The 57671-nt window shown below is 65.0% G+C and carries 50 protein-coding genes (2 of these 50 only partly in view); 19 read left to right on the top strand and 31 right to left on the bottom strand.

All coding sequences use genetic code 11. From position 1 onward, the window contains the following. The 13 genes from ABD231_RS35895 to ABD231_RS35835 form a co-directional block, all read right to left on the bottom strand. Positions 1-1509: the 5' portion of a type IV secretory system conjugative DNA transfer family protein gene (locus ABD231_RS35895; protein WP_344162612.1), read on the bottom strand. Its footprint begins 237 nt before the window's first position; the window shows 1509 of its 1746 coding nt (coding positions 1-1509); its start codon is at positions 1507-1509; its stop codon lies beyond the left edge, outside the window. Positions 1510-1514: 5 nt separating this feature from the next. After that, positions 1515-2921, bottom strand: coding sequence for an ATP-binding protein (locus ABD231_RS35890; protein ID WP_344162609.1), 1407 nt, complete (start codon positions 2919-2921; stop codon positions 1515-1517). Beyond that, positions 2921-4339 (bottom strand): SCO6880 family protein, encoded by a 1419-nt coding sequence (locus ABD231_RS35885; protein ID WP_344162606.1) that lies wholly within the window; start codon positions 4337-4339, stop codon positions 2921-2923. The genes ABD231_RS35890 and ABD231_RS35885 overlap by 1 nt, the downstream gene beginning before the upstream one ends. After that, positions 4336-5559: a TrbL/VirB6 family protein gene (locus ABD231_RS35880; RefSeq protein ID WP_344162603.1), complete on the bottom strand. Its 1224-nt coding sequence runs from the start codon at positions 5557-5559 to the stop codon at positions 4336-4338. Before ABD231_RS35880 ends, ABD231_RS35885 begins: the two co-directional genes overlap by 4 nt. A gap of 5 nt (positions 5560-5564) precedes the next feature. After that, the gene (locus tag ABD231_RS35875) at positions 5565-5858 is read right to left on the bottom strand and encodes a DUF6112 family protein (RefSeq protein WP_344162600.1); all 294 of its coding nucleotides are present in this window, start codon (positions 5856-5858) and stop codon (positions 5565-5567) included. A 15-nt stretch (positions 5859-5873) separates the two neighbouring features. Beyond that, positions 5874-6422 (bottom strand): CHAP domain-containing protein, encoded by a 549-nt coding sequence (locus ABD231_RS35870; protein ID WP_344162597.1) that lies wholly within the window; start codon positions 6420-6422, stop codon positions 5874-5876. After that, positions 6419-7189: a hypothetical protein gene (locus tag ABD231_RS35865; protein WP_344162594.1), complete on the bottom strand. Its 771-nt coding sequence runs from the start codon at positions 7187-7189 to the stop codon at positions 6419-6421. The genes ABD231_RS35870 and ABD231_RS35865 overlap by 4 nt, the downstream gene beginning before the upstream one ends. Before the next feature lie 36 nt (positions 7190-7225). Next, complete coding sequence (locus ABD231_RS35860; RefSeq protein ID WP_344162592.1) at positions 7226-7951, bottom strand: hypothetical protein; 726 nt, start codon at positions 7949-7951, stop codon at positions 7226-7228. A gap of 128 nt (positions 7952-8079) precedes the next feature. After that, positions 8080-8817 carry an ImmA/IrrE family metallo-endopeptidase gene (locus ABD231_RS35855; protein ID WP_344162589.1) on the bottom strand — a complete coding sequence of 246 codons (738 nt, stop codon included), beginning with the start codon at positions 8815-8817 and terminating at the stop codon, positions 8080-8082. Positions 8818-9045: 228 nt separating this feature from the next. Continuing rightward, a complete protein-coding gene (locus tag ABD231_RS35850; protein WP_344162586.1) occupies positions 9046-10086 on the bottom strand; it encodes a toprim domain-containing protein in 1041 nt (346 codons plus the stop codon). Positions 10087-10110: 24 nt separating this feature from the next. Next, positions 10111-11010 carry a hypothetical protein gene (locus tag ABD231_RS35845; protein WP_344162583.1) on the bottom strand — a complete coding sequence of 300 codons (900 nt, stop codon included), beginning with the start codon at positions 11008-11010 and terminating at the stop codon, positions 10111-10113. Positions 11011-11105: 95 nt separating this feature from the next. Then, positions 11106-11363, bottom strand: a complete 258-nt coding sequence (locus tag ABD231_RS35840; RefSeq protein WP_344162580.1) for a hypothetical protein — start codon at positions 11361-11363, stop codon at positions 11106-11108. Between the two features lie 84 nt (positions 11364-11447). Beyond that, the gene (locus ABD231_RS35835) at positions 11448-12104 is read right to left on the bottom strand and encodes a TetR/AcrR family transcriptional regulator (protein ID WP_344162576.1); all 657 of its coding nucleotides are present in this window, start codon (positions 12102-12104) and stop codon (positions 11448-11450) included. 320 nt (positions 12105-12424) lie between these two features. Here ABD231_RS35835 and ABD231_RS35830 point away from each other — a divergent pair, with 320 nt between their 5' ends. After that, positions 12425-13372, top strand: a complete 948-nt coding sequence (locus ABD231_RS35830; protein WP_344162573.1) for a ketopantoate reductase family protein — start codon at positions 12425-12427, stop codon at positions 13370-13372. 58 nt (positions 13373-13430) lie between these two features. Here the strand turns inward: ABD231_RS35830 and ABD231_RS35825 are convergent, their stop codons facing one another. Next, entirely contained in the window at positions 13431-14660 is a 1230-nt protein-coding gene (locus tag ABD231_RS35825; protein WP_344162569.1) for a TetR/AcrR family transcriptional regulator, read from the bottom strand. A gap of 206 nt (positions 14661-14866) precedes the next feature. Here ABD231_RS35825 and ABD231_RS35820 point away from each other — a divergent pair, with 206 nt between their 5' ends. Beyond that, positions 14867-16414 (top strand): acyl-CoA synthetase, encoded by a 1548-nt coding sequence (locus ABD231_RS35820; protein ID WP_344162567.1) that lies wholly within the window; start codon positions 14867-14869, stop codon positions 16412-16414. On the opposite strand, the gene ABD231_RS35815 is transcribed toward ABD231_RS35820, so the two are convergent. Continuing rightward, on the bottom strand, positions 16399-17556 hold the full coding sequence (locus ABD231_RS35815; RefSeq protein WP_344162564.1) for a TIGR03617 family F420-dependent LLM class oxidoreductase: 1158 nt from the start codon (positions 17554-17556) through the stop codon (positions 16399-16401). The genes ABD231_RS35820 and ABD231_RS35815 overlap by 16 nt on opposite strands. Before the next feature lie 82 nt (positions 17557-17638). Here ABD231_RS35815 and ABD231_RS35810 point away from each other — a divergent pair, with 82 nt between their 5' ends. The 6 genes from ABD231_RS35810 (at position 17639) to ABD231_RS35785 (ending at position 26168) form a co-directional block, all read left to right on the top strand. After that, entirely contained in the window at positions 17639-18928 is a 1290-nt protein-coding gene (locus ABD231_RS35810) for an alpha/beta hydrolase family protein (protein WP_344162561.1), read from the top strand. 146 nt (positions 18929-19074) lie between these two features. Beyond that, the gene (locus ABD231_RS35805) at positions 19075-20256 is read left to right on the top strand and encodes a cytochrome P450 (RefSeq protein ID WP_344162558.1); all 1182 of its coding nucleotides are present in this window, start codon (positions 19075-19077) and stop codon (positions 20254-20256) included. 47 nt (positions 20257-20303) lie between these two features. Continuing rightward, positions 20304-21512 carry a cytochrome P450 gene (locus tag ABD231_RS35800; protein WP_344162556.1) on the top strand — a complete coding sequence of 403 codons (1209 nt, stop codon included), beginning with the start codon at positions 20304-20306 and terminating at the stop codon, positions 21510-21512. 36 nt (positions 21513-21548) lie between these two features. Then, complete coding sequence (locus ABD231_RS35795) at positions 21549-21746, top strand: ferredoxin (RefSeq protein ID WP_344162554.1); 198 nt, start codon at positions 21549-21551, stop codon at positions 21744-21746. Then, positions 21743-22873: an NAD(P)/FAD-dependent oxidoreductase gene (locus tag ABD231_RS35790; protein ID WP_344162551.1), complete on the top strand. Its 1131-nt coding sequence runs from the start codon at positions 21743-21745 to the stop codon at positions 22871-22873. The genes ABD231_RS35795 and ABD231_RS35790 overlap by 4 nt, the downstream gene beginning before the upstream one ends. Positions 22874-23249: 376 nt before the next feature. Next, positions 23250-26168 carry an AfsR/SARP family transcriptional regulator gene (locus ABD231_RS35785; RefSeq protein WP_344162548.1) on the top strand — a complete coding sequence of 973 codons (2919 nt, stop codon included), beginning with the start codon at positions 23250-23252 and terminating at the stop codon, positions 26166-26168. Here the strand turns inward: ABD231_RS35785 and ABD231_RS35780 are convergent. Then, positions 26143-26325: a hypothetical protein gene (locus tag ABD231_RS35780; protein WP_344162545.1), complete on the bottom strand. Its 183-nt coding sequence runs from the start codon at positions 26323-26325 to the stop codon at positions 26143-26145. The genes ABD231_RS35785 and ABD231_RS35780 overlap by 26 nt on opposite strands. Before the next feature lie 204 nt (positions 26326-26529). On the opposite strand from ABD231_RS35780, the gene ABD231_RS35775 reads away from it, so the two are divergent. The 11 genes from ABD231_RS35775 to ABD231_RS35725 are packed head-to-tail and all read left to right on the top strand — an operon-like array spanning position 26530 to position 37747. Next, the gene (locus tag ABD231_RS35775) at positions 26530-27531 is read left to right on the top strand and encodes an ABC transporter ATP-binding protein (protein WP_344162542.1); all 1002 of its coding nucleotides are present in this window, start codon (positions 26530-26532) and stop codon (positions 27529-27531) included. 1 nt (position 27532) lies between these two features. After that, positions 27533-28300, top strand: coding sequence for an ABC transporter permease (locus ABD231_RS35770; protein WP_344162539.1), 768 nt, complete (start codon positions 27533-27535; stop codon positions 28298-28300). Then, positions 28297-29085, top strand: a complete 789-nt coding sequence (locus ABD231_RS35765; protein WP_344162536.1) for an ABC transporter permease — start codon at positions 28297-28299, stop codon at positions 29083-29085. The genes ABD231_RS35770 and ABD231_RS35765 overlap by 4 nt, the downstream gene beginning before the upstream one ends. Then, complete coding sequence (locus ABD231_RS35760; protein WP_344162533.1) at positions 29082-29543, top strand: cobalamin B12-binding domain-containing protein; 462 nt, start codon at positions 29082-29084, stop codon at positions 29541-29543. Before ABD231_RS35765 ends, ABD231_RS35760 begins: the two co-directional genes overlap by 4 nt. Next, positions 29540-30835, top strand: a complete 1296-nt coding sequence (locus ABD231_RS35755) for a methylaspartate mutase (RefSeq protein ID WP_344162530.1) — start codon at positions 29540-29542, stop codon at positions 30833-30835. The genes ABD231_RS35760 and ABD231_RS35755 overlap by 4 nt, the downstream gene beginning before the upstream one ends. Then, on the top strand, positions 30832-32100 hold the full coding sequence (locus ABD231_RS35750) for a condensation domain-containing protein (RefSeq protein WP_344162525.1): 1269 nt from the start codon (positions 30832-30834) through the stop codon (positions 32098-32100). The genes ABD231_RS35755 and ABD231_RS35750 overlap by 4 nt, the downstream gene beginning before the upstream one ends. After that, entirely contained in the window at positions 32097-34418 is a 2322-nt protein-coding gene (locus ABD231_RS35745) for a lantibiotic dehydratase (RefSeq protein WP_344162521.1), read from the top strand. The genes ABD231_RS35750 and ABD231_RS35745 overlap by 4 nt, the downstream gene beginning before the upstream one ends. Continuing rightward, a complete protein-coding gene (locus ABD231_RS35740; protein ID WP_344162518.1) occupies positions 34415-34810 on the top strand; it encodes a nuclear transport factor 2-like protein in 396 nt (131 codons plus the stop codon). The genes ABD231_RS35745 and ABD231_RS35740 overlap by 4 nt, the downstream gene beginning before the upstream one ends. Next, a complete protein-coding gene (locus ABD231_RS35735; protein WP_344162515.1) occupies positions 34807-35052 on the top strand; it encodes an acyl carrier protein in 246 nt (81 codons plus the stop codon). Before ABD231_RS35740 ends, ABD231_RS35735 begins: the two co-directional genes overlap by 4 nt. Then, positions 35049-36491: an AMP-binding protein gene (locus ABD231_RS35730; protein ID WP_344162512.1), complete on the top strand. Its 1443-nt coding sequence runs from the start codon at positions 35049-35051 to the stop codon at positions 36489-36491. The genes ABD231_RS35735 and ABD231_RS35730 overlap by 4 nt, the downstream gene beginning before the upstream one ends. Next, positions 36491-37747 (top strand): ATP-grasp domain-containing protein, encoded by a 1257-nt coding sequence (locus ABD231_RS35725; protein WP_344162509.1) that lies wholly within the window; start codon positions 36491-36493, stop codon positions 37745-37747. Before ABD231_RS35730 ends, ABD231_RS35725 begins: the two co-directional genes overlap by 1 nt. Before the next feature lie 620 nt (positions 37748-38367). On the opposite strand, the gene ABD231_RS35720 is transcribed toward ABD231_RS35725, so the two are convergent. The 15 genes from ABD231_RS35720 to ABD231_RS35650 all read right to left on the bottom strand — a co-directional run. Continuing rightward, the gene (locus ABD231_RS35720) at positions 38368-39132 is read right to left on the bottom strand and encodes a 3-hydroxybutyrate dehydrogenase (protein WP_344162507.1); all 765 of its coding nucleotides are present in this window, start codon (positions 39130-39132) and stop codon (positions 38368-38370) included. Further along, positions 39129-39995, bottom strand: a complete 867-nt coding sequence (locus ABD231_RS35715) for a VOC family protein (protein WP_344162504.1) — start codon at positions 39993-39995, stop codon at positions 39129-39131. Before ABD231_RS35715 ends, ABD231_RS35720 begins: the two co-directional genes overlap by 4 nt. Positions 39996-40001: 6 nt before the next feature. Next, positions 40002-40817, bottom strand: coding sequence for an alpha/beta fold hydrolase (locus ABD231_RS35710; RefSeq protein ID WP_344162501.1), 816 nt, complete (start codon positions 40815-40817; stop codon positions 40002-40004). A gap of 82 nt (positions 40818-40899) precedes the next feature. Further along, the gene (locus ABD231_RS35705) at positions 40900-42156 is read right to left on the bottom strand and encodes a PucR family transcriptional regulator (protein WP_344162498.1); all 1257 of its coding nucleotides are present in this window, start codon (positions 42154-42156) and stop codon (positions 40900-40902) included. A gap of 79 nt (positions 42157-42235) precedes the next feature. Then, on the bottom strand, positions 42236-43183 hold the full coding sequence (locus ABD231_RS35700; RefSeq protein WP_344162495.1) for an electron transfer flavoprotein subunit alpha/FixB family protein: 948 nt from the start codon (positions 43181-43183) through the stop codon (positions 42236-42238). Positions 43184-43198: 15 nt separating this feature from the next. Continuing rightward, positions 43199-43972 (bottom strand): electron transfer flavoprotein subunit beta/FixA family protein, encoded by a 774-nt coding sequence (locus ABD231_RS35695; protein WP_344162492.1) that lies wholly within the window; start codon positions 43970-43972, stop codon positions 43199-43201. Beyond that, positions 43969-45951 carry a S9 family peptidase gene (locus ABD231_RS35690; RefSeq protein WP_344162489.1) on the bottom strand — a complete coding sequence of 661 codons (1983 nt, stop codon included), beginning with the start codon at positions 45949-45951 and terminating at the stop codon, positions 43969-43971. Before ABD231_RS35690 ends, ABD231_RS35695 begins: the two co-directional genes overlap by 4 nt. A gap of 48 nt (positions 45952-45999) precedes the next feature. Next, positions 46000-47310, bottom strand: coding sequence for an NAD(P)/FAD-dependent oxidoreductase (locus tag ABD231_RS35685; RefSeq protein ID WP_344162486.1), 1311 nt, complete (start codon positions 47308-47310; stop codon positions 46000-46002). A gap of 117 nt (positions 47311-47427) precedes the next feature. After that, a complete protein-coding gene (locus tag ABD231_RS35680; RefSeq protein WP_344162484.1) occupies positions 47428-48456 on the bottom strand; it encodes a dipeptidase in 1029 nt (342 codons plus the stop codon). A gap of 38 nt (positions 48457-48494) precedes the next feature. Continuing rightward, positions 48495-50189 carry a DUF885 domain-containing protein gene (locus ABD231_RS35675; protein WP_344162482.1) on the bottom strand — a complete coding sequence of 565 codons (1695 nt, stop codon included), beginning with the start codon at positions 50187-50189 and terminating at the stop codon, positions 48495-48497. Then, positions 50186-52201: an amidohydrolase family protein gene (locus ABD231_RS35670; protein ID WP_344162480.1), complete on the bottom strand. Its 2016-nt coding sequence runs from the start codon at positions 52199-52201 to the stop codon at positions 50186-50188. The genes ABD231_RS35675 and ABD231_RS35670 overlap by 4 nt, the downstream gene beginning before the upstream one ends. A gap of 28 nt (positions 52202-52229) precedes the next feature. After that, positions 52230-53861, bottom strand: a complete 1632-nt coding sequence (locus ABD231_RS35665) for an ABC transporter substrate-binding protein (protein ID WP_344162478.1) — start codon at positions 53859-53861, stop codon at positions 52230-52232. A gap of 183 nt (positions 53862-54044) precedes the next feature. Beyond that, positions 54045-55670, bottom strand: coding sequence for an ABC transporter substrate-binding protein (locus ABD231_RS35660; RefSeq protein WP_344162476.1), 1626 nt, complete (start codon positions 55668-55670; stop codon positions 54045-54047). Then, positions 55667-57334, bottom strand: a complete 1668-nt coding sequence (locus ABD231_RS35655) for an ATP-binding cassette domain-containing protein (RefSeq protein WP_344162473.1) — start codon at positions 57332-57334, stop codon at positions 55667-55669. The genes ABD231_RS35660 and ABD231_RS35655 overlap by 4 nt, the downstream gene beginning before the upstream one ends. 28 nt (positions 57335-57362) lie before the next feature. Further along, a protein-coding gene (locus tag ABD231_RS35650) for an ABC transporter permease (RefSeq protein ID WP_344162471.1) crosses the window boundary here: on the bottom strand, positions 57363-57671 show its 3' portion. 561 nt of this gene lie beyond the right edge of the window; the window shows 309 of its 870 coding nt (coding positions 562-870); its start codon lies off the right edge, out of view — the gene reads right to left on this strand; it ends in the stop codon at positions 57363-57365.

Below are 57671 nucleotides of genomic sequence, written 5' to 3'. Positions count from 1 at the left end.
TTCGCCGCAGACGGCGGCGAGGTCTTGGAGGTCGCGGGGTTGGGCGGAGCCTCCGAGGATGAGGCGGAGGGTGGCGGCGTCCCACATGGCTGCGGCGGCTTGTTCGCCCCAGCGTTCGCGGGCTTGTGCGAGGGATTGGATGACGACGTGGGTTGAGATGCCGGTGCCGCCGCCGTCTGCCATGAGGCTGGGTAGGGAGGGTACGGCGCAGAGGTTGGCGATCTCGTCGAGTTCCAAAGCCAGGGGTGGTTCGAGTCGGCCGCCGGGATTGTGCGCAGCTAGTTGGCGTGCCGACTCGGTGATGTCCTCGAGAAGAGCGGCGATGAATGCGGAGGTGGCCGACGCGCCCGCACCGGTGCCGAGCAGGTAGATGGTGCCGCGGTCGCGGATGAAGGCGGCTGGGTCAAGGCCTTCACCGGGTGGCGGATCGAAGGATCTGCGTACGGCGGGATCTCCGAGCGCGGAGAGGGCGGAGCGAACGCCGGCCCAGATGGCGTCGCGGGTGCGGCCGTCCATGCGGACGATGCCGTCGAGGGTGTCGCCCCAGCCTTCGGCGGCGTCGTTGGAACGGTTGAGGATCGTGACAGCTTCGATGGCGGAGGCTGGTTCGAGGCTCCAGCGGTACAGCTGGGCGATGCCGGTGTCGTCGAGGGCAGCGGCGTGCAGGAGCCCGCGCAGGGCCATTTCGGTTTGGCCGTGCCAGAAGGCTGCGTCGCTGACGTTGCCTTTCGCGAACCCTGCGCCAGCGGCGAGACCGCTGGCACGGATGATGGCCGTGGTCGGGGTCTCGCAGCCGCGGACGGGTGACCAGCGGATTCCTTCAGCGCGGCCAAGGCCCTGGGGGTCGAACACGGCTACCGGTCCGAGCGCCTTGCGGGATTCGAGTGTCGCGGCGAGGTTGTCGGGGCGGGTGGAGGTGGTGACGACGGCGCCAGGGGCGTCGATGATCGATCCGATGATCTGGTGCAGGCCCTTACCCGAACGTGGTGGACCGACGGTGATCCGTGAGTCTTCGACCGATGCCCAGCACTCTCTGCCACGCGCGTGGCCGAGGAGGGCACCGACGGCGGACGGCGAGTTCGTGCCGGCCTGTGGCCGTGCGGAGCGGCCTCGACGGATCACTTGCGCACGACCGACGGTGGCTTCGACCTCGCTACTGGTCGCGAGCCCGGGCCGTGCGGCGACGGCGCGGGCGCGATGGCTAGTGGTTGCCTTCCGGTTCTGCCACAGACGCAGTACGACGAACGCAGCGCCGAGGGGCGCGGCGAGAAGGACCGCGAAGACGATCCAGTACGCGACCGGGTCGAAGGACTGTCCGAAGACGGCAGCCGGGTCCCCGGGATGGATCGGGACTCGGAGGGAGTCGATCCACGGCGAGGAGACCCATCTGCCGTTGGAGAGCAGGTTGGTCAGGCCGCCGGCCAGATACAGGACTCCGGCGAAGGCGAAGGTCACTGCTGCGGCGATGAAGATGGTGTCGGTCAGGTCGTGGCCGGATCGCTGGTTCATCGCGTTCACATCCGGGCGTCGGTGTCGAAGAGCTCGACTTCGCGGGCGTGGCGGATCAGCTGTACGACGAAGGACCGGCTGGGCAGTCGCCACAGCGCCCTGCCTTTCGGGAGCTTGGCGATCGTGACGATCTCCACGTCGGTGAGGCCGAGCAGGCTCGCGGTCCTCGCGAGCTGATCGGATTCCTGGCGGAGCATGATCCGGGTGGAGCAGTCAGCGAGGAGCCCTTCGGCGAGCGCTCGGGCTTCGGACCCGAGGTCGCCGACTGCGGCGAGGTCGGACAGGCGGTGGACGATGAGGATGTTCGAGACGCCCCAGGCGCGGGACAGTTTCCACTGCTCCTGCATGCGACGCAGGAGGGCCTGGTCTCGCATGACGCGCCAGCCTTCGTCGTAGACGATGTAGCGATTGCCACCTGCGGGGTCGGCAACTGCGGCTTCGAGCCACGACGACGCGCAGGCCAAGGTCAGGCGGAGTGCTTGGTCGTCTCCGCCGCTGCTCAGCCAGGACGAATCGAGCGTGACCATCGGGAGGGTGGGGTCGAATTCGGTGGTCGACGGTCCGTCGAACATGCCGGATAGGTCACCGTGGACCAGGCGCCGGATGGCGTGGGCGACCTCGCGGCCGTCGTTGGCCAGGCTCGCGGTCTTCAGACCGGCGCGTTCGGTATGGCGGGTGTCGGGTGTGAAGAGTGCGACGACGACATCGGGAATGGTTGGTGTCGGGACCTGTGCCGAGACGGTTTCGAGGGCAAGGTCGAGGGCGGTGTGTTCGACGGCGATCAGTGGGCGACCGAGGGTGGATTCGGCCAGGGTTCCGAGCAGGGCGCGTCGGCGGGACCAGACGATGCGCGCCCATTCGTCGGCGTCGACGGTGCTGGGTTGTCTGCCGGCGTCGAGGGGGTTGAGGCGGGTCGGGAGTCCGGGGCCGAGTTTGATGGTTGCGCCGCCCATCGCTTCGGCGACCGAGGTCCACTCGCCCTTCGGGTCACACGGGACATAGGCCTTGTGTCCGAGGGCGAGGGATCTGGTGATCAGGGCTTTGGCGGTCGAGGACTTTCCGCTTCCGATGACTCCGGCCAGGAGCACGTTGGGGTTGGTGATGAGGCGGTCTTGGTAGAGGACCCAGGGGTCGTAGACGAAGGAGCCGCCGCTGAAGACGTCGGATCCGATGTAGGTGCCTTGGGCACCGATGCCGCCTTCGGCCAGGAACGGGTAGGCGGCCTGCAGGATCCGGGTGGTCGCCCGGTGCTTGTCGACCAGCAGCCGCCGGCCACCGCCACGACTGGACGCGGACTCCATGGCCTCGGGCGCCTTCCGCCGAGATGGGCCGTCGGTGCGGGTGCGGCGGTTGGCTCGTCGGGTTGCGCGGTCGGTTCCGTCGGGTTCGTAGTACGCGGATTGTTGCTTCACTAGAGTCCGATCCCGAACGGTAGAGCTGCGGCCATGAATCCGTCGAGCTGCTGCCCGACGAGGCGCCGTACGTCGATGAATGACTGGGTGGCTGCGATCTCGATCTCCATGCAGGCGTCGTCGAGGGCGTCCTCGGTGTCGCCGGACACGACGACGAGCCCGAGCCAGCGCACGTCGCCGTGGCCGGCGGCCAGGTCGCGTTCGCGTTGGGCGACGTCGGCGTCGAGTTGGCGGTCTTCTTCGGTTTCCAGTTGCCCGATCCTGGAGCGGGTCGTGCGGTCGGTGACGCGTTCGACCTGGTGCCGGCGTGCGTCACGCAGTGCCTTGGCCATGGGGATCGGCTGGAGCACGAGGCTGAACGTGCGCCGGATCCCGGGTCGCAGCAGCAGCGGCCCCAGGAACGATGGCGCGGCTCGGACGCGCGGCCACTCGGTGACGACGTACACGCGATGCAGTGACGAGTCGGTGCGGAGCTGGTCCCAGCCTTCGTCGACGGCCAGCGGCCCCGCATCGGATGCGTCCATCGCAGCCGGCGACGGGATCGTGCGGGTCGCCGCGGGATCGAACGCGACCCGCAGACTCATCGCGAGCTCCTTGGCGCTCAGCCAGACACCGGCGACACCTGCTGCGGCGAGCGCGGTCTGGAAGGCTCGCGCCTCGGACTCGAGGACGGCGGTCGCACCGAGGATGCCGCCACCGTGCTTACGCACCTCGCGCGACACCGCGTCCAGATTGATCGCGAAGCTGAACAGGGTCTCGTGTCTGGCCGCGGCAGGGGCCGCGTGCTTCAACAGGTCGGCATAGATCGCCCCGGCCTGCGTCGCAGGATCCACGTTGCGCTGCTTGGCCCAGGCGGAGAGCTCGTCACCAGGATCCGGCAGCGTCCGTTCCAGAATCTGCGCGCGGGCGATCCGGTTGCTCTGGCACAGGCCAGCGATCAACTGCCCGTACGCCGTGACCCGGCGATCCTGCTCGTCGGAGTTCTGCAACAGGTGCGCAGGTCCCTCGATCTTCGCGACCGCGATCAGCCGCCGGCGCCGCGGATCGTGCACCAAGCCGATGCCCGAGTTCGTCGTCAGCATCCGCAGCACACCGCCCTCCCCAGGCAACTGCAACCGGCCATGTTCGCGTGGTGCCAGGACGTCAGCGCGGAAGGACTTCTTCCTTAACAGGTGAATGAATCGAAGTGCCAGCCAGCGGTGCAGCGGGACCTCTTCTGCGCGCAGGAACGCCACCGCGACACAGCTCGACGCCACCGCCAGACAGGTCACCATCGCCACCGGCGCCAACTGGTTGACCAGCGCCACAGTGATGATCAGGACCGCGGCCAGAACCAGGATGACCTGGACCGGGCGCAGCCCCAGCAGTACGGCACTGCGGTCCGGCCGAGGGAACCGCGTCGCCAACTGGCTGCTCATCGCCGGTCACCTCCTTCGGACTCGCCCGCAGTGTCCGACACCTGGGCCGGCTCGCCGGCCGCGACCGAGACCTGGCTACTGGCAACGGCCGTCGCGGAACCGCCGGCGTCGGAGGACGGAGGTGTCGGCGCATTCCGGACACTGGAGGTCTTCTCGACAACGACCACCTCCGGGCCGCCAGCGGGAGTGAAGTCAGAGCCGCCGCCGTCGTCCGAGGAGTCCTTGTCTGGAGTCTCGCCGTCGCGCCCGACAACCGATGCGGGGCCGCCGTTGCTCGATCCGCCGAAATGATGAGCCGCGAACTGCTGCGCCTGATCGGCTTTCTGCTTCAGCGCAGACGCCCCCGCAGAGCCGTGCTGCACCAGCTGAATCGCCGCGCCCGCGTGGTCTCCGGCCCAATGAACGAACGAGTACGTCGCAATCGGCGCGAACGCAGCCATCGCGAACAGCAGGATTCCGGCCAGGAAGGTCCCGATGCCGAAGCTGCCGTCGTCCCCGGCGTTGCCGATCGCCGACAGGCCGAGGGTGAAGATCATCGCCATCGCCACCTTCGAGAACAGCAACGCCGCGACAATCTCGATCCACCGCCGCAACCAGTGCCGAGTCGCTGACCACGTCCAGCTGGCCATCGCTACCGGAGCGAACACCACGAAAGCGATCAGAGCGACCTCACGCAGCAGCATCACCAAATACAGCCCCATCACGGCCAACAGGCCGAGCACCACCGCGACGATCAGCGAACCACCCAACGTCGGAACAGCCTGCAGAGCCGAGACATTGACCATCCGCTTGAGCGCCGTCATGGTCGCCGCATTGCCACCCAGGATCCCGACCGACAGCTGGTCGACCACCCGGCCAAGGCCTGCGACCACCGCGACCGCGAACGGCACGCCGACGGTTCCGATGATCGCGCCGATCACCGCCTGACCGAGCCGGCCCGGCTCTCGCCGTGCGGCGGCCGACAGGCACTGGAAGACGAACATGCCGACCAGCAGCGGGAGCGTGATCATGACCATCAAATCGAGGTTGCTGCGCCACCACTCCTGGTCGAACCGCGGCGACGTACTCTCACTAAACGCTGTGAACACGTACGTCGTCAGGTCCGTCAGGCCGCGCGCCATCCAGTCGACGAACGAGCTCCACATCCCGTCAGTAGCACTCTGGGCTGCGCCGGAGGCCACGCAGGCGGTCGGGTTGGCGAGGCATTCGATCCAGCTCACGCCGGTCAGCCGATCTGGATGCCGCTGAAGAAGCCGACCAAGGCGTTGGATGAGCTGATCAGGATCGTCGCGCCCAGCGCGACGATGAAACCGAACTTGCCCTTACTGGCATAGCCGGCGTTCCCGTTGATACTCCCCAGCGCCCACGCAGCAGCGGAGACGATCAGGACTGCCACGCAGACCACGAGCCCGAACGGCTGCAACGCCCCGACCATGTGCCGGAACGCCTCAAGGCCAGGTAGTCCGTCGGTATTAGGTGTGACGCCAGGATCCTGCACAAAGATGATGTGGCTGAACACGAGAGGTCCTCTGATTCAAGTCGAGTAGATAGGGGGCGCCCAGCCGAGGTAGGCCGCGTGCCACTTGGATTCGATGAGACCGAAGTCGACGAGGTAAACACCGCCCTCGCCCGGGAACTCATCACCGATATCGTTCGAGACGATCCGCCCGTCGCCGACGTACACCGCGACGTGGCCGAACACGCCGCCGGTGTCCCAGAACACCAGGGCACCGACTGGCGGCTTCCGGTCGCGGTGCGCGTTGCCGGAGACAACCATCTGCCGCCACTGCTCCGCGGCCGAGTAGTAGCCCGCGCGCGGCCGGCCCCAGATGTTGGCCGCCAGGCGGGCGCACAGCTGGTAGTAGCCATGGCCACCCACCAGCCGCAACGCCCGCGCAACAGCCTCTTCCGCACCCGGCAACGACCCGTCTACGGCTCCGACCGGCGCCCGGCAACCAGGCAGCGCGGCCTCTGTCGGTGTCGAGATGCAGGTGTCGCCCCCGCTGGCTGCAACAGCCAGCGGCGCAACGAGCCCGATGCCGCTGGTCAGCAGCGCACCGGCCAAGGCGACCTTGATGATCACTGCGCGCTCTGAGCCGAGCCCGACCAGAACTTGCAGGTGTAGACGCACACCACGCTCACAGCGGCGATGCGTTGCACCGTCTTGGTCTCGGTACCCAGGATCACTGTCTGCTTGCCCCGAACGACGTAGGCCTGCCAGCCCGGCGGCAGCCCGTGGTTCTCCTTGAGCTTCGCCAACTCCGGCGTCGTCTCGGCTGTGACGTCCGAGACCGTGGCACGCGCCTTCCACGCCTCGAGCTGCTGCCACTCCCCCGGTCCGGGCAGCATGCTGCGGGCAACCTCTGCGCTGGGGCTGGCGGCACCCGCGAACATGTTGATTCCGCCGCCCCAGTCGGCGTAGCTGTGCTTGCTCGCGTCGTAGGTCCAGATCGCCTGGGCGAACGCCATCGCATAGGCGTGCGAGTCGGCGGTGACGGGGACTCGCCACTGCTCCAGCGGCGCCCGCGTCACCTGCACGTTGTCACCGGGCACCGCCGGGCCGACGGAGTTGGCCGTCGACCGCTGCCCGCAGCCGGCGATCAGCAGGACGAGCGCCGTACCGAGTACGAGCGCTGCCGGGATCACGATCTTCGATCGGATCGAGTGGTTCACGTTGCTTCCTCTTCTCTTGGGGACTTCCGTACGGCGCAGCCAGGCGAACCCGAGCGCGGCCAGTGGCCGCGGAAGGATCCAGACCGCGCTGAGGGCATGCAGCCAGAACCTGAGCTGCGCGCGGTAGTACCGAACGAGCCAGTTGTGACGTGGTGCAATGTGGTTGTTGTGCGTCATAACCGGAATCAACGGATGAGCCCGGAACTTTTTTCGTCAGGCAGCTCGAAGCAGTTCCCAGCCGACTGATCGGCGGTGGCCGAGGAGGCTTCTTCGGCCGAAAAACCGCAGGTCACGACCAGAAGCAGCCCAGACCCAGCGCCGCACCTCCGGGTCGGCAAAGACCTCCCACGCCGACTGACCAGTCGCGAGACGGGCCAACGCCGATGGCCTACCGGCGCCTCCCCGCAGAAGCCAACTGAAAGCCTCCGCCTGCTTCTTCGTGGCACCGACCCGGCGTAGCCGATGGATGATGGCCGCACGCTGGAACGACGGACCGTCGGAGGCTGTGCTGATAAACAAGCTGCTGGTCTCCGGAGGAAGGCCCTTCAGTTCCAGCTGCTCCACGATGCGCTCCAGGTGCCGGCCCAGCCACGGCTGGTGCACTCCTTCCCGATCGGGCAGCATCGTGACCAGTGGGTGCTTCTTCCCGCGAAGCACCTCAGCCCGGAGCACGTCCTTTACGCGCCATTGCACCAGGTTGGCGAGGTAGCCCCAGGAGATCCCGCTTGCAGGCGGGTTCGCCGCCAACTCACGGCACCGCTCCCACGCAATCGCCCGAGCCAGCTGAGCCGCCTCGTCAGACCCGAGGCCAGACCGCAGCCGACTCGACAGCGGAGCCACGATCCGCTCCTCGATCCCCTCAGCCAGCCGCCTGGACGGACCCTCCGCCCAACCCGACTCGGCCGCATCGCTGATGAGTACCTCCAACTCCACATCCATCGGTGACTCCATCCAGGGGAAGGAGAAGCGGATCGCTCCGGCTCCTCTCGTCGAACTGCCGTGCCACCAATCTCCCGGCCACGAGTGCACTTCAGAACCTGGAATCCGAGTTCCAGGAGTCCTGGAATTCACATCCGGGGACCCGGATCGTCGAGGTTCACGCCCAAGGAGGTGCGGTACTCCCACACCTGGACCTCGCGACGGCTTCCCGAGCGCGGCAGATGCTGCTCCGCGGCCTTGATCAACCGCCCCGCCGTACTCGCAACCCGCCCACCCAACGTCTGCACCAACCGAGGCGACGGACTCCGGCCCACCCGGGCGGCCGCGCCGAAGAGCCTTCCAGACGACGAACCATCCATCGGGCAGCCGAACCTGGTCAGGACGGTGAAGGCTACCGACTCTGCCTCCAACTCATTCAGCCCCTGACAGACCTCGCCCGCTGACAGCTTGTGCATCCGCAGATGAGCCAATTCATGCGCCAGGGCAGCCGTCGTACTCGGAAGATCGAGATCTGCATCCAGGACGATTCGGCGTCGCCTGGTATCCGTAGCCGAGCCGCCGACTTCAGGAGCCAGATCCTGCTCCCGGACGCCATAACCGAGCTCGCCTGCGACACCGAGCAACGCCGCGAGCAGGCTTCGCGGAGTGACTCCAGAACCGGCGTCCACCGATGGCAGCAGAACGGGCCGGCCCTCGGTCTGGCTGACGTCCCACAACGTGCCGACACCGTGCCCCTGCACCGACCCGGCAACACGTTCCGTACGCCGCTCGCCCGTCACAACTCGAATCCCGGACTGCCCCCGCACCACCGATCGCCCACGTCGCAGCCACGACTCCTTGGTGTCGACCCAAACAGCGTCAGGCATCTGCAACCTGACCAGGACGACGTTGCGAAACGTCTGCCCCTGATGCACCGACGAAGCACCAAGCCACCGCACCCACTGCCCCGCCGTCCACCGCCTCCCAACCTCCGATTCGAACGCCTTCCGAAGGTCGTCGACCGTCACACGCACCCGATTCACCCAGCCTCCCGAACTCGTAGTCGGCGAGCTCAACGGCTGGCGAAGGTCAGAACCGACTCCTGGATTTCCAGATCAAGGAGTCGGACCACGATCCGGCTCGTCGGCCAGGACCGGATCGACGCCACGACTTCGTCGACCGGATCGAGGCTTTGCCCCGCGCCGGACCACCGGCGAGAGGACCTCACGCGAGACAATCTCGACCTCGAGGTTCAGGCGCTCAGCCAGTCCCGCGATTTGCTGTGCCATCCGATTCGACGGCATCTGCCTCACCAACGGGGCAACGGCGCGCAGTGCGTTGACCTGACCGCTGACGTGGTCAAGCACCGGATCCCATTTCGCCAGCTCGACATCGACCGCGAACTCCACCAGCGGGCGCGCCGACCCCAAGCAGTCGCTCAAGCCATCCTTCGACTCCTGGAACGCGGCGGCGGGATCCAGGCCGGGCGGCAGCTCGGCGACTCGGACAGACGCGAAGATCTCGGTCAATGAATCCAGGCTGCGTACGGCGCCCAGCCGTCCCCCGAGGTCGGCGTCGAACGCCACAACGATCTGGTTCGCCAGAGACAACTGTCTGATCATGACCGCGTGCTGGCGTGTCACCGCCGTACCGCAGGTTGAGATCCCCGCCCAGCGGCCACCAAGTTGGTCCACTGCGAGGGCGTCCATCGGCCCTTCGACCAGCACTGGAATCGAGCCACAGAACAGCTTGCCGCGCTGGGCAGTCAACCCGACGAGCGTCTCCCCTTTGTGGTAGATCTCCGTCGTCGGGCTATTGAGATAGCGAACACGCCCAGAGCGGGCGCGCCCGACGAAGCCGACCGTCTCGAAGTCGATATCGTCTGCCGCAAACATGATCCGGTCACGAAACCGATCGACCAGATAGCCGTTGATGGTCGGAGTCGCCAATCCGCCGGCGACCAGGTCATCATCACCAAATCCGTGTCGACGAAGGTAACTGGTCAAGCCGGCCCATGTGTCCGGTGCGTAGCCGATCCGCCACGTCTCGTCAGCGACCACACCCCCGAGGCCACGCTCGCGAAGATGACCTGCTGCCCAGCCATCCGGAAGCTCATGCAACTGACGCTCATAGAAGTCGCGCGCTGCACGATGCATCTCCAACAGAACCCGGCGCATGGCCTAGCCCAACTCCGGGACCGAACCTGGCGGATCGGGGTCCGGCTGAAGCAGTCCTCCGTACCTTCTGCCACTGATCTTGTAAGTCATCAGCGGTCGAGCGTTCGCCAGCAGGTCATGGAGCTGCCTGGCGCCGTCGTCCTGCATCGTCTCCACAGCCGCCCCCGCCGGGACATCGATCGCACGGACTCGATCGAAGAACATCGCCAAATCCGCGACGTACCCGGCGGCCTGTCTGCGTGCTGGCAAGTCACCGCTCAACGCGACAATGACCTTGTCGCCTGGGGTGTGCCGCCGCAAGATCCGTGCTTGGGCTGTCGAAAGCGGTTCTCCGCACGTCGGAATCCCCGCCCACTGCCCACCCATCTCACGGCTCAACCACGTCACCGCAACGGCATCCATCGGATGCTCGACGATCACCGGCACCGCGCCCTGCCTCAGCAAGTCCCGCTGCTCCTCGATACCGATCAGGACATTGGTCGGTCGATGAACCGTGTTCGCAGGAGTCGCTGCCTGCGCCCGGCCGTCCGGAGCGATGCCGATGAATCCCACCGGCGACAGGCGATAGTCGCGAGCCACTATCATCAACCGGTCACGATGCCGGTCAACGGCATCACCCTGCGCAGTCCACTCGACCAGTCCTGCCCGAACCAGCGTCCCGTTGTCGAAACCCTGTGCGCGCAGATGGTCTGTCAGGCTCGACCAGGTGTCCGGCGCATAGCCGACCTTCCAGTCCGACTCAACCGTCAGCACATGCCGCAAGCCACGCGCTGCAAGGTAAGACTCAGGCCAGGTCCCCCTCGACCGCAGCAGCTCACGCCTGAAGAACTGCGCCGCCGCCTTATTTGCCTCAAGCAACCGCCGCCGTTCCTCCGGCGACACTACATACCCGACCTCGTTCACTGAGACCTCCACAGAGCTGTCCGATTGACAGCCACGAAGATCGCCTCAGCACCACCCCATGAGAACCCCGATCCGCAATTCCAGGACTCCGTGCATCACGGCGGCTCGATGCCCTGCCTGACCTCTTGCTCGACATCATCGGCCGACACTCCGGGAGCCCTCGAACGCCGAGCACGCCCGGGCCGCGGCAACAAGACCGCCGAGTCATCCGTCCAGTCGAACCGCAACCCTTCCGAGCGCATCAACTGGACGCCGACAGCGTCGATAGCGCGGTCCAGCAACTCGATGGCACGGGCAACCGACCAAACGGCGGGCCGCTCATCAGGCCCCGATGGTCCTTCTTCGATATCCACAACCACGAAGATTGTTGATCAAGACCGAGTCCTGAACCCGGAACGCCAGTTCCAGGACTCCACCTGACCCCTGCCACGCCGGTGTCAGACGTCCTCATCCTGGCCCTGTGCGTGGTGCAGGCCAAGCGGGCGGGCTGGAGGAAGTGGCTCGCGTTGTCCGGGGGCGTCGGTGCTGAAGGTTTGCAGAAGGTATGCGACGAATCGGCGGGAAAGCTCGTCCGCGTGTTCCGGCGGGGCGTGGCACAATCCCCCGTTGGCCAGCAGAACCATGACCAAGTCGCTGCGGGCGAAATCCAGCCGTAACCGACCAGCCTCTTTTGCGCGGCGAACGAGCTTTTCGAATGCGGATTCGACATCTCTCCGCCGCCGCTGGTAGTCGATCTCGTCGGCGAACACGGCCAGAAACGCCTCGGAGAATCCGCGGTCCTTCAACTGCTCGGCGCAGGTGAACTCGATGAGCCGACGAAAGCCCCGCCACGGGTCCGGGTCGTCGACGGCTTCGTCCAGCAGCGCCTGGCAGCGCGATATCTGCTCGGCAAACACCTCCGTCACCAGCGCGTCCCTGGTTGGAAAACGCCGGAAGACCGTCGCCACGCCGACACCGGCACGGCGGGCGATAGTGCTCATGGGAACGTCGATGCCGCGGGTGCGGAAAAGTTCGTGGGCCGTCTCTACGATCCTTGCGCGGTTACGCACCGCGTCGGAGCGCAAGCCATCCTCATCGGTAGGTTCCGCATTCACCCGCATAGTGAACCGCACGTGACATCGGTTTTCCAGCAGGTCATCGCCGTGGCGAATTGAGTCGCTCCAGCGTCAGTTGTTCTCACTTCCACCAAGACGGACTTCTCGCCCAGCTTCGAGCGCTACCGTTGACGGCAGGGATCATTGGAAAGCATTCGGGGAAATTCATGACAGCAAGCCACACCGATCCGCCGTTGGCCGAGCTTCCTGTACCGCGGCTTCCTCTCGCTCGCACTGGCCAGACCGGGCAGTGAGGTCGGGTTCCGCATGTTCGACTCTGTCTACGGAGCAGCTTTGCTGTCCATCAACTGGGAGACCCCATGAAGGTTTTGATGTTCGGGCGCGGCACGATCGCCACACTCTACGGCTGGGCACTGGAGAAGGCCGGACACCAGGTCGAGTTCTACGTCCGGCCGGGTCGGTCGGCCGCACTCGGCTCCATGGTCGAGCTACAGATCCGGGATGGGCGGGTAGGCCGAGGCGCCCCGGTCTCGCAACCGTGGCCGATTACGCTACGGGAGGACCTGGACTCAGGGCATGACTACGACCTGATCGTACTCAGTGTCAACCACGACCAGCTGAATAACGCCGTCAGCTTCCTCAGCTCGCGCATCGGCGACGCCACGGTCTTGATGTTCGGCAACCTCTGGGCGGAGCCGTCGACCGTCACATCCCAGCTGCCCGCCAACCAGGTTGTCTGGGGGTTCCCCGGCGGCGGAGGCGGATTCACCGGCTCAACCCTCCGCGGTGGCGTCGTGCAGAACATCTTCATGGGCTTCACCGAGGGATCCAACCGCTCTGAGCGATACCAGGACGTCCGGGATCTCTTCAAGAAGGCCGGCTTCAAGGTGTCCGAGCAGCCGGATTTCCGCAGCTGGCTCTGGGTCCACTTCCTCCTGGACGCTGCACTCCTTACCCAAGGACTTGCGGCCGGGGGGCAAGCCAAGCTGGTCGCCTCGCGACAGGCCGTCACGGAATCCGTCCTACTGATGCGAGAGATGATCCCGCTGGTGAAGGCCAGGGGCGGAACCTCGGGCCGAGGCATGGCCCTCCTCTCTCGCATACCTGCTGGGCTAGTGGGCTTTCTCCTTCAGAGAATGCTGGCCGGGAAGAACATGTACAGCTTCATCATGGACGAGGTGGAGCGGACAGGACACATGTCTCGAGAAGGCGCGGGCCTCTACGCCAGGGACGTGCTCGCCGAAGCGCGTCAAGTTGGACTCCTGATGCCTCGACTCTCGGCACTGGAGCCCGTATTCGCAGTCTGAGCTGAGCTGCAGGACAAGAGGCTCAGGCCACGACAAGGCCTGCTCGCGTAGCGAGCGTTCAAGAGGAGCGGCTGCCCGGCGCCTTCACGGAACGAACTTGCTGGTCGTCCATCAGCAGGCGCCTGCAGATGGCACCCACCGTTTCCTCCAGGCCGACGAGTCGCAGTCGGGGCGTCCGGGCCAGGTCATTTGCTATCGAGAGCGCGGCCTGGATTCGGATCCGTGCCGCGATCGGGTCCTGGTCTGGGTTGAGCTCGAGATACAGCTGAACCCATTCGCTGACGTAATCGTGCTGCGTCTGACGGCTGGTGGCTCGAAGCCGCTCAGGCAGATGCTCCTGCTCGGTGATCATCAGACCGACGACACCGTGGTGTTGCATGGTGAACTCGACATAGGACCGGATGAGTCCGCTGAGTGCTTCAGCCGGATCCGCGGCATCGGCATAAACGGCAGCCAAGTCCATGAACAGGACGGCTGCGGCACGCTCGAGGGCTGTGACGAGCAAGTCGCGCTTGGTCGGAAAATGGTTGTAGATACTGGGGCCGGCAATCCCAACGGCCGCGCCGATGTCTTCGATGCCAACGCCCATGTACCCATGGTCGGCAAACATCTGGATCGCCTTGGCCAGAAGGGCTTCCCGGCGCGACCGAGGGCTGATCCCTGAGGCCGACAGGCCGGCTGGCCGCTCACCGTAGATTTCTGCCACCGGGCTGTCGAGCACCGTCGCGAAGAGCTCACTGAGTAGTTCTTCGTACTGAGCACGAGGAAGGTTGAGATGGTGGAACGAACTACTGCTGAACACCGAGAGGAGCGCCCAGCCGAGGAGAACCGTTGCCGGCCCTGGCAGGTCAGGTCTAGCGACGCGAACCCGGTCGGCGACGAGTCGCCCGATGGCGCGGACCTCCGCCCGGATCAACTCTCGATTGTCGCCGGATAGTTGCCGCGCCTCGCGCTGCCACAAGACTCCGAGCTGGCGGCGGTCAAGCGCCAGTCCCGCCAACCGCGACAGCGCGGCTTTCCGATCCCGCAGGTCCAGACTCTCCACCACTCCCCTGATGGGCGCCAATCCGTCCCGGATGACTTCGTACAGGAGGTCTTGCTTCCCGGAAAAGTGCCGATACAAGGCTGAAGGGCCGATCGAGACCGCGTCAGCGATGTCGCTCATGCCGATCTGGTCGAAGCCACGCTGGAAGAAGAGGTCGGCGGCCGCAGCGACGATGAGGGTGCGGCGATTGCGTGGCCGGGTCCCGCGACGCGGAGCGGATGACGCGACGTTGTCCAAAGTCATGGCCCATGCTCCTTCCGAACGATCGCCTCGCAGCTTAGCCCAGGGCACGGCCGTCCGGCCCACTTCAGACCATTCGATGGCGACAATCCAGGCTTTCAGGGATTCACTTGAGTGTGGGTACCTCCTTGACAGTCGAGATCTGCGAACGTCACCCTGTCCACCATGAGACTCGTCGGAGTTCACAATCGAAGAGCGGAAGGACAGTCATGTACTTGACGCAAGGGCTGCACCGCGCGGTTCAGCAGACACCGGATGCAGTGATGACCATCTGCGGCGACCGACAGCGCACGGTCAAGGAGGTTGCCGAACGGGTGGCTCGGCTCGCCGGCGCCCTGCGTGGTCTCGGCGTCAAGGCCGGCGACAGGGTCGCGATGCTGTCGCTCAACTCCGACCATTACCACGAGTACCTTCTCGCCGTCCCGTGGGCGAACGCAGTACTCAACCCGGTCAACATCCGGTGGAGCCCGGCCGAGATCGCCTACTCACTGCGAGATTCGTCGACGACCGTGTTGTTCGTCGACGACACTTTCGCCGACCTGATACCCGTCCTGCGGGAGGCACACCCGGAACTCACGACCGTGATACACATCGGCGACATTCCTCAGCCAGCAGGCGCGCTCTGCTACCAGGACATGATCGACGCAGCCGAGCCGATCGAAGACGCTCGCCGCGGTGGCGAGGACCTGGCCGGCGTGTTCTATACCGGCGGCACCACCGGGCTCCCCAAGGGGGTCCAGCTCTCACACGCGAATCTGTTCACCTCAAGCCTCGGTGCGGCAGCCAGCGGTTGGTTCGTCTCACCCGGCGACCGGGTGCTCCACGCGGCTCCCATGTTCCATCTCGCCGATCTGGCAACCTGGTACACCGCGCTCGCTCAAGGGGCGACGCAAGTGTTCATACCTGCATTCGAACCGATTGCAGTGCTTACCGCGATCGCGCAGCACCGCGTCACCAAGACCTTGCTGGTACCCGCAATGATCCAAGTACTGGTCGACCATCCTGCGATCGCCGACTACGACCTGGCCAGTCTCCAGGGCATCCTGTACGGCGCCTCGCCGATCGCCCAGGCCGTGATCGAACGAACCATGGAGGTTCTTCCAAGTGTGACCTTGACCCAGGGATTCGGCATGACCGAGCTCGCATCCCTGATCACCGTCCTCACCCCCGAAGACCATTGTGATGAGACGTTGCGACGGTCTGCCGGCCGCGCAGCACCGCATACCGAGCTCCGGATCGTCGACCCCGATGACAACGAACTCTCTGCCGGCGCGATCGGCGAGATCCTGGTTCGCGGCGGACACGTGATGACCGGGTACTGGAACCAGCCCCGCGAGACCGCGGAAGCGCTCCGCGACGGCTGGATGCACACGGGCGACCTTGGTTACCTGGACGAGGCCGGCTATCTGTTCGTCGTCGATCGGATCAAAGACATGATCGTCACGGGTGGGGAGAATGTGTACTCCGCTGAGGTGGAGAACGCCGTCGCCCAGCACCCCGCCGTCGCATCCTGCGCCGTGATCGGAATCCCCGACCCCGACTGGGGCGAGAGAGTACACGCGGTCGTCGTCCTCCAGCCTGGTTCGGCACTCACCCACGACGATCTTCGTTACCATGTGAAAGCCCTCATCGCCGGATACAAGGCACCACGCAGTACGGATTTCGTTGCCGCCCTTCCGGTATCGGGCGCGGGCAAGATTCTCAAACGCGAGCTTCGCAAGCGCTACGAGCCCGGCATTAGTCATCTGGACCGGTGACGCCCGGCACGTAGGGCGTTGAGAATCCCTTCACGCTCGCCTGGTTCGATCTCGCCGTAGATGCCGAGCGTGACTCGATCGAGAGCACCTCCGAACCGGTCTGCGACCTGCTGAGCGAGCGAGTCCGGTGTACCGATCACAGCGAACGCCTCGACCACCTCGTCATCGACCGCCTCCGCAAGGGAATCCCAACGTTTGGCGACCGTCAGCCGGTGCAGTTCTTCTCCGAGGTCGGACCATCCATGGAGTTCCAGCACTGGACGGTAGGCGGGAGTCGAGGCGTAGAAGGCTATCTGCTGCTTGACCTTCGCCAGCGATCGGCCGAAATGGTCATCGTCGATCAGGACATTGCAGACGCCGCTGACCACAAAGTCGTCCAGGTCACGCCCGCGCTTCGCGCGACCACGCTCGAGGGCCGGCAGGGTGACCTGGCGGAGGTACTGCGGTGTTGTGAACGTGTGGGCGAGAAATCCGTCAGCCACCTCCCCAGCGACCTCGGTCATCTGCTTTCCGACACCGGCCAGGAACACCGGAGGAGAGCCGTGTGGGTTCGGGGAGGGCATGAACACCGGGCTGGACAGTGTATGCCGATAGAACTCACCCTCGAAGTCGAGAGGAAGGCCGTCGTTCCAATGCGCCCAGATCGCACGGGCAGCTAGGACGAACTCCCGCATTCTGGCCACGGGATGCGACCACGGCATGGAGAACCGGCGTGTGATGTGAGCCTTGACCTGGGTCCCGAGCCCGAGAATGAACCGGCCGTCACTGAGGCGATGAATATCGCTGGCTGAGGCGGCAACGGTCATCGGGTTCCGCGCGAACGCGACAGCGATATTGGTACCGACTCCGACCTTGCTGGTCACCGTCGCAGCCACCGCCGCTGCGACAAACGGGTCGCCGGTCGTCTCGCTGACCCAATGGGCGTCATAGCCGATCCGTTCACTGTCACGGGCCGCTTGCGGCACATCATCCAGCGACTTGGGGTACTCGGCGTGATCGACGTACACATCGTCCTCCTGATGGTTGCCATGGGCCTGGATCGACGCCACCTTCTTGACACTAAGTGAATCATCGATCATCGTGAGCGTCGCGAGATCAACGCAGAACAGATCATATTTCTGTTGCCTGCCGCAGTAAACCACGCACCGAGCGGCAACATGTGCATAACGACTCGTCAGCGGCGAACGAAGCCGTATCGATCAGGAGGCAATGATGAGCGGTAGCTTGGACAGACGATCACTCCTCCTCGGAGCTGGCACGGCGACGGTCGTGGCCGGCCTTGGTGCCGGCACGATCGCGGTGGCCCAGAAGTCCGCGAAACCGGCCGATCCATTCGGAGAACGGGACTATTCGACTGCCCGCGTTTCGACCAAGTACCGGTTCAACGATCCTGACATGGATCTGTTCTTCGTCATTGCACTCGCCTGGAGCGACACCGGCGGACTGTCGCCGGGCGAGTTGTTCTACGTCGCCCAATCGATCAAGGACGGTGACGCCGACAGCTGGGTCACAGCCTTCCAGGCATCCGGCGAACGGCAGGACAAGCAGGCCGACGAGTGGAAAGCGAAAGGGTGGAAGCGGCAGTCGGCGCAGGCGCGATTCAAAGCGTTCGCGAGCTACCGCTCCGCTTGGCAGTTCGCGCCGCTCGGAGCGGTCTTCGAGAGCATTTACGCCAAGCAGCAGACTGCGTTCAAGCTTGCGGTGCAAGACTCGGGCCTGCCGGCCACCTTCTTCAAGGTTCCGTACAAAGGCAAGCATCTGCCCGGTGTTTTCCTGCAGAACCCGAACAAGAACGCGCCGGTCGTGCTCTGCCTGGGCGGCGCGGACACCGGGTACGAAGAGACGTTGTTCACCGTGGGCCGCAACGTCTTCGACGCCGGCTACTCGGTGGCACTGGCCGACCTACCTGGGCAGGGCATCACTATGAAGGACGACCTGCACTGGGAGATGGAACCCGAGAAACCCATCGGCGCCATCGTCGACCTCCTGGTTGCCGACTTCGGCGCCAAGCCGGGGCACATGGCCATGATGGGATACAGCCTTGGCGGATACTGGGCGACACGCGCCGCGGGGCACGAGAAGCGCTTCGCCACGGTCATCGCGAGTACTCCGTTTCCGCGGCCGGTCGAACTGGTGACGGCCAGCCGTGCTCTGTACCGACAGATGGCGGCATCCGGTAGGCGGCCCAGTACTGCCACGCTGCGCAACAACGCAGTGATCTACTGGAAGGCCGGCGTACCTGACCAGGACGAGGAGCAGCTCGAGCAGCGCCTCGGCCGGTTCGTCGCGGACCCCCAGATCGTCACGGTCCCGTTTCTCTCCATCGTGGGCGGCGGGGAGGGTAACACCTTCCAGCAGCAGAGCGACTCCTGGAACGCAGAAATTCGATCCACCCGCAAGAAGCTGGTCAGGCTCGACGCGGCAACTGGCGGCGCAGACCACTGCCAAGCCGCCAACCGCCTTCGGCTCGCCCAGGAGATGACCGGCTGGATGGACGAGATCTTCAAATCCTGATCCTTTCCGGCAATGCAAATTCGGTGAATATCTTCAGTTGAGTCACTTCCACCGCGGTCTCTATCACTTGTTCCAAGTTGAGCGGATCACTGGTGAACAGCTCCTAGTATTGGCGGCAAGTTGCCAACATTAGGAGTGGCCAGGAAATGCAGCAGATGCCGATCGAGCGGACATGCCCGTTCTCCCCTCCACCGGAATACGCGCGATTGCGTGCAGAGACGCCGATAGCAAAGGTCGGACTACCCAGAGGCGAAGCATGGGCGATCAGCACGCACGAAGGTGTTCGCCAGATGCTGACCGATCCGAAGTTCAGCTCCAGTCGGCAGAACCCCAAGTTCCCGCTGCTCGTGGACGCACCACCACCACCCGATGACTTCAAGCCGTCGCTCATCGTGATGGATCCGCCACAGCATGGGCCGGCACGACGCGCCGTGCTAGGAGAGTTCACTCTCAAACGGATCAACGCCATGCGCCCACGTATCCAGCAGATCGTCGACGATTGCCTGGACGAGATGCTCTCCGGACCGAAGCCGACCGATCTGGTCGCGGCACTTTCGCTTCCGGTCCCATCGCTGGTGATCTGCGATCTCCTCGGAGTCCCTTACGCTGATCACGAGTTCTTCCAGACCAATTCCCACAAGATGGTGGGCTATTCCGTCGACCCGCACGAACGCATGGCGGCGATCGGTGAGCTTCGGAACTACTTGGACGACCTGGTCAGCGGCAAAGAAGCACAGCCGACCGATGACCTGCTCGGTCGGCAGATCCTGAAGCAACGCGAAGCAGGCACTGCCGATCACGACGATCTGGTCGGGCTGGCGTTCTTGCTGCTGGTCGCCGGCCACGAGACGAGCGCGAACATGATCTCGCTCGGCACCCTCGCGCTACTCGAGAATCCTGAGCAACTCGACGTGATCAGGAACGACCCCAGCAAGACACCCGGAGCCGTCGAGGAGCTTCTACGATATTTCACCATCGCCGAATCCGCAGCACTCCGAGTTGCCGTCGAGGATACCGAGATCGGCGGAACTGTCATCCATGCGGGTGAAGCCGTCATTGGGCTGACGCAAGCTGCGAACCGTGATCCGCAGGTCTTCGACGACCCCGACACGCTCAATGTGGAACGCAGCGCCCGCGGTCATCTCGCCTTCGGCTTCGGCGCCCATCAGTGTCTCGGACAGAACCTTGCCCGCCTCGAACTGCAGATCGTCTTCGACGCCTTGGTGTCCAGGGTTCCCGGACTCGCCCTCGCGACATCACCGGACAAGCTGTCCTTCAAGAACGACGCCAGCATCTACGGGCTCTATGAGTTGCCTGTTACCTGGTGAGTGCAGCGGATTGAGGGAGTTCTTCCATACATGATTCAGGAGTTGCGATGACGGAGAACCTGCCCGCCTATCCAATGGAGCGGGCCAGGAAGTGCCCGTTCGATCCGGCACCGGCACTGCGACAGGTGGACCGCATAGCGCGGGTGCGGATCTGGAACGGTGAGACGCCCTGGCTGGTCACCGACTACGAGTTGCAACGCTCAGTACTGACCGACCAGCGGTTCAGCTCTGATGTGCGGAAGCCTGGTTACCCCGTCAGTTCCGCGGCAGTTTCGGTGCAACGAGACGGCGTTCCACCGTTCGTCCTGATGGACAACCCCGACCACGACGCCCGGCGCCGGATGCTGACCGGGAAGTTCATGGTCAAACGGGTCGAAGCGATGCGTCCACGCGTGCAGCAGATCGTGGACGGGTTCATCGACCGCATGCTGGCGAGGGCGCGCCCGGTCGATCTGGTGAGCGAGTTCGCACTTCCCGTGCCGCTGTCGGTGATCTGTGAGCTGCTCGGCGTACCGTACGCAGACCACGAGTTCTTCCACCGGGTCAGCACAGTCCTTGCCTCGAGCACGGCAACCCAGGACGATGCGCTCGGTGCCGCTCGGGAACTGGGCGAATACCTGCACCGACTGGTCGAGGCCAAGGACGCCCAACCAGGTGATGACGTGATCAGCGCGCTAGTGGTGGAGCAAATGCGAACTGCCCGGCTGAGCCGGGACGAAGTCGTCACCATGGCGATGCTGATCCTCTCCGGCGGACACGAAACCACTGCGAACATGATCGCGCTGGGCACCGCAGCCCTGCTGGAACACCCCGACCAGCTAGCCGATCTGCGCGCGACCGACGATCCGCAAGTAGTCGCAGGCGCGGTTGAGGAGCTATTGCGCTATCTGTCAATCGTGCACTCCGGCCTGCGCCGTACGGCTATTGAAGACGTCGAGGTCGGCGGCAAGCTGGTACGCCGGGGAGAAGGCGTCATCCTGGCCCTCGAGGCAGGCAACCGCACTGGGCGGGTGTTCCCGGGACTGCCTGATCCGGACCGGCTCGACATACGCCATCCAGTTCGCCACCACCAGGCTTTCGGGTTCGGCGTACACCAGTGCCTGGGACAGGCGCTTGCGCGGATGGAACTGCAGGTCGTCTACGGAACCCTGTACCGCCGCATTCCCACATTGAGGCTGGCGACTCCGATCGAGGACGTCGCATTCAAACACGACTCGATCATTTACGGCGTGCACTCGCTCCCGGTCACCTGGTGAGCGGGAGCGAAATTCGATCACAAAGAGGAGCTGGCTATGAAGATTGATGTCAACCAGGACACGTGCGTCGGCGCTGGGCAATGTGTGCTTCTGGCCCCGGATGTGTTCGACCAGCGGGACGAAGACGGAATCGTGGTGCTGCTGGACAACAGGCCGCCTATTGGGTCACACGAGGACGTACGGCAGGCGGCGAGGGTCTGCCCGGCGCTGGCCATCGCCTTGGACGAGTCGTGATCGCCGTCGTAGGGGCCTCTGCGGCCGGTTTGGCAGCTGCACAAACACTGCGGCGGGAGGGGTACGACGCTCCGATCCGGGTGATCGGCGACGAGCCGCTGATGCCGTACGACCGCCCGCCGCTGTCGAAGCAGGTACTGGCGGGCGCCTGGGAACCGAGCAAGGCTGAGCTGCCCTGTACTGCGGATGTTCGGTGGGAGCTCGGGGTACGGGCCGTCGGGTTGGATGTGGCAGGACAACGGCTCGCACTGTCCACAGGGGACACACTCGAGTACGACGGGCTGGTCATCGCGACTGGAGTGCGAGCCCGAGTTCCGCCCTTCCATCGCAACTTGGAGGGTGTGCATACGCTCCGCACCATGACCGACGCGCTCACTCTGCGCGACGAACTGGCGAGCGCGCGCTCGGTCGTGGTCGTCGGAGCCGGGTTCCTGGGATCCGAGGTCGCCGCCGTGGCCGCCACCCTCGGACTCGATGTCACCCTCGTTGACCCCCTGCCCGCACCGATGATCACCCAGTTCGGTCCGTTGATCGGAGGACTGGTCGCCGAGCTACACACCGCGAACGATGTGCGGCTACGGATGGGCGCCGTGGTGACCGCGCTGGCCGGCAGCGAGCGGGTGTGCGGCGTCGAGTTGGCCGACGGGAACCTCCTGCCCGCCGATGTCGTGCTGCTCGCGACCGGATCGGTGCCCAACACCGACTGGCTGCGCACCAGCGGGTTGTCCCTGACAGACGGCGTCGACTGTGACGCGCTGTGCCAAGCGGGCCCTAACGTGGTAGCCGCCGGAGACGTCGCCAGTTGGTCGCACCCGCAGTTCGGACGGATGCGGGTCGAACACCGGATGAACGCTACCGAGCAGGGCATGGCCGCTGCACAAACGCTGCTTGGCCTGGGCAAACCCTACGCACCGATCCCTTACTTCTGGACCGACCATTACGAGACCAGAATCCAGGCATACGGCACGTTCTCGAACACATCTCAGCCCGTCATCGCAGCAGGCGATCCAGGCATCGGGAGGTTCGCCGTCACCTATGCCGACCGGGGCGTGATCACCGGGGTAGTGGGGTGGGACCTGCCGAGGGACACCCGCCTGCTGCGCAGCAGGATCGGTCAGCCTGCCTGATTCGCTCGGCTCCCTGGGGTCTTCATCGATATACACGCCGAGACGATCTCCTTGACTGCCATGAAGGACACGATTACCCTCTGTAGGGAACGTTACATACACGGCAGATGAAAGGTTTGCCATCTAGTTGCCTACGGCATGCGACGCACGACATACTGACGCGGTCCTGGAAGGCATCGCGTGAGGCCGGTCAATAATGAGTGAACTGGGCGCCCTGTCCGGAGCAGCAGCGGTCCAATGCGCGTCACTGCGAGTGTTCCGAGTCGAACGGATCGGAATCGCACGCCCTTGTGTCGCCCTCGAGGGAGTAGCTGTGGAGTATCAGAACGATTCATGGCCTCACCGCGCCGCCCTGTCTGCGGTCGAGTAGGTCCAGATGGCATCCTTTAGTCCGTTCGGCGGCGTCCCCGGAGAGTCGTACCTCTTTCGGGTTCTCGGACCATTCGAGGTCGGCGATGCCTCGAGACCTGTGCGTATTCCGCCGGGCCGGCAGGAAGTGGTGCTCGCCGCACTGGTCCTCAATCTCAACCGAGTGGTCGATGTCAGCTCTCTGGTCGACCTTGTCTGGGGCGAGGATCCGCCGGCAACAGCCCGCACCCAAATTCAGATCTGCGTCTCGGGTCTCCGCAAGATTCTGGCCACGGGGGGCGTCGATGCGACCGTTGAGACTCGGGCCCACGGCTATCTGCTCATAGCGCCGGAGGACTCCACCGATCTCAACCGGTTTCGCGGCCTCGTGCGGGCGGGTCGTGAGTTGGCCCGGGCGGGTGACCCGGCCGCAGCAATTGAACTCCTTCGCGCCGCAGAGCAGTTGTGGCGAGGCCCCAGCCTGACCGGGCTCCCCCACGAGGCCATCGCGAACATCGCCGCTTCCTTGGACGAAAGCCGGATCGAAGCGCTGGAGGTGTGCCTTCGGCTGGAGCTCGAGCTCGGCCGCCACGAGCAGTTGGTCAGCGAACTCCAGCGTCTGGTCGCCGAGCACCCATTGCGCGAGCGGCTGCGCGGCCACCTGATGGTCGCCTTGCATCGATCAGGGCGACAGGCAGAAGCTCTGGAGAGCTATCAGCAGGTCCGACGGATGCTCGCGGACGAGCTCGGACTCGACCCCGGCAAGGACCTGCGTGATCTTGCGGACGCGATTCTGGCCGATGACCCCGACGTGACCGGCGGGGCCGAAGCGACAGGCGGGGCCGAGGTGGAGGTGGCGCCGGCACTGGCAGCCTCCGAGAGGGTCGTGCCCCGCCAGTTGCCTGCTGACGTGGTGGATTTCGTCGCGGACGACACGCTGATCAAGGAGATCTGTACGGCGCTGACGCCGTCGCTGCAGCGTGCAGCCGCTACGGTGGTGCTGCTGACAGGTGGGCCAGGTGTCGGCAAGACCACGATGGCCACCCACGTCGCCTACCGGTTGGCGGACGATCACTACCCGGACGGCCAGCTCTACTGCGACCTGCGTGGAACGTGCGGTCAGCCACTCGGTCCTGCCCAGGTACTGGGTCGATTCCTGCGGGCCTTGGGTCTCCCTGGCCAGGCGATCCCTGAGCCGCTTGACGAGCGGGCGGAGCTGTATCGCAGCCTGCTCGCCGACCGGCGAATCCTGGTCGTGCTCGACGATGCCGACAACGAAGCACAGGTTCGCCCCCTGCTACCCGGTAGCGGACGAAGCGCGGTGGCGATCACCAGCCGCAACCGGTTGACCAGCCTGCCCATCAATGGTCGGTTCGGCCTCGAGCCGCTCGGCGGGGATCTGGCGGTCCAGCTGCTCGGGCAGGCCATCGGTGAAAGCCGCGTGCTGGACGAGGCGGACGCCGCCCGGGTGCTGGTGCAGCTCGTCGGCGGGTTGCCGCTCGCGCTGCGCATCATCGCGGCTCGGCTGGCGGCCCGCCCTCATTGGCCGCTGAGCTGGATGGTCCGTCGGCTCCAGGACGAGCATCTACGGCTGGACGAGCTCGCGCACGGCGAACTCTCGATCCGAGCCAGCCTGAGACTCAGCTATGAAGGGCTGGCAGCACCCGACCGGCGGTTGCTCTGTCTGCTGGCTCTGGCCGACGGTACGACGATGCCGAGCTGGGTAGGGGCTGCACTGGCCGACGATCGAGGACCGTCGCCGGCTGATCTTCTCGACCCCCTGATCGACCTGCGGCTGCTTGAGATCACGGCGATGGATTCAGCTGGAGAATACCGGTGCAGCTTGCCGCAGACCGTGCGGATGTTCGCGCACGACCGACTGACCGCGGAGATCACGCCGGCCGACCAGGCCCCGGCGATCCGGCGATTGGTCGGAGGCTGGACGGCACTGGTGGAGCAGGCCCACCTGCAGATCTACGGCGGTCCGTACACCATAGTCCCGGGCCAGGCGGAGAAATGGCATCTCCCAGCCGACCTGGTACGACGGCAGCTCATGGATCCGCTGGCCTGGCTGGAGTCTGAGCACGAAAACCTGGCGAACCTTGTCAATCTCGCCGCCAAGTCGGGTCTGGACGAGTCCTGCTGGCAGCTCGCCACCACATTGGTGACCTTGTTCGAGGCCCGCGGCTATCCGGAGTTGTGGGAGAGCACGCATCGAGTGGCGTTGGAGGCGGTGCGTGCGGCCGGCAATCTTCGCGGCCAGGCGGCGGTCTTGCGCTCCCTGGGCGCGCTGCATCTGAGTCGAGGCGAGTACGGCGCAGCGGGCTCCTACCTCGACGCCGCACTGAAACTCTTCGTGGACATCGAGGACCCTAGTGGTCGTGCACTGTGCCACCGTGACCAGGCCCTGATCCAGCGGAGTAGCGGCGCCGATGACGCCGCGCTAGCGCAGTACGAGCTGGCTGAGCAGTACTTCATCACGGCCGGGGACATCGTCGGGCGTGCTCACGTGCTCGTTGAGATGGCGCACATTCTGATCCGTATGCCGGACTTTGCGCGGGCGCGCTCGTCTCTTGACGAGGCGCTGGGAATCTGTCGGTCGGTAGGCTTCGATCGCGGACAGGCGCTGGCCTTGCGCCGCCTAGGCCAGCTGCTGACCTGCCAGGGCGAATTCTCGGCAGCCGAGCGAACCCTCCAGGAGGTACTCGCCATGGTGCGGGCCAGTGGCGATCTCGTCGGCGAGGGACACATCCTGCATGACCTTGGCCGACTGAGCATCCGGCTGCAGAACGCCGAGCAGGCCATGCTGTACCTCACTCAGGCCGTCACGATCCGGGAATCCCTCCTGGACACCGGCGGCGCAGCAGCAGTGCGCGCCGACATCACCACTCTGCTCGAGCAGCGGAAGGGCCAAGGGCCTCTCACGTCCACGGCGTGTCTCCGCTAGGGACCACCGGGCCGTCGGCGACGACCAGGTCCGTCGTCACGGTGCTCGGCGTCTGAGTTTCGCTGAGGCCGGACGTGGTCACCTGAGGACCGGTGGTCAGGCCTGCCAGGAGCAGCGCGACAGTGGCCGGGGCGATGAGCGCCTTCTTGATCGACATCTTTGATTCTCCTTCGTGGGCGGGTTGATGACTCCAGCCTGCGGCCGGTGCCCATCGCGTCGCTATTGCGTCGCTATCGCGGCGGCTATCGCAGCAAATATCCGGTTGATACCGATGCAATAGGTCGCTCCCCGAGATTGGTTCTTGCCAGCTCCTCACGGACTGGACACCCAACTCGAGGACGACGCTTTCAAGGAGCATCGGATGACACTGGCTATCAGCGAACGGGCGCCACAGGACGTCTTGACACCCGCAGCATCGGTCACCACCGCGATTGCGACGGTCGGCCTCGTTCGGGAGTTCACCCGGAAGAAGAAGGCACCGGTCCGGGCGCTGCGCGGCCTCGATCTCAGCGTCTTGGAAGGCGAGGTGCACGGGCTCCTCGGACCGAACGGTGCAGGCAAGACCACCCTGGTCAAGATCCTCAGCACAGTCCTCCTGCCGACCCAAGGGCAGGCGATGATCTGTGGCCGCGACGTCGTCCAGCACAGCCGCGAGGTCCGGCGGCTCATCGGGGTCGTCCTCGGTGGAGAGCGCGGCCTGTACTCGCGGCTCACCGCTCGAGAGAACCTCGAGTTCTGGGGCGCCGCACAGAAAGTGCCCCGCGCCGTACTGCGGGATCGAGTCGGCCAGCTGCTGCACCGACTCGGTCTGGAGTCGAAGGCCGATGCACGGGTCGAGACGTTCTCCCGGGGCATGAAGCAGCGGCTGCACTTGGCTCGTGGCTTGATCGGCGACGCGCGAGTACTGTTCCTCGACGAGCCGACGATGGGCATGGACCCGGTCGCAGCCCACGAGTTCCGCACCCTGATCGGTGAATTGCGGAGCGAACAGCGGACAATCTTGCTGGCCACGCATGACATGGCCGAGGCGGAGGCCCTGTGCGACCGGGTCAGTTTCGTCAGGGACGGCGCGATCGTCGCGACCCGTTCGCCGAGCGCGGTAGCCGAGCTCGTGTCTGCCGTCCGGGGAATCGAGTTCGACGACCCGAACATGGCGGCGATCGCGGAACTGTCCGCCCTCCCAGGGGTCAGATCCGCCACAGTCACCGGAGACAGCGTGCGGGTCCTCGTCAACTCGAATCAAGGTCTGACGCGAGTGCTCCACTTCGCAGCCGATCGTGGAATCACCTCGTTGCACACGCTCAGGCCGTCACTGGAGGACGTCTACTTCCAGCTCATCGGCGACCGCGGGCTGGAGGTCTGAGATGACTGCGCTCCGCGCCGGGTTCGTCCTGCAGTTGCGTTTCTACCGCCGGTATCCCGATCTGCTCGTGCCTCTGCTCACTGCGCCCGTGTACGGCGGAATCTTCGCGATGATCCTGAGTCACAACGGCCGTCCCGATCTGGCCGGCGCCGCGTCGCTGGCACCGTTCTACATGTCGCTGTGGTGGTTTGCGCTCTTCAGCGGAGGCTGGATCATCCAGACGGACCGCTGGGAAGGCACGCTCGAGTACGTGGTCGGTGCGCCGGCCGGACTCGCCGCCGTCGTGTGTGGCCGCGTCTCGGCGATCGCCATCCCTGGAGTCGCCGCATTCGCCGAGACCTGGTTGTTCGCTCGCTACGTCCTGCACAGCGACGTCACCATCCGGCACTGGGACATCTTCCTCGCTTCCTTCGCGCTGACTCTGTTCGCCACCGTGGCTACCGCGTTGCTGATGGCAACCACGTTCGTACTGGCCCGCAACGCCGTCACCTTCTCCAACTCGGCGAGCTACCCGTTCTACGTGCTGGGCGGAATCCTGGTACCGGTCGCGTTGCTCCCGAGCTGGCTCCAGCCGCTGTCGAAGGGGGTCTTCCTCTCCTGGTCGGCTGACCTGCTGCGTGCCTGCATCAGCGCCGCACCAGTACCGAATGCAGGGTTCAGACTCGGCATGATCGCGCTACTCGGGACTGCCGCGCTCGTGGCCGGTGCCGCGGTACTGCGAAGGATTCTGGTCCAGGTACGACGTACCGGGGAGCTGGTGCTGCGATGAATCTCCTCTCCGTCGTACGCCGCGCATTCTGGCTCGGCGCCCGTGACTACACCGCGATCTTCACCTGGAAGACCTGGCTCACCAACTGGCTGGTTCGGGTTGTCGCTCAGGTCAGCTTCTTCGCCCTGGTCGGCAAGCTGCTCGACTCGCCGGAACAGACCAAGTTCCTGCTGATCGGCAACTCCGTCCTCCTGGCCGCGATGGCCGGCCTGTGGGCCGTGAACATGGTCAGTCTTGAACGCAGCGCGGGCACACTGCCGCTGCTGGCCTCGGGGCCGACGCATCCGGCAGTGGTGCTGACCGCCCGCGGGTCCTACCTGATCCTTGATGGCACGTTGTCGGCGTCCGCCGCGACACTGATCACCACGGTCCTGTTCGGCGTGCCACTGCCATGGCCAACCCTGGTTGTAATGGTGCTACTGATCGCGGTCGTCGCGACATCGGCGTACTGCTTCGGCATCCTGCTCGGCAGCCTTCTGCTCGGCTTCCGAGCCATCGAAACCATCGTCACGAACGTCTCCCTGGTCAGTCTCATGACGCTGTGCGGAGTCAACGTGCCGCTCAGCTTCTACCCCGAACCAGTGCGGTGGGTCTCCTCCGTACTTCCGCTGACCCATGGACTCACCGCCGTCCGCCACGCCGTGGACGGTGACCTGGCCGGCGCGCTGCTACCGGCTGCGCAGGAGCTACTCGTGGGCTTCTCCTGGCTCGCCATCTGCTTTCTCACCATCACGATCACCATCCGGCGGGGCCGCCGGCTCGGGACCTTGGACTACGCCTCATGAACAACTCACCCATCCCCACAGCCGTGCTGAGCACGGTCTCCTCGGACTCGCACACCTGGAATCTGATCTTCCTCGAACTGCTGCTCGCAGAGACCGGCTACCAGGTCCACAACCTCGGCGCTTGTGTACCAGACGAGCTGCTGGTCCGCACCTGCTCCGAACAGCGTCCCGCCTTGCTGGTGATCAGCTCGGTCAACGGACATGGCGCGATCGACGGCGAGCGAATGATCCGCCGGCTACGCATCACGCCAGGGCTTGCAACGCTCCCCGCAGTGATCGGCGGAAAGCTTGGCATCGGCGGCGCGGAAGGCGCTCCGGTACGACGGAGCCGGCTGCTGTCTGCTGGTTTCGACGGCGTCTTCGAGGGCGACTCTCTCCCCGAGTTCCAGCGCTTCGCCCGCACCGTGCGAGACACGCCCGCTCGCGAGCTGGTCGCAAGCTACGGGACGAGTCGATGAGCGCCGGGATGCGGCACGACTTCGGCGGCTATGTCCGCCGAGTCAGGGCTCGCGGTGAGGTCGTCGTCCAGCCGCGCATGGGATTCGGTGAACCCAGCCGGATGCGGGCCGGGTTGACGGCGGTGGCCGCGACCGCGGCAGCCACTGCAGGGACCATCACGGTCGACAGCTACACCAGGCTTCGTGACTACGCCGGTGTTCGTACCGCGATCAGCACGGGTGGTGACCTCAACGGCTATCCGATTGTCACCGCCGGAGAAGCAACGACCAGGGAGGTGGTCAGGGACCTCGGCGACGACTTCCCGATTCAGGTTCGGCACGGGAGTCCGGCGCCAATGGACATCGTCCGTGCGATGACAGCAGCAGGGCTGTATGCCACTGAAGGCGGTCCGCTGTCGTACTGCCTTCCCTACAGCCGGCTTCCAGTGGCCGAATCGGTCGACAACTGGCGCCGTACCGCCGAGCTGCTCGCCGCTCTGGACGGCCCCGACGTCAAGCCGCACCTGGAGACATTCGGCGGCTGCATGATGGGCCAACTCTGCCCACCGGAACTGCTGATCGCGATCAGCGTTCTCGAAGCGCTGTTCTTCCGTCAGCACGGGCTGCGCAGTGTCTCGCTCAGCTACACCCAGCAAACCGACCACCAACAGGATCAGGAGGCACTACTGGCCCTTCGCCAACTGGCCGGCGAGTATCTGGCCGATATCGACTGGCACGTCGTCCTCTACACCTACATGGGGGTATTCCCCCGGACGCCGGAGGGCGCGCAGCGGTTGAGCCGGCAGGCCGCCAGACTCGCCGTCGACGGTGCCGCCGACCGGCTGATCGTCAAGACAACGGTCGAGTCGCAACGAATCCCGACGATCGCAGAGAACACAGCGGCCCTGCTGGCGGCCGCCGACGAACTGGCCGCCACAGATCGCGCTCGCGCGGCTGAGAGCCCCGACACCATTCTGAGTGACGCACGGGCCTTGATCGAGGCGACGCTCGAACTGTCACCCGACATCGGCTCCGCGCTGACAGAGGCACTTCGCCGCGGCTACCTGGACGTTCCCTTCTGCTTGCACCCTGACAACTCACGTCAAGCGATCTCCCGCATCGACCGGAACGGACGCCTGACCTGGCTATGTGTTGGCTCCATGCCACTGCGGCGACCGAGTGCCGGCGTACCGGAGCTGACCTCAGCTGCGCTACTGGCCGACCTCGGGCATGTCGCCGCGCACTTCGACGGACTCGGCCACTTCCCCGGACCCACACCTGAGCCGGCCCCCAGACACCGGAGGATTCGATGACTACGAGCACCATGACCCGCGGAACGCTGAGCGTCCAGCAGGAGACGACCCAGCTCAACGGACACGGTCGCGACCCTATTTGGCAGCGGTTCGCGCTGCCTGGATCGGTGTCGATGGAGGAACTTCGCCGACGAGTCGAGCGGATGACAGCGCGTGAGCCCGGTCTGCGAACCGTGGCCGTCGACCGAACAGGCGTCACCTACGCGGACCTGGTCCAGGCGCCGATCATCTCGGTCCCGTCCGCAGACCCTCAAGACCGCGACCGGCTCTTCCGAGCAGCCCTTGACGATGATTGGGAAGCAGCGGGGCCACTCTGGCGGCTGGTCGTGTTCACCCCAACGAAAGGCGCGCCGACCGAGGCCCTCCTGGTCATCGACCACCTGATCGCCGACGTAGTGACCGCCGCGTTGATCGCTCGTGAGATCCGCACCGGTCAGGAGCCTGAGGCGTCTCGTGGCGGAGGGCGCTTCGAGGAGTGGGCACGACGCCAGCGCTCCGAGTTCGACCCGCGGAACCATGACGCCGCTGCGGAGGCACGCTCGTTCTGGACCGAGGCACTCGGCGGTACGTCGCCGCGGCGGGCGACGGCACTGCCGGCCATCCGCGATGCCGTACCCGGTTCTGGTGCGAATACCGTCGCAGTCAGCATTCACGTCCCGATCGACCCGGCCACCATCGTGTCCGTTGCCCGCAAGGCGAGGACGACCCCGTTCATGCTCGCGATGGCCTCTTTCGCCGCAACCATTGCCGCGGCGACCGACACCGACGACATGTCGTTCGCGGTCGTGCATCACGGCCGCGGGCCGGCTCATGCTGCGGTCTACGGGTGGTTGGCGACCGTGGCCCCGGTGCGCATCGTCCAAGCCGGTCTGAGCGATCTGAGTACCGCGCTGACCGCCGTACGCAAAGCATGGGGCCGGATCCTCGGCCGGCTCGACACTCCCTGGGAATACATCACCGGAGTCTGCGCGGGAACGGGCGAACTCGATTGGGGCCCGGTCGGCCATCGGCAGTTCCTGATCAATTACTTCACGGAACCGGTGGCCGGGATCACTCCGGAGCACTACCGCGATCAGCATCCCGAGTTCCCGCGGGGCATGCGATGGCTCGAGCTGCAGCTCATCCCGCTGGACTCGGGCGGGCACATGTTCCGCTTCCTCTGCAACTCCGACGACCTCGATCCAGAGAGTGTCCGCGAGCTCCTTCAGCTACTCGCCGACGGTTACACCCACCACGTAGACCTGATCCAGGGAGAACTTCGATGAGCAACCCAAACTCCACCCGAATCGGCGAGAGCGATTGGACGCTGTGGCCGACCGCGATGGTCCGCAGCGCAGGCTTCCCTGCCGACGCCGTCCTGCGCCTGGCCGACGAGCGCCTCGCCAACCTGGCCGACCAGGCCTGCGAGAGCGACGAGTACCTGGCAGCGTGGGACGAGGCTGCCGAGAACACCGGCAAGGAGGTGGCCATCGTCGCCGAATCCGAGCGGTTCCGGCTGGCGGTCACGTGGCAGAATCCACAGTTCCTCGACAACGCTGTTGATGCCTACCTACGCCACTTCGGTGACAGCGACCCTGGCAACTCCCGTACCCGCGCCCGCCGTCGCAGCCGTGAAGCGGCGATCGCAACGTACTGGCAGCGCTACTGCCTGAAGAACGAGTCCATCGGCTTCTTCGGGCCGACAGCGTGGGCAACTGTCGGTGGGGACAGCGAGCTGACTGCCGAGCCAGGGCCCGCTCTCGTTGCCAAAGGCACCGTTCATCTCGAACGATGGGCAGTCGACACCCTGGCCCGTACCCTGGCGGCGAAGTTCGACCTCCGGCCGTGGCTACGACCGCGCCGCAGCCCGGTCCTGCGGATCGAGGGCAACTCCGCCGGACTGGCAGGAGGCGCCACGGAGCCGATCGATCCGGTGACCGTTGCCGCGCTGACGCTGGCCGACGGCGCCACGACCGCCCGTCAGATCGCTCGGCAGCTGGTCGAGACGACCGATCTGGACACCGAAGCCGAGGCCTTCGAGCAGCTGGAGCGCCTACGTCGCAAGCGGTGGCTGGTCTGGCGGCTTGATCTGCCTACATCGTTGACCCCCGAGGAGGACTTGCTGGCCCTCCTCGAGGGAATCGACGACCCGGCGGTACGAGCCGAGACGACCGACGCAGTCACCCAGCTGATTGAGGGTCGGCGGCACGTGCAGGCTGTATGGGATCAGCCCGTCAAGCTCCGCCAGGCGCTGGACAGTCTGGCGCAAGTGTTCGAGCGGCTCACTGGCTCCGGCGGCACTCGCAACGCCGGCAAGGCCTACGGCGGCCGAACCTTGGCCTTCCTTGAGTGCCGACGCGATGTGACGGTGGGGATCGGTGATCGATTCGTCGACAAGATGCGGCCGATCACCGGCGTACTGGACAGCATTCGCTGGCTGACCTGGCAGATCCGTCAGGAATTGGAAGGGGATGTCCGAGCCGCCTATCGGTCGGGCCGCAGCCGCAACCCATCAGCCGAGGGTGTCGACGTAGCCACCTTCTGGGGCGAGTGCACTCCGGTGTTCGGCCGGCTGGACAAGGTCGTCAAGGACGCCATGGCCGAGTTCCACCGTCGCTGGGACAGCGTTCTCGCTTTCACTTCCGACGAACAGCACATGGCCTACACCGCGGCCGAGTTGGAGACGCCGCTCAAGCTGCTGTTCGATGCACCCCGACCAGGTTGGACTCAGGCCGTCCTGTCCTGCCCCGACCTCATGGTTGCTGCAGGCAGCGAAGACGACGTCCGCGCCGGGAGGTACACGCTGGTCCTCGGTGAGGTCCACCCCGCTCTCAACTCGATGGACTACATCTCCCTGGTGCCGCACCACCCGAATCCCACGCTGCTGCATGCAGGTCTCGACGATGCCTTCCCCGAGCCCCGGCTGCTGCCGGTGCTACCGACCGAGAGTAAACCGCCTTTCACTGCTCGCTCTCATCCTGCCCTGCACCGCGCCAACGACCAGCGCCTTGTGGTGATGCCGCAGACACCACCGCCTCCGGAGGGAATGACTGTGCTGGGAGCCGATGCGATGGTGTGCGAGCGTGACGGTCAGCTCGTGGTCACAACCCCGGGGCAGGCCACCGCCTTCGATGTCTTCGACCTCTTTGCCGAGACGCTCAAGTCGATCCTGCTCAGGCACTTCGGTCTGTTCCCCGTCAAAGCCCACCGGCCCCGAATCACGGTGGACAACGTGGTCCTGGCCCGTGAGGGCTGGCGAGTCGCGGCCGGCGACATGGACTTCGCCCGGGTCACCGATGCACCGCAACGCTTCGCGGCCACCCGGCAGTTCGCCGCCGAGCTCGGCCTGCCTCGGTTCGTCTTCGTCAAATCCCCGGTGGAGACCAAGCCCTTCTACGTCGACTTCGCATCGCCGGTCCTCGTCGAAATGCTTGCCGCGTCAGTACGCCGTACGGCGTCAACCGGTGCTGACGGCGATGCGACCACACTCACCTTCACCGAGATGACGCCGGGCCCTGACGAGCTGTGGCTCGCCGATGCGGACAGCGGTCGCTACACCTGCGAACTGCGCTTCGCCGCCCGAGATTGCCGTGACCTCCGATGAGCGGGGTCTCTGCCGGCGCGATCGCGATGGGCATCGAAAACATCCGGCTCGCCTACCACTACTGCGATGTCGGCGATCTGGAGGGGTACGCCTCGCTACTGGAGGCCGACGTGGAAGTCGACGCCGACGGACTGCTCCGCGGCCGTGGCCGCGACCAAGTCGTCGATCGCGTCGCCGCACTCGAAGCCGGCGCGGTCCAGCACCACCCGAACTACGTGATTCCGTGCGACAACCGCGTCATCGTGCTCGGCTCGGTCAGCACGAAGGATTCACCCGCGACACACGACATCGTGGATGTCTTCACCTTGTCCGGCCATGCGCTGATCGTGCGTCAGCGTCGCTACGTACTCACCCACAACAGCGGTATTGACAGAGAGGAACTGGAACGATGAATGCAGCAACTGCAAGCCTGAACGAGGTTGTCGCGCTGGTCGAGGAAGTCATTGGAACCAGTGGACTGACGCCCGAGAGCAACTTCTTCGAGATCGGCGGCGACTCGCTGACCGTCGCCCACTTGTCCTTGCTGATCGAGGAGCGTTTCGGTACGGGCGTCGACGTTTTCACCTTGTACGCGGCCGAGGACCTCCGCGAGATCCACCAGGCACTGCTCGAGAGCGTGGAGGACGCAGCATGATTGCCGTCCTTGAGACATCGACCGAATACTCCGTTCTGGTCAAGAGGGTGCGAGAAGTCGCGGCCAGCAATTCAACCCGTACGGCGATCGCTGGTCCGCGGACCAGGCTCAGCTACCGGGAGTTGATCGACCTGGTGGACACGTGGGCCGCGCGTCTGCGGACAGCCGCTCCTGGAGGTGTGGTAGCGCTGCGGGTCGTCGATTCGACCTTCCTGGCGCCTGCGTTCCTGGCTGTCCGCGCCGCGGGCCTGATACCGATGCTCGTCGATCCGCACATGCCGGCAGTACGACGAGACGCCGTACTCGAAGCGGCCCGGCCGGTGTGGCTGATGGACGTGCTCGAGGAGCCTGAACTCGTTCGGTCCATCGCGCCTGCCCGGCAGCTGCGTCCAGACGCCGGGTACCTCGGATTCACCTCGGGAACCCAAGGTCCGCCGAAGGGGATCGTCGCACACGAGCGCGGAGTGCTGGCATTCGTCGAGTGGGAGATCGACACCCTTGGCATCGGCCCGGCCGATCGGATCGCGATGATCAGCCCGCCGACGTTCGAGGTCGTGTTCCGCGAACTGTTTGTCGCCTTGTGTTCCGGGGCAGAGCTGGTCACCGCCGACGCAACCGTGCGGGCCGATCCTCGGGCTGTGCTTGGCTGGCTGGCCGATCAGCGCATCAGTATTGCCCACGCAGTGCCCAGCCTGGCCATGCGCTGGCTAGCCGCGACGCCCGATGTTTCCCTCGATCGCCTCCGCTGGACGGTGTTCGCCGGTGAACCACTGCATGCCGTCCAGGTGGATGGTTGGCGTGGCGTCGCGCCGAACTCGCAGATCGGAAATCTCTACGGGCCTTCAGAGACCACGCTGGCCAAGTTCTGGTTCCCGGTACCGCCCGATCGGCAGCCAGGCATCCAGCCCGTGGGCCGGCCGCTGCCAGGCGCACGACTGTTGCCGTCCGACACCATCGACGGCTACTTCCAGGTCAGCATCGAGACGCCGGACGGATCCTTCGGCTACCTGGACGGTACGGCGTCGGCGGCGGATCAGGCTGCCTTGAGCCGCACGGGAGACGTCACGATCTTTCACAGTCAAGACCTCGCGACCCTGGATGCGCAGGGCAACCTGCTAATCAAGGGGCGCAAAGACTCCCGGGTCAAACGGCGCGGTGTCTTCGTTGATCTCGGAGGGGTCGAGGAGGCCGCAAGCAAGCTACCCGGCGTAATTCTGGCCGGCTGTGTCCAAAGGGGTCCTGAGGCCGGCGGAACCATCGTGCTCTGCGTCGAAACCTCCGCCGGTACATCGGCGAACCAGTTGCGCAGGGAGCTGGCGCGCACCTTGGGGCCGGAATCACCGGACGGCATACACACACTGCCGACGTTACCGCTATCCGCAAACGGCAAGGTCGATCGCCGTGCATTGCTCACCTTGGTTGAAGAGAGGGCTGCCTGATGTCCAACCGTCATGTCATTATCGTCGACCCGTACTCGTCCGGCGTGCTGTATGCGCCGGCTGTTCGCCGGGCAGGTTTTTCGCCGGTCGCCGTACGGTCAACTCCGTTCCCCGCGGCTCAGTTCACCAACGCGTTCCGGCCTGGTGACTTCGACCACGACCTGATCCAGGGTGATGCCCTGACCGATCAGTTGGCCGCATTGAACGTCGCCGCGGTCATCCCGGGATCGGAGAGCGGGGTATCCCTGGCCGATCGGCTGGCCGCAGCCCTGACGCCACAAGCCGCCAACGTTCCGGCGCTTGCGAACTGCCGCAGACACAAGGGCCATATGATCAACGCCGTGGCGGCGGCCGGCCTACCCGTCGCCCCGACCATCTTTGTCCGCGACGCGAAGGAAGCAGCGGACTTCGTGACCAGGCCGGACGTTGCCGGGCACGACCTGGTGATCAAACCGGCCACCAGTGTCTCGACCGACGGAGTCACACTGGCGCCAGGTGGTCGCGATTGGCGATCGATCGTCAACAATCTGCTCGGGCGCACCAACGCCACCGGCGTACGTGCCGACGAGATCGTCATTCAGCGCCGGCTTCGAGGAACCGAGTTCGTCGTCAACACATTCACAGCGAACGGCCGGCACGCAGTGACAGATGTCTGCCGCTATACGAAGGTCAGCAACGGTGACAGCTTCGCCGTCTATCAGGACGTCGAGTTCCTCGGGATGGACGAACCCGACGTACCGGAACTCGTCAGCTACGTACGCCGGGCGCTCGACGCCATCGGGTTCCGCTTCGGCGCCGCGCACACCGAAGTGATGCTCACACCCGACGGGCCGCGACTGATCGAGGTGAACTCACGGATCGCAGGTAGCGGGATGGCCGCGGCAGCTGAGTTGGCCACAGGTGACAACGCGGTCCGGCGACTGGTCCGGCACCTGCGAGGCGAACCCGACGAGGCCGAGGGGTTCTCGTTGCGGCGGTCAGTGAAGGTCGCCATGTTCATGACCGCCGAAAGCGGGGTCGTCCTGAACGCCGAAGTCTTCGAACCGATCCGTACACTGCCGACCTGTCGTGGCCTGACCTTGAATGTCCGCAACGGCGACCGGATCGAAGCAACCACCGATCTGTTGTCGTCCTTGCGACTCGGCTGGGCACTGCTCGCTCATCAGGACCCTGACCTCGTGGCACGCGATCACATCAAGCTCCGCGAGTGCGCCGCCCATCTTCGGATCGGGAACACTGTCAAACTCCATTCATGATTGAACTGGCGACGTCGGTCGCAACAGCTGTAACGAACAGCGTCAACGGGACTCTTGCTCGCTCAAGCAAGACTCTGCTCGGATCCGGACTGACCTGGCTGGCCGTAATCTCTCTTCTTGAGGATCTGCGGCCTGGCCAGGTCCTCCAGGCAGCCATCGACTGGTGCGGCCTGCCTTGGTCGGTATGGCCGGTCACGACGTGGCTTCACGACAGAAGCGATGTAGTTGATCTCACTGCCGTCGGTGTCATGCTCGTCGCGATTTCCGGCATCGCACGTGGGGTAGCGGCTTGGCAAAGCACACATTGCCCGCTGGCCCTCACGACCGGACTTCTCTTGCTCCTGGAGAACGACCCCTCGCAGCCAGCACTGCTTGTCGCACTGGCAGCCGGCCCATTGCTCGCCATTGTGCTCGAGCGACGTTTCGGCAGCGGCTGCGTCGTACTGATCGCACCACTGCTCCACCTCCTCACTCCGCTCAGCGCGCTAGCCGACCTGATCGGCGCCAGCAAACCCCGGCCTGCCGAACGAGCACAGCCTCCGAGGGCCCTCAGGCCTCCTCGACTTGAGCCTCCGCCGCACGCTCTGACACGAGCCGACGTTGCGGGTTGAGCGAGACCGTCAGGACGCGCTCCAGCCTCCATCGAGGACGAGTTCGGTGCCGGTGACGGACGTCGCATCTGGCGAACACAAGTACGCCACCGCGCCGGCCACCTCGGCGGGCTCGATGAGTCGTTTCACGGAGGATCGCGCCAGCAGGACCTCCGACAGCACTGCGTCGGTCGTCAGGCCGTGCACCACCGCTTGGTCGGCCAGTTGGTTCTCGACCAAGGGCGTACGAACGTATCCGGGGCACACGCAGTTGCTGGTCACACCATGGGCCGCGCCTTCCAGCGCGATGACCTTCGACAGGCCCAGAAGCCCGTGCTTGGCGCTCACATAGGCAGACTTGTAGGCACTCGCCCGGAGACCGTGAACGCTGGAGATGTGGACAATCCGCCCCCAACCCTGCTCGTACATCTGTGGCAGGACCGCACGAGTCAGCAGGAAAGGTGCCTCAAGCATGAGCCGCAGCATGAAAGCGAACCGCTCAGGCTCGAACTGGTCTATCGGCGCGACGTGCTGAATCCCAGCATTGTTGACGAGGATGTCCGCGTTGAACTGTCGCTCGGCCAGGTCCGCGGTCTTGCTGAGATCGATCGCGAGAGCCTCGCCACCAATCTGCTCGGCCGTTCGAGCCGCTCCCTCAGCGTCGACGTCACACACCGCGACATGAGCCCCAAGTCCGGCGAGACGGCTCGCGACTGCGGCGCCGATTCCGCTCGCGCCGCCGGTGACGACGGCGCGGCGACCGGACAGGTCAGGCCCCGGAACGACGTTCATCATGATTCAGGGGAAGCGAAGGGACTGGCGGCGGCATGCTGGTGGCCCCATTCGTCCGCGCGACCGAAGTCGTGGGGGACCCAGTCGTCGCCGACGTCGATGCCGCCGCAGCCGATCTCCAGGTGGAACCCACTGGGATTCTGCACATAGAACGAAATCGCCTTGTCGTTCATATGCCTGCCAAGGCTGATCGAGATCGGCACATCGTTCTCCTTGGCCCGATCGTAGGCTCGCCCGACGTCGTCGATCGAACCGTGTTCGAGCTCCAGATGGTGGATCGACGGAGTTGCCGCGTTCGCGAGAGCAATGCTGTGGTGAGTCCGGTTACACCGGAAGAAGTACAGGCCAGGAGCGCGATAGTCGGTCAGTTTGAACTCGAGTACCGACTCGTAGAGCTCGCGAAGTTCCCGGAGCTTGGGACTCGCCAGCACGAAATGCCCTAGCCCGGTCACGCCGGTCCCGCCAGCTGGGCGATCGGGGCCGAGGCGCACCTTGGCTTCACCGACCGCCAGCTCCACGCGATAGCCGACCGGATCGGTGAACCAGCGAAGATGGGTCGCACCGCGCAACTCCATCTCCTCCACAAACCCGTCCTCAACGGCGAAGCCGGCATCCGTCAAGCGCTGGGTAAGACGGTCGAGCTCCCACGGCGAATCGACGATCCACCCAAGTTCGCGTGGAGTGTCCTCGATCCCCGGATAGAGCGCCAAGCGGTACTTGTACTCGTCGAGTTCAGCCAGCGCGACTTTGTCCGACCCAGACTTCGCCGAGGCAACGCCGACACCCAGCGTGTGCTCGAGCAGGCTCGTCCAAGCTGCGAGATCGGTGACGTTGAGTCCGACGTAGCCCAACTTGCTGATCCCCACGGTCTGTCACCCCTTCGGTACGGCGGGTGTCCCGCCCTGCAGAAACTCGCGAACGATGCGATTGAACTCGTGAGCACGTTCGTACTGCACCCAATGCCGGCAGTTCGGCAACACCCGCAAGACCGCGTTCGGGATCCCTTCAAGGATTCTGGGCGCCCAGGTCAGCGGAACAGTCTGGTCCTCTTGGCCCCACACGAGCAGCGTGGAGGCGCTGATCAGACCCAGATCTGGGGTCAGATCGCCGAAGTTGGGCGGGATGGGCAGCTCGGGGTGAGCTCGGAGACTCGACTCGTACCGTTCGTCGATCAGCGCCTCGGTCGCAAGGGATTCATCGAAGACCATCAGGCGCACGAACTCGGCCATCGCCTCGCGCGAAGGATTCGCTGCCGCCATGTAGGCGAAAAGCCGTTCGAGCCCAATGGGCCACGGCGGCGCATCCGCGGGAAGGACTCCCCCGGGCGCCATGAGCACCAGCCGGTCGACGCGCTCCGGATAGCGCATGGCAATCCGCATGGCCACCGCGCCACCGTAGGAGTTGCCAACCAGGTGCGCCCGTTCGATCCCCAGCGCCGTCATCGCGCGGCAGACCCGCTCGGCGGCATGGAAGATCAGCGGCTCCTCCGTCTCGGGCCGCGGCGACTGCCCCCAGCCCGGCAGATCGATCACGATGTTGCGGTAGTCCTCGAACGCCGGCAGATTCCCGCCGAAGTTACTCATTCCCGACGCACCCGGCCCCGAGCCGTGCAGCCAAACGATCGGCCTGCCCGACCCGGCATCGGTGTATGCCAGCCGCGCATCTCCGACATCCAAAGTGCTCGTCATGTTGCCTCACTTCATGATCTGTATGTAACGCTCACTATACGCCTGACAATGTCAATGACAAGGTCGCTCGGTCAGTCGATGATCAGAGCGCGCTGGGCGGCTGTGCGTAGTGGTCTTGGCCGGGCAGGGCACCTTGGAGCCTGGCCAGCTTCAGCCCGATGTGCAGCAGCAAGCGATCGCTGCCGTTAGACAGCGAGAGCCCCGTCAACTGCTCGATCCTGCTGATCCTGTAGTAGAGGGTGGTCCGGTGCAGCTGAAGCGTTTTGACGGAAGCCTGAACGCTGCCGCCGAGGTCGAGGTATGTCTCGAGCGTTTCGACCATCTGCTCGGCACCCTTGTCAGCCAAGACCGCCCGCAACTCCGGCGGCAGCGGCGTCTCTCGCGTTTCGATTCCAGGAAACCGCGCAAGCAGCTGATAGACACCCAGCTTGCTCCACATAGTCACCGGAGCGAAATCCTCGACATGCGCTCCGATCAACGTGGCAAGCTTGGCGTTCTGATAACTCAAACGCGCCTGAGCAACCGACCTCTCCACACTGCCGACTCCGACCCTGGGCAAGAATTCTCCGGGAAGCGACTCCACAGCCTCCCTGAAGAGAGCCCTAGCGCTGTCTTCGACGAGACGCTCGATCGTCTGCTCGTCACCGTGCACCAACAGTGCGCCACAAGCTTCCTCATCCCGCACGGCTGCCAGCGCACTCAGCGGAGCTATCCGCTGTCCGAGGGTGCGCAGGATGTGGTCCAGCGCCGTGCTCGATGCGGCGGCATTCCTATGCTCCGAGTTCATGTCCCTGATGAGGACGCAACAGCAGGCCTCCGCCGGCCCGAAGAGCTGCCCCTGCAGGCCCTCGTCGTACGTGGCTGCGCGCACATGATCGTCTGCGCTGAGCAGCCCGCCGAATACCTCGGCTTCACGCAACCGCCGCTCGTCGTTGAGGAACCGCTCCCGCATCAACACCTCACCGGCGGCTGCGGCTGCCGCCATACAGAGTTCTGCCGACTCCGACGGCAGCGAATGGTCCTCGTCGATGATCCACAAGAAGCCGAACAACAACCCCTGACACCTGACTGGGAAGCAGAGCCGTTCGAGGAACTCGATCTCCGGTATGCCGCTAACCCGGATGGGCGCCTGTGCTACCCCGATGCCTTCACGGTACACATGCTTGACGAGTGACTCGTCGACACGCATCTGCATGATCGAATGCACTCGCTGTACGTCCGTCGTCCCGAACTGAGCGGAGTACGCGAGAAGGTGGATCTGCGGGTCGTCGATCGCAACATTCCGTCCGATGCGCTCCGCCAGTCCATCCACAATTGGCTGCAGTCCGCGGGTCTCCATAACACTGCCCAGACTAGCCACATGCGCCCCCAATCAGCATGTACATCGAGTTGCGCGGCATCCGAGCCGAATCTGTAGTTCAGGACTTGCGCTTGGTGACCTCTTCGGTGGCGGCCGGGAGGACCTTGTGCAGGTCACCGACGACGCCGAAGTCGACGAGCTCGAAGATCGGGGCCTCGTTGTCCTTGTTGATGGCAACGATCGTCTTCGAGGTCTGCATACCGGCCCGGTGCTGGATCGCGCCGGAGATGCCGGCGGCGACGTACAGCTGCGGAGAGACGGTCTTGCCGGTCTGGCCGACCTGGTAGGCGTGCGGGTACCAGCCGGAGTCGACCGCGGCGCGGGATGCACCGACAGCCGCGCCGAGCGAGTCGGCGAAGGCCTCGACCGGACCGAAGTCACCGCCGGTACCACGACCACCGGAGACGATGATCGCCGCCTCGGTCAGCTCCGGACGGCCGGTCGCCGCGCGCGGCTTCGACTCGGTGATGCGCGCCGTCTTGGCGGCATCCGAGATCGTCACGTCGAACTCCTCGACCTCCGGGGAGGTCTCCGCGGCCTCGGGGGTCGCCGCGTTCGGCTTCACCGTGATGACGGCGACGCCGTGGGTGATCTTCGACTTGACGGTGAAGTTGCCCGCGAACACCGACTGCGTGGTGACCGAGCCTTCCTGAACATCGACCGCGTCGGTGATCAGGCCCGATTCGAGCTTGACCGCGAGCCGGGCCGCGATCTCCTTGCCCTCGGCGTTCGACGAGATCAGGATCGCCGACGGCTCGATCTTGGCCGCGACCTGCTGCAGCGCCTCCGCCTTCGGCGACACCAGGTACTGCGAGAGCTCCGGATTGGTCAGCGCGACCACCTTGGTCGCGCCGTACTGACCCAGGGCCGGCAGGGCCTCCGAAGCGTTGTCGCCGATGAAGACCGCGACAGGCTCGCCGAGGCGGCGGGCGATGGTCAGGAGCTCGGCGGTCGTCTTGCGCACGACGCCCGCGGTGTGGTCAACGAGAACCAGAACGTTCGACATAAGACTGCTCGCCCCTCAGAGGAACTTGTTGGTGGACAGGAACTCGACGAGCTGGCCCGCACCGGAGCCGTCCTCATCGGTCACGATCGTTCCCGCGGTGCGCGCCGGACGCGCGGTGACCTCGACGACCTCGGTCCAGGAACCGACCTGGTCCGGGGTGATCTCGAGGTCGGCCAGCGACCAGGTCTCGACCGGCTTCTTCTTAGCGGCCATGATGCCCTTGAACGACGGGTACCGCGGCTCGTTCGCCTGGTCGGAGACGCTCAGCACCAGCGGCAGCGTGCCCTCGACGGTGTCGCTCGCGGTGTCGCCGTCGCGGCGGATCCGCACGGTCGTGCCGTCGACGGTGACCTCGGAGCCCAGCGTCACGGCCGGCAGGCCGAGGCGCTCCGACACCATCGCGGGGACGACGCCCATACCGCCGTCGGTCGAGCTCATCCCGAACACGACCAGGTCGGCCTCGAGCTTGGCCAGCGCCTTCGACAGCACCAGCGAGGTGGCGACCGCGTCGGAGCCGTGGATGGCGTCGTCGAGCACGTGCACACCTCCGTCGGCGCCCATCTGCAGGCCCTTCTTCACCGCGTCCGCAGCCTGCTCCGGGCCGACAGTGAGGATGGTCACCTCAGCATCCCCGGCCTCTTTGACGGTCAGCGCGGTCTCGACGGCGTACTCGTCCAGCTCGGACAGCAGCCCGTCCACACCGGCACGGTCCACCGTGTTGTCCTCCGGGCGGAAGCGGCGGTCCGCCGTGGCATCCGGCACGAACTTCGCGCAGACGACGATCTTCATAGCGTGTGAGTCGCCGGCATGTGGCGGTCAAACCACGTGACGACCCTAGTGAGGAAGTCGATCAGCGCCGGATAGGCACGGACCCCGTGCCCTTCTTCGGGGTAGATCGCAAGGACCGATTCGACGCCGTGCGCCGTCAGGGCTTGATGGAACTCGCGCGCCTGCGCCGGTGGTGTACATCGATCGCCTGCGCCGGCAACGTTGAGGCAAGGCGTCCGCACCTTGCTCGCCTGAAGCACTGGACTCCTGGTGTGGGCCATCGTGCCAGGCAGTTCGGGATCGGCGCCGAGGAAGGAGTTGCCCCACTCTGCGATGTTGCTGGTGAACGACTGGCTGTACCAGTCGGTCACCGGGGAGACCGGCACCGCCGCGGCGAACCGCTGGTCCTGCGTGACCAGCCAGGACGACATGAATCCGCCGTAGCTTCCCCCAATCAGTCCGATGCGTGCAGGATCGGCGATGCCTTGCTCAACCAAAGCGTCGATACCCGAGATGACGTCATAAGTGTCCGCTCCGCCCATGTCAGCAACGACTCGGCCGGCGAATTCCTGGCCGCGACCACCGCTGCCTCGTGGGTTCGGGCAAAGGACTGCGTATCCCCGCGAGACGAGTAGCGGAACCCAGGGATAGTTCAAGGACCAGGAATTCTGGAAGGCCCAGATCGGACCACCATGGATGTTCACGACCAGGGGAAACGGACCGTCTCCCTCAGGCCGGCACAAAATGCCTTCGATCGTCAGTCCGTCCGGCGCCTTCCATGCCACCGGCGCGGCATTGCCGCAGATCGACAGCAGGTAGTCCGAGCCCGCGTGCCAGACCGAGGCCCGGACGTCGACAACATGATCGGCGACAACAACGACCTGATGTGGCAGCCGATACGAGCTCTGGACGATCGCGATCTCGCCGTTCGCCGAAAAGGATGCCTCCGGGTACCGGAGGCCACCTGCGTGCGGGCTGCAGTAGATCTCCTCGGCCTGCTCGATGGAGGTGTCATAGCTGCCAACCACCGAGTCAAGGCCACGGAGTCCCACATATCCGAGCTTCTGACCCGATATCCAATGCACCGACGTGACGTCCGTCCGGGCGGTGTCTACAGTCGTTTGCGTCCCCGCAATCAGGTCCATGACGATCAGGTCTCCAGCAACAATCCCCCGGTCACTACAAACAGCCTGTACGACGCTGGCGAATCGGCCGTCAGGAGAGCCGCCTGGGAGACCCAGCTGCACCTGGCTGGTCAGCAGCACCCGGTGAGTTCGTTCGACAGGATCGATGATCGAGAGCGACGCCGAGTACCACGAGTCTTCACTGGGAGAGTCGCTGGTGACAGCCAAGACCTGATCGTCTCCGCACCAACTGGCTTCCCAGCAGTTCAGCCCGTCAGGCGAAACCTGCGTGAGCTCCCCGCTGTCGACCGCATAGATCCAAAGAGTTCGCCAGGCGAAAGCGGGGACCCCGTCCTCGACCTCCGGATGCCACGACGGCAACCCGGTCTCGACGTCCTGGTTGACGCCTGAGCCCTGTGCGCCCGACAGGTCAGCACCCGTACCCGCGACCCCGAGTAGCACCCGCCGGCTGTCCGGCGACCAGTGCAGGTATTCGACAGTTCCGTCGACGTGCGGCACGCGGGTGCCGGGCCCAAGAGTCTCACTTGCGGTCAGACAGAGCTGGAACTCCCCCTCTTTGGCGCTGTCCGAGAGGAATGCCAGTGTCTTCCCGTCGGGAGAGAACCGTCCGCCACGGGACGACGCTTCGTCACCGCAAGCAGATTCGAGCGCTCCGTCTTCAACAGCAAACAGCCGGGTGCGCGGTAGCCCCTCCAGCGCCTCGAGGACGGTTCCTGTGACGAGAAGCCGCGAGCCATCGGAAGAAATCTGCGGATCAGAAATCGCATAAGGCCGCCCGAAGGCAGGAGAGTGCAGCCGATCCAGGTGCTCGGCGACTGACGAGTACTCCTCGGTGTGCCGGATGTCGACGGTCATAATGCTCCGATCGGGTGTCAGGGGTGCCGAATTCAGTGGTCGCGCCACTTAGCCGAGCACAGTGCCGGAAGAGTTCTCGTTCGCTGTGCGCTTTCGCGAGTACGAGCCCAGGTTGATGGTGTGCCCTGTGTGCGGGCAGACGTACTGCACCGGGTCATTGTCGTGGTCGTGGCCCTTCTCCACTGCCGCGATCAACGTCGCCATCACGCGACCTACCACGGGAGCGTTCTTGAACTGATTTCCACTCGTCCCCATGGCCAGATAGAAACCATCGAGTTCGCTGCGGTCATAGATCGGTGTCCAGTCGGACGCGGCGTCATAGACCCCGGCAATCCCCTTGGGCTGAGACGGCACTTCCAGATCTGGGAACCGACGCGCCGCACGGAGTACTTGGGAGGTGAACAAGTCCTTGGTTCTGTTGGGGTTGGACGCGTCGGGGTCGTCGATCCATTGCAGCGGTTCACACTCTGGCTCTGTGCCGCCGACCATGAAGCCGTTGCCCTTGGCCGGGCGCATATACGTACCCAGATCCATGTCGCACACCACAGGCCCCATCGACTCGTCGTCCTTGCTGAATCCAGGAGGCGCAGTGACGTGGTGCACCTCTTGGCGCAGGGGTCTCACGGTGATCGTGTGGTCGGACCCGACGCCGGCAAGCTCGTTCAGCGCCGTCGACCAGGGCCCGGCCACGTTCACGACGACGGGCGCCTCAATCACTTCACCGGACTCGATCCGAATGCCGCCGACCCGATCGCCGGCCCGGATCACATCGACCACGCGCTGCTTGAACAGGAACGTCGTACCGTGGCGTCTCGCGGCGTCGGCAAGGTTCTGCGCCGCGAGCATCGGATCGTCGATGAACCCACCGTCGGGCATGTAGAGCGCCGACAGCTCCTCGGTCGGCTCGGCCCAGAACGCGTCGTCATCGACACGCTTGGGTGGCCAGAACTTGCCCGCATCGATACCGGGTACGCGCTCCCGCAGTACGGCGGGAGCCCACACCTCCGCCCGTACCCCAGCCGAGTTCAGTAGCGCGTGAGTGCGCTCCAGCCGCATCGGGGGAACGTCGAGCATGAGACAGCCGACGGTACTGATCGACGCGAGGCCCGGCCCCTCTGGCGTCCCCAAATGCTCGGCCCACTTCGTCCAGCAGTGAAAGGACTCCCACGCCAGAGCCACCCCGTCGAACGTCGAGTAGTTGAACCGGACGACCGCGCTCGAGGCGCCGGTCGATCCGTGTCCGACGCCCGTGGCCTTGTCAACAACGACAACGTCCAGCTCTCTGCGGGCGAGCTCGTAGGCAACGGCTGATCCGATCACACCAGCTCCCACGACAATCACATCAGCCTTGCGGGCCATGACACCTCCAACAACTCGTCTTGAGCCAAACTCTGTCTCGTTCGAAGCCTGGAAACGACCGACAGGTGTTGAAGGAAACCGGCTCAGGGTGCAACGTTCGGTGACCGTCCGCGTCACTCACGCATCGCGTCGGACGCCGCTCGAGCCCGGGACGCCCAGTTCGCGAGCCAATACCCGGCTGAAGCCGCCGCCCATCACCCAGCGGATGTCATCTTCGGGCCAGCCTCGGCCGATCAGCTCAGCTGTGATGAGTGGGAGTCCTGACGGACCTTCCAGTCCGGGGATGTAGGTCGAGGCCACGACACCGTCGAGCAGCACGTCCTCATCGGGACCATAGATCTCGTCGAGGACCTCCTTGATGAAGTCCGGCCCGAGACCCACGTGCTCCACACCGACCACCGAGGCGACGTGCTCGACGTGATCGACCGCTCGCGCCACGGTGTGATCGTCGTGGTCGACGAAGGTCGCCAGCAGGTTGATGCCCACAGTGCCGCCAGTTTCGGCGATCCCTCGTAGCCGCGCGTCGGTCAGGTTCCGATGGTGCGGACGCACCGAGTACGCCGACGAATGGGAAGCGATGACCGGCCGGGTCGCAAGTTCGAGCAGATGGTCGGTCGAGGCCGCTCCGAGGTGCGAGACGTCCAGCATGATCCCGAGGCTTTCGCACGCCGCGACGGCATCGATCCCCGCTCCCGTAAGTCGGCTGCCGGTGCCGTCCTCACCTGAACCGTCAGCCAGCATCGTCCGGCCGAAGTGCGTGAAGGACGCGATCCGTACGCCCAGCCGGAACAGTGGTTCGAACAACTCCACGTCGGTCCCGACCGCTTCACAGCCTTCAAGCGCCAGGATGATGGCGATGAGTCCGTCCGCCAACGCTCTCTCGACGTCTTCCCCGGTCAGACAGATCCGCACGGCATCGGAGTTCGCGGCCGCCACCCGCCACCCGGTCTCCAGCATGCGCAGCGTCTGACGAAGGGCGCCCTCGGGCCGAAATTCATCGGCGACGAAGACAGGCAGGACCTGGACGTCTACTCCGCCGGCCCGCAACTGTGGCAGCCAGGTCTCCCTGAAATACGCCCCTTGGAGATGCACCGGCCGCCGCGCACACAGCATCAGCAGATCGTCATGGGTGTCGACGACCCTCATCCGTGCATGAACGGATTGGGCCTGCGCGTCGATGGTCATCACGATGGCCGGCCAGGGAGTCGCCGGGATACCCGCGGTTCGAGCACGGTGAACGGCATCGCCCCACCACCTAGAACCGCTTCGTGGAACTCGCGAATGTCGAACTGCGTACGGCACCGGCGTTCGGCGTCGGCCCGCAGCCGGGAGATACCCAGGAAGCCCGCGCGGTAGCCCAGCGCCTGGCCGGGAAGGTCCGTTGCATACCGCAACAATTCCGACTTCAGCTGCGTCTCGGACTCGGTCGTGTTGGCGCGCATGAAGGACAGGGCTTCGTCGTACGTCCACCAGCCGCAGTTGAGCGCGGTGTCGATCACGAGCCTGGCAGCTGTGAATCGTTCGTGCGCCAACCGTCCGTACGCGTCCCAGGGGTCGTCGTACAGACCCATCTCCCAGCCCAGGCCGCTGGCGTACTCCGCCCACCCTTCGGCAAAGGCTCCGCAGAGCTCGGCCGCGTACCGCCTGAAGTCGGGAAGCTCCACGGACTCGAACTGCCGGGCAAGGTGGAAGTGATGACCAGGTATCAGTTCGTGGTAAATCAGTGGCCCCGCGGTGAGCAGGGACCGCTCCGACAGGTTCGATCCGTTGTAGCGGTAGCGACCCATCGGCTCGATCCGGGTCGGCGCTTCGTAGTACCCGAAGGTCACACCGGCTTCTACGTCTTCACTGAGCCGCGCCACGCCGTACGGGGCCTTCGGGAGCACGCTGAAGTAGTCGCCGATCAGGGGTTCTATCCGCGACAGGTAGCCGAGATAGCGTTTCTCCACCTCTTGCACCGACTGGGCGAACAGCGCCCTCCGCCCGCGCAATACGTCGCGGAACTCGGCTTCGCTCCCGTGGTAGCCGAGCGCGGAGCGGACCTCATGCATTCGCTCGCTGAGCTCCCTGCACTGCTCCACGCCCAGCCGATGCAGGTCTTCGGGGGTCGTGTCCATGCTGGTCTCCCGGCGCACCAGGAATCGGTACGCCTCCTCGCCACCTGGTTGACGTGACAGGCCGACCCCGTCGGGCGCGGCCTCGGCATAGGCAGGTGAATCCAGTAGTCCGAGGATCTTGTCGATCGCCGGCGCGATCTGGTGGTCGACAACGGCCTCGATACGCTGCGCCAACAGGCCCTTCACCTTCGGGCCGAGCTCGGCAAGGCGTACGTCGTCCACAGCGAGGGAGGTCGCGGCGCTGGTCTTCAGGCCGCTAATCGACGCGATGGCACCGCTCAGGGCTGGCCGAGGAATGAAGATCCCCCGCTCCTGCTGCCCCTGAAGCAGCTCGCCGAGACCCTCGACGCGGCCGCCGAAATCTGCCGCCAGGCCTAGGTAGTTGTCGAGATCGCTCATCGCGCCGAACTGGTGGGGTGCGAAGACGGAGTCGGCGTAGACGAGCAGCTGAACGAGGTTCTGGTACGGCGTACCGGCCGGTGTGAGCCAGAAGTGGTCTGCCTCACCGGCGTAGACCTCCGCGAAGTGCCGCAGGAAACGCACCGTGTCCTCGTCGTCGCCGCCGAGCTCACCGGATTCGAGGGCGTCCAGCCTGCCGACCAGCCCACGGGCTTGGGAGGCTCGGGACGAAGCCTCCTCGTGGCTGCCCTTGGGCAGGTGCTCGACAGGCAGGCCGGCCTGCGCGTGCAGATTCGGTTGCCACCGGGACTGGCAGCGCCAGAACTCGTCGGCGACGTCCGACACAACCTGGGATGCGGTCACTGAGCACACTCTCCGGTTTCTCGGTCCAGCCTGTTGCCCATGCCGAGACCGAAGGTGGCGACAATGCTGTCGACCGCTCCCTCCTCGGCGAGCTCGACCTGGTAGTGCAGCAGTGCGTCGCGCGGATGATCAGCGGTAACTGATCTGCTCGAGCCTTGCAGCTCGACCGAAAGAGTGTGCTCCTCGACGGCCTCGTGGTCAGCGGCCAGTGCACGCACTCCTTCGCCAGTGAGCCGAAGAGCAGCCACCGAGAGCGCCATACTGTCGCTGGGCACCAAGTGCTCCTCCCCGATCATCGCCGTCGTCAGCACACCGTCGAGATCGACCTGCACGACCCGATATCCCTTGTCCTCCTCCCACGTGACATCGGTTGTCTCGGCGCCCAGCGGGCTCTCGATCCGGGTGGTCGCGGTCCGGATAGTGAAGTCGGGGGCGAGGTCGAGCCGAGTGGTGCGCTCCCGAGTGTGGCTGCGGCTTCGCTCGTCGATCAGCCAACTGCCGTCGGATTGCTGACGGTGCGCGTAGGTGAGGAGTCCTGTCGTCGTGCCGAAGATGGTCGTCCGGAGCAGCTCTGAAGGCTCGGGCAAGCTGAGGGCTGATAGCGGGGCAGCCAGGGCTTCGGCTCTGGCGGCCATCAGCGCCGTCAGTTCGGCTTTCGAGAGGTGATAGCCGTTAGTGAAGACGGCCGCGATGCTGGCTGAGTTGGCGATGTCGGTCAACGGGTTCGCATCGAGCAGGACGAGATCGGCGCGCTTTCCTTCGGTGATCGTGCCCCAGTCCTGCTCCTGGCCCAGATACCGCGCTGGTTCCGTCGTCGCACAGCGGAGCGCTTCGTACGGGGTCAATCCGGCACGGACGAAAGTGGCGAGCTCGTCATGCACGCCATCACCCGGCCTTCCGATCGGTGCATCCGAGCCGGTCAGCAATGGCGCCCCTCGCTCGTGGAACAACCTGATGATGCGCAGCTTGAGTTCGTTGCGCTGTTGGCGCGCGGCGAAGACTTGCTCCGGCTCGGCTGCCAGCGGCGCCCGCAGCCCCGGGTGGTTCGAGAGAATCGTCGAGGTGATCGGCGCAAGGTGGCGGAGCCGGTCCTGTATCAGCTCCAGAGGGTCGCCGTCGAACTGTGGGACGCACGGCATCCTCTCCTGGATCGCGATCGTCGGGCAGTTCCAGATCTGATCCTCGGCGAATCGGTCGGCCAGGCGCCCGAGCGCGTCCCAGTCCAGGGTGGCCACCACACGCTCGACCTGAGCCGGGTCGGCGTCGGCCAGATCGCCGGCCGATTCGCCGTCGCGGAGGGTGCCGTGGAAGATGTTGGTCATGTGCTCGAGGCAGTTCATCCCGGCATCGGCAGCCTGCGCGAAGGTGACCTCGATCGGGCAGTGCCCGGACATTGCCAGCCCGGCGTCCTTGCTCGCCCGTCCCAGCGCTTGGAGCGATTCGAGGCTCAACCAGCTGTAAGGCTTGATCAGGTCGTAGCCACGCTCGGCATAGGCTTTCACCAGTCCGACCGCGTCAGCAGGATCATCGAGCACCACGGGGCGGTACACCATGGGCCTTCCGCCCGGTGTCGGGTGCCGACCGTCGATGATCGGACTCGCCGTAACGATCCGCGGTCCTGGCAGCTCGCCACTGGCCACCCGTGCCCGCGCAGCCAGGTGGAACGGGTCGCCCCACATGTTGCGAACAGTCGTGACACCGGCGTTCAGATAGAGCAGCAGCTCGCCGACGTCTCGCGCGCAGATAAGATCAGTCGAGTCGCCGAGATGCATGTGCATGTCCGCAAGACCTGGGATCAAGTACTTCCCGGCGCCGTCGACGACGCGCATGCCGGTGGTGTCGACCTCGGCGGCCGGCGCCACGCGATCGATCTTGCCGTCCCGCACCACCACCGTGTGATCAGTCAGCACCCGTTCTTCGTCCATGGGCACGACCGCAACCTGGGTAATCGCCACGGCGGTGCTGACCCGGGCTGGATAGTCGACGACCGGCAACGTCCATTCGGTGGTCATCAAGAGACTCCTTTCACTGTCGAGTGATCTAGTGGGCAGCCTTGATAGAGTGCGCCCACTCGTCGCCGACCGAGTACCACGAGGTGAACTGTTCGGTGTAGACGTATTTCTTGTTCAGGGCCAGGCTCGTGTCAATCACGGTGACGGGCACAACGGGTAGATCGTTCGCGAGCTGGGTCAACACCGTCTTGGCGATCTCAAGCTGACGAGACTTGGTTGCCTGCTTGTACTCGGCAAGACTTGCCTTGAGCGTCGGCGGCGCATAGGTGCTGTAGCTGCCGGGGGCGCCCGGGTCTGCGAAGAGCGAGAGGACATGCCCGAGCGGGTTCGCAGAAACAGCGCCGGCCAGCATGATGCCCAACGGGTCCCGGTCGGCGCCGGTGACCCGGCCTGCCCAGGCCGCCACAGGTACCTGCTTCACCGTGAGCGTGATACCGAGTTCACTCAGGCTCTTCTTGAGCACTTCCAGCGTCTTGACCAACTGGGGAATCTCCGACGGAGCATAGACAGTGAGCGAGAACCCTGTTGGAGTCGCCGACTTTGCGAGTTCCGCTTTCGCTGCGGCCAGGTCGAAATCGAACCGGGGCAATCCGGAGGTGAATTCCTTGACCTCCGACTCCGAAGCGTAATTCTGCCACAGCAACGACGGCGCAAGATCCTGCGCGGGTGAGCCGTGGCCGTTCTGCAATGCCTTGTTCAGGCCTGCACGGTCGATGCTGTAGGCAACAGCTCGGCGCGCGTGGACATCGCTGAACGGTGGCTTGGTGGTGTCCAGAATCACGGACGTAGTACCACTTGACGGACCGTAGATGGTCGCCACCGAATCCATCTTGTCCCAGGACGACGAACTGCCCAACGGGAACTCGAACGTGCCGTCCACCTCCCCCGATTGCAGCGCCAGCCGCAGGGCATCTGGGTCGGAGATGACCTTGACCTCGACCTTCTTGACCGTGGGCTTGGTACCCCAGTAGCCATCGAAACGAGTCATGGTCGCGCCGGTCGCCGGCGAGAACTTGTCGATCCGGTACGGCCCGGTACCCATCACCAGTCCAGTCGGCGTACCGAAGCCATTTCCCGCCTTGAGCGCTTGGACCTTCTGATAGATCCTGGGACCACGCATGTTGAACAGGAACGTCGAGTCCGGCTTCCTCAACGTCAGAGTCACTTCATCCGGCGCGGTGGCCTTCACCGAGGCGACGTTGACCCAGAACGGGGCGAACTCCGAGGCTTGTTTCGGGTCACCTGTGCGATTCAGTGACCATACGACATCCTCGGCGGTCAGCGGCTCGCCGTCCCAGAACCTCACCCCCTTCCGCAGGGTGAAGACGATCTTGCCAGGTGTCTCAGTCCACGAGGTGGCCAGCTTGGGGATCGCCTTACCGCTGTTGTCGACGGTCAAGAGAGGTTCGGCCAGTTCGCCCCAGACAACCCATGAAGGGCCATCCACTGCGTGGTTGAAATCGAGGCTGCGCGGTCCTGAGCCGACGCCCCAGTTCAGCGCTGTGATCTGCGCGTCGGTACCCTTGGGGACGGCCGTCGGCGCCGACTTGGTGTCACCATCGTCCGAGGATGCACATCCTGCCATGAGCAGAGCGGCGGTGAGCACAGCTGCTGCTGCACGAACCACTCCACTGCGGCCGATCAGGCTTTGAATCTTCACAACGGGCCTCCACCGAAGTTCTGCACCACATGGTCGTCCCCAGGAATTCGCCCGAATCTAATTGCAGGCTCCGGCCGCGCACAGGCACACACATCGGAAGATCCCGACGCCGAATTCATCAGATGTAGGAGCGCCGATCGTGCTGAGGACTTTCGCCATGGGTCAGTCTGTGGGCGCGAGGATTCACTGGGTGGATTTGATCGAGTGGGCCCATTCGTCGCCGACCGAGAACCATGAGGTGAACTGCTCGGTGTAGACATACTTCTTGTTCAACGCCATGCCTACGGCGATCGTCGAGATCGGCACGATCGGCAGGTCGGTCGAGAGTTGAGTCAGCACGGTCTTGGCGATCTCGAGCTGGCGATCCTTGGTTGCCTGCTTGTAGTCGGCAAGACTTGCCTTCAGCGTCTCCGGCGCATACGTGCTGAAGCTGCCTGGTGCGCCGGGGTTTGCGAGGAGAGTCAGGACACTGCCGAGCGGGTCGGCAGAAACCGCACCGTACGACATGACGGCCAAGGGATCCTTGTCCGCGCCGGTCACCCTGCCGATCCAGGCAGCGACCGCGACCTGCTTGACTGTCAGTGTGATGCCGAGCTCGCCGAGGCTCTTCTTGAGTACCTCCAGCGCCTTTGCCAGCTGAGGGATCTCCGATGGCGCGTAGGCAGTCAGCGAGAAGCCTCCAGGAGTGGCCGATTGGGCGAGCTCCGCTTTCGCTTTGCTCAGATCGAAATCAAGCGAAGGCAGGCCGGAGAGAAGGTCCTTGACCTCGGACTCCGAGGCGTAGTTCTGCCACAGCAACGCCGGCGCGAGGTCCTGAACTGCTGAGCCGTGGCCGTTCTGCAACGCCTTGACCAGCCCGGCCCGGTCGATGCTGTGGGCAACGGCACGGCGTGCATGAACGTCGTTGAACGGCGGCTTGGTGATGTCCAGAATCAGTGACGTAGCCCCAGTCGACGGACCGTAGGTGGTGGCAACCTTCTCGATCTTGTCCCACGACGGCGCGCTGGCAAGAGGAACGTCGAAGGTGCCATCGACCTCCCCGGACTGCACGGCCAGTCGCATGGCATCTGGGTCGGAGATGACCTTGACCTCGATCTTCTTGGCCGCGGGCTTGGTACCCCAGTAGCCATCGAAACGAGTCATGGTCGCCCCAGTCGCCGGCGAGAACTTGTCAATCGTGTACGGCCCGGTTCCCATCACGAGGCCGCTTGGCGTGCCGAAATTTGCTCCCGTCACGAGCGCCTGTGCCTTCTGATAGACCCGGGGAACTCGCAGGCTGAAGAGAAAGGTTGCGTCCGGCTTCTTCAACGTCAGAGTGACTTGATCCGGTCCAGTAGCCATCACCGAGGCGACGTTGACCCAGAACGAGGCGAACTCCGAGGCCTGCTTCGGGTCACCGGCGCGATTCAGTGACCAGACCACATCCTCGGCAGTCAGCGGCTTGCCGTCCCAGAAGGTGACGCCCTTCCGCAGCGTGAAGACGATCTTGCCCGGCGTCTCCGTCCACGAAGCCGCCAGCTTGGGAATCGGCTTGCCGCTGTTGTCGATCGTCAGCAGCGGTTCGGCCAACTCGCCCCAGGTCAGCCATGAGTTGCTGTCGAAAGCACGGTTGAAATCGAGGCTGCGCGGACCTGTTGTAGTGCCCCAAGTCAACGTGTCGATCTGCGCGTTCGTGCCTTTCGGCACCACCGCCGACTCGGCATCACCTTCAGCCGAGGACGAACACCCGGTCGCGAGCAGACCCGCTGCGAGCAGGGCTGCCGTCGTACGAATCACTCCACTCCGTGTAGGAACCTTGTAAATCTTCACAACTGACCTCCAGAGAAGTTGGTTTCCTCCCGCAGCCAATCCCTGGTCCCGGTGGGAACCGCGGCCAGCAGCCGCTTGGTGTAGGCGTGCTGAGGGTTGTCGATGACGTCGGCGGTGCGGCCGCGCTCGGCGACCTCGCCACGGAAAAGCACCACGAGTTCGTCGGTCATCTGCCGCACGACCGGCAGATCGTGGGTGATGAACAGAAGATTGACGCCTCCGGCCTGGACCTTCCGCAGCAGCTCCAGGACCTGCGCCTGGACCGAGGCGTCGAGCGCCGCGACCGGCTCGTCACACAGCAGGATTCTTGGGCGCATGGCAAGCGCCCTGGCGATGGCGACCCGCTGACGCTGTCCGCCGGACAAGCTGACGGGCAGGCGCTTCACAAAGTCCGCGGGCAGCTCGACCTCGCCGAGCAGCGCCTCCGTCTCCGCTGCCACTTCCTCCGGCGCGATGTCATGGTGGGCTCGAAGCTTGATGGCCTCGGCCAGGATGTAGCCGATGCTGTGCGAGGGATTGAGCGACGAGTACGGATCTTGGAAGACGCATTGCATCGTGCTCCGGACCGCGGCCTGGTCGCGGCGGCTCAGGTCCGCCAGATTCTCGTAGCGGCGGCCGTCGACCTCCATCGTGCCGGAGGTGGGCCGCTCCAGACCCAGCAGACAGCGGGCCAAGGTCGTCTTGCCCGAGCCGGACTCGCCGATGACTCCGACATTCACGCCGTCCTGAAGCTCCAGGCTGACGCCCTTGAGAGCCCATGCCGTCCTTGCTGCAGTCTTGCGTTGCCGAGTGTTGAACTGCTTTCTCAGGTTCTCTACCTTAAGCAGCGGACGCCGGTCGACAACCGGCAGCTCCGTACGGCAGTATCCGCGCGGCAGGTCGGCTGCCAACAGCTTCTTGGTGTACTCGGTCTTAGGATCCTCGCGGAGGGTGTCAGGATCGCCGTCCTCCAGCAGACATCCTTGCGACATGACCAGCACCCGGTCGCTCAGGGAGAATGCGACTCGCAGGTCGTGGGTGATCAGCAGCAGACCCATCCCGCGTTCCTCCTGGATGCGCTTCAGGAGCAGCAGCACCTCCCTCTGCGTGGTGGCATCCAGAGCAGTCGTCGGCTCGTCCGCGATCAGCAACGCCGGATCCTTCGCGACGGTGGCCGCCAGGCCGACTCGCTGGCGCATACCGCCGGACAGCTCCCACGGATATTTCCGGTCGGTGCCCGCGGCGAGCCCCACTTCCTGCAGTCGACGGCGGATCTCGATCTTCAGCTCGGCGCTCGAGCGCTTCGGCTCCCCCGCCGCCCGTCGCTGGGAACAAAGGGTCTCTCCCAGCAGCGTGCCGACTCGGATGAGCGGGTTGAGCATGGTGAACGGATCCTGCAGCAACAAGCCGACGCGTCCGCCTCGGACCTCGCGCATGCGCTTGGCCGACGCAGCCTGGAGATCCTCACTACCGAGCAGAATCTCGCCCGAGGCAGTGATGCCCTTGGGCAACAGCCCGATGATTGCCTTTGCTGTGAGAGATTTACCCGATCCCGACTCGCCGACGAGTGCGACGGTCTCACCAGGGCCGACAGTAAAACTCAGATCGCTGACCAAGTTGCGTCCGGCAACGTTGCGAAGACAGAGCCCCTTGACCGAGAGCAAGCCTGCATCGGTGGTCGGCATTGCGGATCTCCTGAGGTCGGGAAGAGTGTCAGTCACGGGCAGACCTGCCCTTCTCGAGCCTGGCGTGCAGCCAGTCGCCAAGGATCGTCACCGAGAACGCAGCGATGATGAGCAGCAGCGCCGGAGCGATCGCGGCCCAGGGATTCTGGTCGAGTAGCGGCCTGTTCTCCGCCAGCATCAGACCCCAGTCCGCTGATCCTGGCGGCGATCCCACACCGAGAAACGACAGCGTCGACAGTGCGACCAGTCCGCCGACGAAATCCAGCAGGAACATCGCGACGACGGTGGGGACGACATTCGGCAGGATGTGCCTGAGCATCAACCGGGTCTTGTTCAC

It is taken from the genome of Kribbella yunnanensis, assembly GCF_039529655.1.
Lineage (GTDB): Bacteria > Actinomycetota > Actinomycetes > Propionibacteriales > Kribbellaceae > Kribbella > Kribbella yunnanensis.
Note: the sequence above shows the minus strand (reverse complement) of the source record. Positions and strands in the feature narration are given on the sequence as shown.

What these genes read in the sequence shown, in the direction of transcription:
- ABD231_RS35800 (WP_344162556.1), top strand. Translation starts at nt 20,304, where the DNA reads ATGACGGAGAACCTGCCCGCCTATCCAATGGAGCGGGCCAGGAAGTGC.
- ABD231_RS35830 (WP_344162573.1), top strand. Translation starts at nt 12,425, where the DNA reads ATGAAGGTTTTGATGTTCGGGCGCGGCACGATCGCCACACTCTACGGC.
- ABD231_RS35700 (WP_344162495.1), bottom strand. Translation starts at nt 43,183, where the DNA reads ATGTCGAACGTTCTGGTTCTCGTTGACCACACCGCGGGCGTCGTGCGC.
- ABD231_RS35750 (WP_344162525.1), top strand. Translation starts at nt 30,832, where the DNA reads ATGACTACGAGCACCATGACCCGCGGAACGCTGAGCGTCCAGCAGGAG.
- ABD231_RS35735 (WP_344162515.1), top strand. Translation starts at nt 34,807, where the DNA reads ATGAATGCAGCAACTGCAAGCCTGAACGAGGTTGTCGCGCTGGTCGAG.
- ABD231_RS35710 (WP_344162501.1), bottom strand. Translation starts at nt 40,817, where the DNA reads ATGACGAGCACTTTGGATGTCGGAGATGCGCGGCTGGCATACACCGAT.
- ABD231_RS35775 (WP_344162542.1), top strand. Translation starts at nt 26,530, where the DNA reads ATGACACTGGCTATCAGCGAACGGGCGCCACAGGACGTCTTGACACCC.
- ABD231_RS35690 (WP_344162489.1), bottom strand. Translation starts at nt 45,951, where the DNA reads ATGACCGTCGACATCCGGCACACCGAGGAGTACTCGTCAGTCGCCGAG.
- ABD231_RS35760 (WP_344162533.1), top strand. Translation starts at nt 29,082, where the DNA reads ATGAACAACTCACCCATCCCCACAGCCGTGCTGAGCACGGTCTCCTCG.
- ABD231_RS35670 (WP_344162480.1), bottom strand. Translation starts at nt 52,201, where the DNA reads ATGACCACCGAATGGACGTTGCCGGTCGTCGACTATCCAGCCCGGGTC.
- ABD231_RS35695 (WP_344162492.1), bottom strand. Translation starts at nt 43,972, where the DNA reads ATGAAGATCGTCGTCTGCGCGAAGTTCGTGCCGGATGCCACGGCGGAC.
- ABD231_RS35780 (WP_344162545.1), bottom strand. Translation starts at nt 26,325, where the DNA reads ATGTCGATCAAGAAGGCGCTCATCGCCCCGGCCACTGTCGCGCTGCTC.
- ABD231_RS35765 (WP_344162536.1), top strand. Translation starts at nt 28,297, where the DNA reads ATGAATCTCCTCTCCGTCGTACGCCGCGCATTCTGGCTCGGCGCCCGT.
- ABD231_RS35725 (WP_344162509.1), top strand. Translation starts at nt 36,491, where the DNA reads ATGTCCAACCGTCATGTCATTATCGTCGACCCGTACTCGTCCGGCGTG.
- ABD231_RS35820 (WP_344162567.1), top strand. Translation starts at nt 14,867, where the DNA reads ATGTACTTGACGCAAGGGCTGCACCGCGCGGTTCAGCAGACACCGGAT.
- ABD231_RS35785 (WP_344162548.1), top strand. Translation starts at nt 23,250, where the DNA reads ATGGCATCCTTTAGTCCGTTCGGCGGCGTCCCCGGAGAGTCGTACCTC.
- ABD231_RS35885 (WP_344162606.1), bottom strand. Translation starts at nt 4,339, where the DNA reads ATGAGCAGCCAGTTGGCGACGCGGTTCCCTCGGCCGGACCGCAGTGCC.
- ABD231_RS35745 (WP_344162521.1), top strand. Translation starts at nt 32,097, where the DNA reads ATGAGCAACCCAAACTCCACCCGAATCGGCGAGAGCGATTGGACGCTG.
- ABD231_RS35805 (WP_344162558.1), top strand. Translation starts at nt 19,075, where the DNA reads ATGCAGCAGATGCCGATCGAGCGGACATGCCCGTTCTCCCCTCCACCG.
- ABD231_RS35755 (WP_344162530.1), top strand. Translation starts at nt 29,540, where the DNA reads ATGAGCGCCGGGATGCGGCACGACTTCGGCGGCTATGTCCGCCGAGTC.
- ABD231_RS35730 (WP_344162512.1), top strand. Translation starts at nt 35,049, where the DNA reads ATGATTGCCGTCCTTGAGACATCGACCGAATACTCCGTTCTGGTCAAG.
- ABD231_RS35720 (WP_344162507.1), bottom strand. Translation starts at nt 39,132, where the DNA reads ATGATGAACGTCGTTCCGGGGCCTGACCTGTCCGGTCGCCGCGCCGTC.
- ABD231_RS35770 (WP_344162539.1), top strand. Translation starts at nt 27,533, where the DNA reads ATGACTGCGCTCCGCGCCGGGTTCGTCCTGCAGTTGCGTTTCTACCGC.
- ABD231_RS35680 (WP_344162484.1), bottom strand. Translation starts at nt 48,456, where the DNA reads ATGAGGGTCGTCGACACCCATGACGATCTGCTGATGCTGTGTGCGCGG.
- ABD231_RS35855 (WP_344162589.1), bottom strand. Translation starts at nt 8,817, where the DNA reads ATGCCTGACGCTGTTTGGGTCGACACCAAGGAGTCGTGGCTGCGACGT.
- ABD231_RS35685 (WP_344162486.1), bottom strand. Translation starts at nt 47,310, where the DNA reads ATGGCCCGCAAGGCTGATGTGATTGTCGTGGGAGCTGGTGTGATCGGA.
- ABD231_RS35795 (WP_344162554.1), top strand. Translation starts at nt 21,549, where the DNA reads ATGAAGATTGATGTCAACCAGGACACGTGCGTCGGCGCTGGGCAATGT.
- ABD231_RS35860 (WP_344162592.1), bottom strand. Translation starts at nt 7,951, where the DNA reads ATGGATGTGGAGTTGGAGGTACTCATCAGCGATGCGGCCGAGTCGGGT.
- ABD231_RS35655 (WP_344162473.1), bottom strand. Translation starts at nt 57,334, where the DNA reads ATGCCGACCACCGATGCAGGCTTGCTCTCGGTCAAGGGGCTCTGTCTT.
- ABD231_RS35705 (WP_344162498.1), bottom strand. Translation starts at nt 42,156, where the DNA reads ATGGAGACCCGCGGACTGCAGCCAATTGTGGATGGACTGGCGGAGCGC.
- ABD231_RS35865 (WP_344162594.1), bottom strand. Translation starts at nt 7,189, where the DNA reads ATGACGCACAACAACCACATTGCACCACGTCACAACTGGCTCGTTCGG.
- ABD231_RS35850 (WP_344162586.1), bottom strand. Translation starts at nt 10,086, where the DNA reads ATGCATCGTGCAGCGCGCGACTTCTATGAGCGTCAGTTGCATGAGCTT.
- ABD231_RS35740 (WP_344162518.1), top strand. Translation starts at nt 34,415, where the DNA reads ATGAGCGGGGTCTCTGCCGGCGCGATCGCGATGGGCATCGAAAACATC.
- ABD231_RS35825 (WP_344162569.1), bottom strand. Translation starts at nt 14,660, where the DNA reads ATGACTTTGGACAACGTCGCGTCATCCGCTCCGCGTCGCGGGACCCGG.